The following is a 41,084-nucleotide window of genomic DNA, read 5'->3' as shown; positions in this document are numbered from 1 at the left end:
GTCAAGGCGGATTCAGCGGCGGGCGGCAATCGTCCTCAAGGTCAAGGAGCAGGAGCCGGCAGAGGACCTGCAGGTGCAGGTGCAGGCGCTGGTGGAGGTACCGGACAACGGGGCGGACGCCCTGGAGATGCGAATCGTCCAGCTGCTCGCGGAGACGCGAAAGGCCGTACGGGGGAAAGCAGCTTCAACCGTAACGGTCCCGCCGGCAAACGTCAGGACAGCCGTTTTGACGATAACAGAGGTTTTAGAGGCAGAGGTAAAGGCGGCAAAAACAACCGTAAAAATAATATGCCTCCGCGCGAAAAAAATCGACAATACACCTAAAAAGGTTATCGTCCGCGGTAATATGACAGTCGGCGAACTAGCCAAATTGCTTCATAAAGACGCTTCCGAAGTCATCAAGAAGCTGTTGATGATGGGTGTCATGGCGACCATTAACCAGGACCTCGATTTGGACACCGTACTGCTGGTGGCAAATGACTACGGCGTTGAGACCGAAGTGAAGATCGTCGTTGAAGATATGGCATTCGAGAACGTTGAAGAAAACGACAATCCGGATGATCTGGTATCTCGTCCTCCAGTGGTTACGATCATGGGTCACGTCGACCATGGTAAAACGACATTGCTGGATGCGATCCGTGAAACGAAAGTAGCGAGCGGAGAAGCTGGGGGAATTACCCAGCACATCGGCGCCTATCAGGTTGAGATCAACGGCAAGAAGATTTCGTTCCTCGATACGCCGGGCCACGAAGCGTTCACAACTATGCGTGCCCGTGGAGCTCAGGTAACGGATATCACGATTCTCGTTGTCGCAGCGGATGACGGCGTAATGCCTCAGACTGTTGAAGCTATTAACCATGCTAAGGCGGCGAATGTGCCGATTATCGTTGCGGTTAACAAAATAGATAAGCCGGATGCCAATCCGGACAAAGTAATGCAAGAGTTGACTGAGCACGGTCTTGTTCAGGAAGCTTGGGGCGGGGATACGATCTTCGTTAACGTATCCGCCAAGCAGCGCATGAACCTCGATGAGCTGCTTGAAATGATCCTGCTCGTTGCTGAAGTGAATGACTACAAAGCGAATCCGGACAAACGGGCGCGCGGTACGGTCATGGAAGCCGAGCTGGATAAAGGTAAAGGACCGGTTGCGCGGATCCTCGTGCAGAACGGAACACTGAGAGTGGGCGACGCATTCGTTGCAGGCGACTGCTTCGGACGCATACGGGCAATGACCAATGACCGTGGCCGCCGCATCAAGGAAGCGGGTCCTTCCACCCCTGTGGAAATTACCGGCTTGACCGAAGTACCGCAGGCCGGCGATCCGTTCATGGTATTCGAAGACGAGCGCAAAGCTCGTGAAATCGCCGATAAGCGTTCGATCAAGACGCGCCAAGAGACGATGAAGGCTAACCAGACGGTAACGCTTGAAGACTTGTTCAGCAAGATCAAAGAAGGCGAAATCAAGGAGCTTAACGTCATCCTTAAGGCGGACGTTCAAGGTTCCCTCGAAGCGCTCAAAGGCTCTTTGGAGAAAATCGAAATCGAAGGCGTCCGTGTCAGACCGATCCACTCCGGCGTAGGGGCGATTACCGAGTCGGATATTATTCTGGCTGCCGCATCGTCTGCAATCGTCGTCGGATTTAACGTTCGTCCTGAATCGGGTGCTGCGGCTACCGCCGAGCAGGAGAAAGTGGATGTGCGCCTGCACTCCATCATCTACAAAGTAATCGAAGAGATCGAACAGGCGATGAAAGGGATGCTGGATCCCATTTTCAAAGAGAAAGTCATCGGCCACGCGGAAGTTCGCGAAACGTTCAAAGTTACCAAAGTCGGTACGATTGCCGGTTGTATGGTTACCGACGGCAAAATGCAACGCAACGCCGAAGCGCGTCTCATTCGGGGCGGAGTCGTACTTTTCGAAGGTAAACTCGATTCCCTCAAACGATTCAAGGATGACGCCAAAGAGGTTGCGGAAGGCTACGAATGCGGAATCACATTGGACAAATTCAATGATCTACAACAAGGCGACATCATCGAAGCGTTCGTCATGGAGTCCGTGGAACGCTAACGATCAGCTCGCATAAGAGGTGTACGAAATGGCCAAATTTCGAGTCGGGCGGGTCGGGGAACAGATCAAAAAAGAAATCAGCACTATCATCCAGACGGAATTGAAGGATCCCCGCATCGGGTTCATTACCGTAACCGGAGTGGATGTTACGAACGATTTGTCGCTGGCCAGGGTGTACTTGAGTATTCTCGGAAGCGAAGAGCAGAAAGAGGAAACCTTGAAAGCCATCGGCCGCGCCAACGGTTTCCTGCGGTCGGAGCTCGGCCGCCGTGTCCGGCTCCGGCATACGCCTGTAATGGAGTTTCGGTTCGACAGCTCCATCGAATATGGAAGCCATATTGAAGCGCTGCTTCAGCAACTCAACAAAGATTCGCGGGAGTCCTGAACTTCCCGGTGCGCCTCTGATCATGAGGAACGAACTTAGCTGGGAGGATGCAAGCATGTGGGCAAGGACTCTGCAGGAAGCCGAGACTTTCATTCGTGAGAGGGACGATTTCCTCGTCGTATCTCATGTGCAGCCGGACGGCGATGCGGTCAGCTCCACGGTTGCCGTCGGCTGGCTGCTCGAAAAGCTGGGCAAAAAGTATACGATGCTCAATGAAGGCCCTGTGCCTTCCCGGCTTCATTTTTTATGGAAAAGCTCTGAAATCGTCACATTGGAAGAGGAGAAGCCTCCGCTTCGCCAATTCCGGAACGTGATTGCTGTGGATTGCGCCGATTTCGCACGAGTAGGCAGAACAGCTGCCTGGTTTGCGCCGGATATGCAGATGCTGAATATCGACCATCATCCGACCAACAACGGCTTCGGAACGGTCAATCTGTTAAAGTTCGATGCAGCCGCAACCGCAGAAATCTTATTCGAACTCATCGATCAATTGTCGCTTGATATTGATCGGGATGTGGCGTCTGCAATCTATACAGGACTGCTCACCGACACGGGAGGGTTCCGCTATTCAAGCACGAGCCCGCTCGTCATGTCGATGGCTTCGCGTTTGCTCGCAGCGGGAGTGAACGGCCCTGAATTAGCCGAGCTGTTATTGGAGCGGATAAGCATGGGTCAGATGCGGATGCTGCAGCGCGGACTGAGCCGCCTGACTTTCAGCGGCGATCAGCAAATTGCCTGGCTTTGGGCAACCTCCGAGGATTTGGCGGAAACGGGCGCTACCAACGAAGACCTGGAAGGGCTCGTCAACTATCCGCGTAACATTGAAGGGGTTCAGGTCGGCATTCTGTTCAAAGAAAACGGACAGAAATCCGTCAAGGTCAGCATGCGTTCGGCAGGCCGGGTGAATGTGGCAGCCGTAGCCCAGCATTTCGGCGGCGGCGGGCATGTTCGTGCGGCGGGATGCAGATTGACGGATCCGCTTCCTGAAGTGATCAATCAGGTGATCGAAATCGTACAGAAGGCGCTGGATGAACAATGAGCACTGAGCCTGCACCATCGATTGAGGGCGTATTGGCCGTGTGGAAGCCGTCAGGCTGGACCTCTCACGACGTTGTCGCCAAAGTACGGGGAATGCTCCGCATCCGACGGATCGGGCATACGGGAACGCTGGATCCGGCGGTTACCGGCGTGCTTCCTCTTTGTATCGGACGGGCCACCCGGCTGGTCGAGTACTTGCAGGAAATACCCAAAACCTATGAGGCGACGCTGCGTTTCGGAATTGCCACGGATACCGAAGACTTGAGCGGCAAAGTGGTGGAACAGCGGGACGCTTCTTCTTTAACGGAGAAGCAGATCGTTGATGCCGCATATTCGTTTGCAGGGGAAATCGAACAGGTTCCTCCGATGGTGTCCGCGGTGAAGGTAGGCGGCAAGCGTCTTTATGAGCTGGCCCGGCAAGGCCTGACGGTCGATCGAGCCCCGCGCCGAGTCCGCATTCATGAAATAAAGGTTTTGAAAGTTGACGCCAATCGCGAGCAGCCGGAACTCACCTTTTCCGTAACATGCTCCAAAGGCACCTATATTCGGACGCTTTGCGTGGATATCGGCCGCAAGCTCGGTGTGCCGGCCGTCATGGCTGAGCTTGTGCGAACAGAGAGCGCAGGCATTACCCGGCAGCTGACGGTCACCTTGGATGAAATCCCTGTGCTTCAGGAGCAAGGGCGTTTAACGGATAAAGTCATTTCAGCAGACACATTGTTGACTGATCTTCCTGCCATAGTAGCCGAGCATGCGGAAGCCATTCATGCTTTGCAGGGGAAAGCGATTCAAGCGAAGCGCTTGCAGACGCCTCCGGCTGCGGAGGGCCTTTGCAGATTGTATCGTTCAGACGGTATTTTTCTCGGTTTATTCACCGTCGATGGGAACATGGAGACGGTACGTCCCGTCAAAGTGTTCCACCCCTCGGAAGAACAGGAGTCGGCGGACAGGTAGTCCGTTCAAGCAGGAGGGCATCAGGTGGAACGTTATGATATTACCGTTCAACATGTAACGGATTTGACGGGGCTGCCGGAAGGCGCCCGCAAGCAGCAAGGGTTGTCGCTTGCGATCGGCTTTTTTGACGGTGTTCATTCGGGGCATCGGGAAGTTGTGCGGCAGGCGGTAACTTTGGGTAAGGAGCAGGGTCTGACGCCTTCTGTCATGACCTTCGATCCGCATCCCCGGGTCGTGTTGGGGCAAGGTTCGGAGTACCACACCGTGCTCACTCCGCTTGATGATAAGCTGGAACTGCTCGCCGATCTCGGTGTGGAAGCGGCGTATATCATCCGTTTCGATCGTCCTTTCTCGGAAGTGAGCGCGGAGCAATTCGTCAAGCGCTTGATCGTTCCTCTCGGTGTCCGTACGGCCGTCGTCGGCTTTGATTTCTCCTTCGGCCATCGCGGAGCAGGTGATGCGGAAGCGCTCGGCCTGTACGGCGGCGGTGACATTCAGGTTCATGTGATCGCTCCGGTTTTCCAGGGCGGAGACAAGGTGAGCAGCACCCGCATCAGGGAGATGCTCGCAGAAGGCGAATGCCGCGAAGCGAATGTGCTGCTGGGCCGCACCTATGAAGTCAAGGGGTTCGTCGTGCACGGAGAGGCTCGGGGACGGGAGATCGGATTCCCTACGGCGAATGTGATGCCTGAGCAGCCTTATGTGATTCCCCGGCCGGGCGTGTATGCCATTCAAGCCGAGCTGATTACTCCTTCAGGAGCCAGGGGCGAGAGGCATAACGGGGTGCTGAACGTCGGGTATCGGCCGACGTTTGAAGCTCCAGGCGGGGAACTGAAGCTGGAAGCGCATTTGTTCGATTTTCAAGATGATCTGTACGGCTGCCAGCTGGCAATCAAATTTCATTCCTTCCTCCGGCCGGAACGGAAATTCGCTTCAATCGAGCAGCTGACCGCACAGATCGCTTCAGATGCCGATGAAGCGCGGCGAAGACTGACCGATATCCGGGTTTGAACGTTTTGGCGAACACCATTGTACCCGGCAGCGCCAATATGATATACTAATACACGTTGCTGAAATCGGCCTATGCCGACGAGGAAGCACACGGAACCTTGGCTTGGCAGCGCGCCCTCACCGACGCCTGCGAGGCTGACGGCGATTCTAATGAAGGAGGTGAACAAGGATGGCATTGACGCAAGAGCGTAAACAAGAGCTGATCGATCAGCACAAGACACACCCGACGGACACCGGATCCCCGGAAGTCCAGATCGCTATCCTTACGGAGAATATCAACAATCTCACGAATCACTTTAGGGAGCACAAGAAAGATCACCACTCCCGCCGCGGTTTGCTGAAGATGGTTGGTCAACGCCGTAAGCTGCTGGCGTACTTGAAGAACAAAGATATCAGCCGGTACAGCGCCCTGATCGCAACATTGGGCTTGCGCCGTTAATTTTCTGGCCGAAAGCAACCTGCATAGCCGAATGGGCTCCACAGCCCGCATGGCACCAGGTTGCTTTTTTCCCATGTTGGGGACATGCCCGCTGCAAGGATATGCCTAAGACGCTGCGAGGCAGGAAATAATGGAAAGAGCAGCGAATGTACATAAGGTTAATAAGAGGAGGGACTTTGTTTGGAACATCGCGTTGAAATGCAGCTTGGCGGTCGACCGTTCAGCTTGGAAACCGGACGATTGGCCAAGCAGGCGAATGGAGCTGTCGTCGTTCGTTATGGTGATACGATGGTGTTGTCCACCGTCACGGCTTCTACAGAGCCCAAGGATCTTGATTTTTTCCCGCTAACCGTCAATTACGAAGAGCGGCTCTACGCCGTAGGTAAAATTCCCGGCGGTTTCATTAAAAGAGAAGGACGTCCAAGCGAAAAAGCGATTCTCGCGAGCCGTCTGACCGACCGTCCGATCCGTCCGCTGTTTGCGGAAGGTTTCCGCAATGACGTGCAAATTGTAAACCTTGTCATGAGCGTAGATCAAGATTGTTCTCCCGAAATAGCTGCAATGATCGGTACTTCTGCCGCTCTATCTATATCCAACGTTCCTTTTAACGGACCTGTTGGCGGTGTTATTGTCGGTCGCGTAGACGGTAAGTTTATCGTTAACCCGACGGTGGAACAAGAAGAGAAGAGCGACCTGTATGTCGTAGTAGCCGGTACCCGCGACGCCATCATGATGGTGGAAGCGGAAGCCGATGAAGTGCCTGAATCCGACGTGCTCGAAGCCATTATGTTCGGCCATGAGGAAATCAAGAAAATCGTAGCCACGATTGATCAATTGACAGATTCGGCCGGCCAGCCGAAGATGGCAGTCAAGCTGCATGCGGTAGATCAAGATGTGAAAGAGGCGGTGGCCGAATACGCTCAAAGCCGTTTGCAGGAAGCGGTCCGTATCGGCGAGAAGCATGCCCGCCAAGAGGCGATTGACGCGATCAATGCGGAAACCGTTGAACATTTCAGCGAGCAATATGCGGACGAGCCAAGCAAATTGAAAGATGTCAAAGAAGTGCTGTATGACATCGTCAAGACTGAAGTGCGCCGCTTAATCACTCATGATAAAGTGCGTCCAGACGGACGCGGATTGTCCGAAATCCGTCCGATTTCCAGCGATGTCGGTTTGCTTCCGCGTACTCACGGTTCCGGATTGTTCACCCGCGGTCAAACGCAGGCGCTCAGCGTATGCACGCTCGGACCTCTCGGCGAAGTCCAAATTCTGGACGGCATCGGGCTTGCAGAATCCAAGAGATTCATGCATCACTACAACTTCCCTCCATTCTCCGTCGGTGAAGCCCGTCCGCTCCGCCCGCCGGGACGCCGCGAAATCGGCCACGGGGCACTGGGTGAGCGCGCATTGCTGAAGGTAATCCCTTCGGAAGAGGAGTTCCCGTACACCATCCGTCTTGTATCTGAAGTTTTGGAATCGAACGGCTCCACCTCGCAGGCAAGCATTTGCGCCAGCACGCTGGCCATGATGGATGCAGGCGTGCCGATCAAGGCGCCGGTTGCAGGGGTAGCCATGGGATTGATCAAAGACGGAGAGCATACTTCCATATTGACGGATATTCAAGGGATGGAAGATCATCTCGGCGATATGGACTTCAAAGTGGCAGGAACCTCAGTCGGTGTAACCGCGATTCAGATGGATATCAAAATCGACGGGATCGACCGCGGGATTTTGACCGAAGCACTGCAGCAAGCGAAAGAGGGCCGTATGTTCATCCTGGGTAAAATGCTGGAGACGATGCAGGAACCTCGTAAACAGCTAAGCCAATATGCGCCTAAGATTATTACGCTTAAGATCCATCCGGACAAAATCCGAGATGTTATCGGATCCGGCGGCAAAATCATCAACAAGATTATTGAAGAAACAGGCGTTAAAATCGATATCGAGCAGGACGGCACCGTCTACATCGCCTCCACGAATGCGGAAGCCAATCAGAGGGCCCGCAACATCATCGAGGGTATTGTGAAAGAGGTCGTCGTCGGCGAGGTCTATACAGGTACGGTTAAGCGCATCGAGAAATTCGGCTGCTTCGTCGAAATCCTTCCGAATAAAGACGGACTCGTTCATATCAGCCAACTCGCGAACGAGCGCGTTGCGAAAGTCGAGGATGTCGTGAATATCGGAGATCAGATCGAAGTGAAAGTAACGGAAATCGATAATATGGGCCGCATTAATTTGTCCCGTAAAGCGCTGCTCGGCTCTGAGCAAGCATCCGTTTAATTTTCCGCAAACTCCATAATGCCGGACAAAAGAGACTCCTAAGCGAAGGTCTCTTTTTGTTTTGGTGCAAGCACGGATTTCCTCTGAGCGGCTTGCACATAAACCCCGCCTTTTCGGCATAAGATGAGGCAGTGTGGACGAGACGGGGGTGAGCCGAAACCATGAGAAAAACGTCGCAGGCAAGACTCGCGGCGATGCTGTTATGTCTGCTCGTTGTGCTGTTCGCAGGTACATACGGTCCGCTTAAGCCTTTTATCAGCGAGGTAAAGCAAGACGCAGCCGCCACTGCAGTTTTTGCTCATTCGAAAGCCGAAGATGAATTAATGAAGTGGATTCGGACAGAAGCCGAGAAGCAGAATATTCCGGCTGTCGATGCGGTTGTCGACCGGATCTGGAAAGCGATACCCGGCTACAACGGACGTGAGGTCGATGTTCAGGCCACTTACGAGAAGGCCAAGATCACCGGTGCGTTTCCCGGCATGGGCGAGGCATTCCCGTGGGTGTATCGGGAGGTAACGCCGAAGGTGAATCTGAAGGATTTGCCTCTGCAGCCCATTTACCGGGGCAACCCCGCTAAACCGATGGTGGCACTCATGATCAACGTCGCCTGGGGGGACGAGCATCTCGAGCCGATGCTCGCTATTCTGGAAGAGGAGAACGTGAAAGCGACCTTTTTCTTCGACGGCTCCTGGCTGGCGAAGAATCCCGATATGGCCAAAACCATTATCGCCAAAGGGCATGAGGTTTCCAATCATGCTTATTCCCATCCGAACATGAGCCAATTAAGCATCGAACAGCAGCGTTCGCAAATTGCGCGCACGGAAGCTTTGCTCAAGAAGCTGGGAGCGCGTAACGTCTGGTTCGCCCCGCCTTCCGGCGATTACGATATGCGCACGGTCAAGACGGCCAAGGAATTTGGTTTGCGTACCGTTCTATGGACGTTGGACACACTCGACTGGAGAAAACCTCCTTCCTCATCCGTGATCGCCAAAGTCTCCTCTCGCGTCAGTGCCGGAAGTCTTATTTTGATGCATCCCACACCCACTTCCCAAGGCGCTCTGAAAGGAATGATCAAGGTAATCAAAGCCAGAGGCTTCTCGCTGGGGACCGTATCCGAAACGCTCTCCGCCGATAGGGTATAAGTCGGTTGTGGCAAATGTCGGAATTTGATATAGTGGTATCATTCTTCAAAGGGGGAAAACGGGTGAAAAAATATCAGCTTAAGAACGGACTGCGTGTGATGATCGAATCTATCCCGACCTTCCGGTCGGTGTCGTTCGGCATCTGGGTGAAAACCGGCTCCCGTTACGAAAGCCCGGAAGATAACGGAATCTCCCATTTCATTGAGCACATGCTGTTCAAAGGGACGGAGCGATACAGCGCTAAAGAAATCGCCGACCGTTTTGACGGCATCGGCGGCAATGTCAATGCCTTCACTTCTAAGGAATATACATGTTATTACGCCAAAGTGCTGGACCAGCACTTGCCGATAGCAGTCGATATATTATCGGACATGTTTTTTGAATCGCAGATGGCGGAAACGGAATTGGCGAAAGAGAAGAACGTTATTCTTGAAGAAATCTCGATGTACGAGGACACGCCGGACGATACGGTACATGATTTGGCGTCGCGTGCCGCTTTTGACGGACATCCGCTGGCGTACTCGATTCTCGGAACGGCCGATCGACTTAACGCGATGGGCCCTCAGGATCTCCGCAGGTATATGGGGCAGCGTTACCGCGTCGACAATACGGTGATCAGTATCGCCGGCAATGTCGGTGAAGAAGTGCTGGAGCTTCTGGAGAAGCATTTCGGCAAATTTGACAATAAAGGCGAAGAGCCGGATCTGACAGTGCCGGTCTTTCGCTCCCAAGCTTTATTCCATCGTAAAAAGACGGAGCAGAATCATCTTTGCCTCACTTTCCCGGGATTGTCGATTGACGCGCCTAACCTTTATGCGATGATTTTGCTTAACAACACAATAGGCGGCGGTATGAGTTCGCGGCTGTTTCAGGAAATCAGGGAGAAGCGCGGGCTCGCTTATTCCGTCTACTCTTACCATACCTCCTATGCGGACAGCGGACTGTTCACCGTATATGCAGGAACAGCACCGAAACAAACGCAGGACGTATATGATTTGACTATGGAATTGCTGGGAGAAATTGCTGCGAAAGGCTTAAGTGAAGATGAGCTGTCACGCGGCAAAGAGCAGTTGAAAGGCAACCTCATCTTGAGCCTCGAAAGCACCAGCAGCCGAATGAACCGTTTGGGTAAAAACGAGCTGATGCTCGGCCGTCACTATACGCTGGATGAAATGCTTGAGCGGATCGATAATGTGACGTTGTCCGATGTGAATGGAATCATGGACACGATGATGGAGAAACAAAGCGCCGTCGCATTGGTCGGCGCGGATGATAATGTGTTGTCGGGAAGCGGGAGGGACTTCGTTGTATCCAATCCAATTGAAGCGGCTGCCGGGGAATGAAGACGTCGCTCTGCCGCGCCGGATGTCCGAGGCGGCGGCGGGATTCGATCTTCATGCGGCCGTGACGGAGCCCCTAGTGCTTGCTCCGGGTGAACGCGCTCTTGTGCCTGCCGGCTTCGCCATGGCGATGCCTGCGGAGCTGGAGGCTCAGATCCGTCCGCGCAGCGGATTAGCTTATAAACATGGCATTACTTGCTTGAACACGCCGGGTACGATCGACGCCGACTATCGCGGCGAAGTGAAGGTGCTGCTCATCAACTTGGGTCAAGAACCGTTCACGATTCAGCGGGGTGAGCGAATCGCCCAAATGGTGTTCCAGAGGGTTCCTCATGTATGGCTGGAAGAAGTGGATGCGCTGCCGGATACCCCGCGGGGTGAAGGCGGCTTTGGGCATACAGGCAAATAAAGACTTGGTTCGGCTTCGGCCGGACCAAGTTTTTTTGTTTTTATGCACTGGAATATTTTTCTTCGCAGACGGACAAACTGATGGGAAGAAGTAACCATGGCCGACATGCGGCCGCAGGAGGGGAAGTCAGCTTTGACACCTTACCGTGTTCGTAAAATGTGTTTTCGTCTTTTCACATTAGCTTTGGCTATAAGCCTGGGGGCGCTGCCGTCCGCCGTTTGGGCGGAGGAAGCGAAAGGAAAGCCGGGCGGCCCGGCAGCCGACTTGGCGGCAAACGCACGGTCGGCCATTCTGATGGACGCGGACAGCGGTACTGTCATTTACGAGAAGAACAGCAATGCTGCGCTGCCGCCGGCGAGCATTACGAAAATCATGACCATGCTGCTTGTTATGGAAGCGATTGACGAAGGACGCCTGAAGCTGTCTGACAAGGTCCAAACAAGCGAATATGCGGCTTCCATGGGCGGCTCGCAAATTTTCCTGGAGACCGGCGAAGAGATGACTGTTGAGGAAATGATTAAGGGCGTCGCGATGGCTTCGGGCAATGACGCATCCGTCGCGCTTGCCGAGAAGCTCGCCGGAAGCGAGCAGCAATTCGTCGCCATGATGAACGAAAAGGCCGAACAATTGGGAATGAAAGACACAAGGTTCGTCAATTGCAACGGCCTGCCGGCAGAAGGACATGTGTCTTCTGCGCACGATATCGCTTTGATGTCCCGCGAGCTGCTTAAATATGAAGATATTACCAAGTACACCGGGCTCTATCAGGACTACTTGCGCAAAGACACCGCGAAGCCTTTTTGGCTCGTGAATACGAATAAGCTCGTTCGTTTCTACCACGGCGCGGATGGATTGAAAACAGGTTTTACAAGCGAAGCCAAGTTCTGTTTGTCCGCCACCGCGCGGCGCGATAATCTGCGTCTCATTGCGGTCGTGATGGGAGAGCCGAACACGAAAACGCGCAACGCAGAAGTGTCCCATTTGTTCGATTATGCTTTTGCGCAGTATACGAATGTTCCGCTTTACAAGAAGGGCGACGCGATCGGCACGCTGACCGTGGAGAAAGGCAAAGTAAACAAGGTGCCTTTGGTGGCGAAGCATTCCTACAGCATCCTGGTTAAAAAAGGCGATGCGGGGAAAGGCATCCGTCATGAATTGGTGCTTAACGAATCCGTGAAGGCACCGATCGAGAACGGCGAACCGATCGGTAAATTAGTCGTCTACCGCGGAGATCAAGTAGTCAAAGAGTTTCCGGTGGAATCGCCCGTCGCGGTCGATCGTGCCGGCTGGTGGACATTGCTCAAAAGAGTGACGGGGCAGCTGTTCCTAGTCGGTTAGTCAGGGAACAAAGGCGGTTTGACGGTTATTTCGTCGCCGCCTCTTTCGCTTATTTTGTCGTGTTAAGAAACGTTGTTTCTAGTTTTGTCGGGGGGCAGGAATGGGACCGCCGCTCGTAGAATTGGTGACGAAGCAGCCGGGTCGGCTTGCCGGTGACGGTGCTGGTGATCAACTGGGCTTCAACAATGGGAGGGGGAAATGGGAATGAGCTTACAGGTCGAGCTGGAGCAGCATCGCAACGTGTTGATCGTTCGGCTAAGAGGAGAATTGGATCATCATACTGCGGACATCGTCCGTTTCAAAATGGAGGACGCTATACTCCGGGGCAGATGCGATCACGTGGTGCTTAGCTTGAAGGAGCTGCAGTTCATGGACAGCTCGGGTCTCGGCGTTATTTTGGGACGTTACAAATTGGTGAAGGGCCGCGGCGGGAAAATGGTAGTTTCCGATATTCAGGCGAACGTTAAGCGGCTGTTCGAATTGTCCGGGTTGTTCAAAATTATCAATGCATACGAGACCGAGCGGTCGGCGGTAGCCAGTCTGGAGGTCGTATCATGAGCGGACACAATCATATGAAGCTTTCGTTTGCCAGCCGTTCCGAAAATGAGGCGTTCGCAAGAATCAGCGTCGCGGCCTTCGTAACCCAGCTGGACCCGACGATGGAGCAGCTGGACGAGATCAAGACGGTCGTGTCGGAAGCGGTAACGAACGCCATTATCCACGGCTATAACGGCAGCACTCATGGCATTGTGACTGTGGAGGCCGAAATCGACGGCGATATGGTTTCGATCTCTATCAGTGACCAGGGCGGCGGCATAGAAGATTTGGAGCTGGCGCGGCAGCCGCTCTATACGTCACGTCCGGAGCTGGAGCGTTCCGGAATGGGCTTTACGATCATGGAGAACTTTATGGATGAGTTTGACGCCGTCAGTACGCCTGAAGGCGGAACAACGCTGCGGATGAAAAAACGGATCGAATCGAAGAAAGCAATGTTCAACTAAAAACCGCGCGGCAGGGGTTGGAGCCATGGAAATGGAATGGAAACGATCGTCTCCGCCGGCATTTTTGGATGACAGCGAAGTAAAGCGCCTCATCGCGCTCAGTCAATCCGGAGATACCACCGCGCGGGACACGCTAGTAGGCAGCAATATCCGGCTGGTTTGGTCGGTCGTTCAGCGTTTCTCGAATCGAGGATACGACAGCGACGATCTATTCCAAATCGGATGCATCGGATTGCTAAAATCGGTCGATAAGTTCGATCTCTCTTTTGACGTGAAATTTTCAACATACGCAGTGCCGATGATTATCGGGGAAATTCAAAGATTTCTGCGGGATGACGGAACGCTGAAGGTTAGCCGCTCGCTGAAAGAATTGGCCAACCGCGTCCGCAAGGTGAAGGACGAGCTGTCCAAGCTTAACGGCCGGTCGCCTACAATCAGCGAAGTCGCCGAGGAGCTCGGTGTTTCTCCCGAGGAAATCGTATTTGCGCAGGAAGCGAACAAACCGCCGGCCTCCATTCACGAGACGGTGTTCGAGAACGACGGCGATCCTATCACGCTCATGGACCAGATTGCGGATGAATCTCAGGACAAATGGTTCGATAAGCTCGCGCTGACCGAAGCGATTCAAGGCTTAAGCGACCGTGAGCGCCTAATCGTGTTCCTGCGTTATTTCCGCGACCAAACCCAGTCGGAGGTCGCCAGCCGCCTCGGTATCTCTCAAGTTCAGGTCAGTCGTCTCGAGAAAAAAATTCTTCAAAACATCAAGGACCAGATCGCCCAGTAATGTCAGCCTAGCAGCCGATTAAGATGTTCTTTACGAGCATCTTGATCGGCTTTTTTGTCGTTTCCGAGTATGATAGGCGGCTCTGCTCCATACTAACCGGAAAGAGTAACCAGCGGTGCGCCAAGCGGTTTCCATGTGCACAGGGCAGAAAAGGAGGGAGATTATGGAGCAGTCCGATTCCAAAATCGTCTATGTTCGAATGCGCCGTCGGGCGGTCGTCACTCCGGGCTCGCTCATTACATTGGGTGTTGTCGCCCGGCTCGTCGCCGATCCCGATACGGAAGCGAAGCTTAAGCAATTGCCTTTGCATCTCGTATCGGAGAAGGACGGGAATTTGCTCCTCATCGATATGCTGCAAGTCGTTAAATCGATTCTTGAAGCAGAGCCGGGAACGATCATTGAAACTTTCGGAGAGCCTCATGTGCTGGTGGAAGTCAGTCCTTCGGGATCGATAAAGCCGCGTAAAATTCTGCTTGTGCTTGCCTGGATTATGTTGTTTTTCGGCTCCGGCATGGCGATGATGAATTTTCATGCGGATGTGAATATGCCGACCGTTCAGCGCAGGATCACAGAGCTGGTCACAGGACAGTCCGTCGTTCATCCATGGTACTTTCAAGTACCTTACTCGATCGGGGTCGGTCTAGGCATGCTGCTTTTTTTTAACCGACTCTTTCGCAAGCCTTTGAACGATGAACCGAACCCGCTTCAAGTGGAGATGTTCATGTACCAGGAAAGCTTGAATCATTACGTCATTACGGAAGAGTACCGGAAAAAACATGAGAGCCCGGCGGGGGGAGAACGTGTTTGAAGGTTTAGAAGGCCTGCTGTTGTGCGTGATCGGATTGGCCGGAGGCTTTGCCGTGGGCAGCGCGTTCGTCGCTCTGCTCATCGTATTGGATCTGATCCCGAGGCTGGTTCAGTTAACCCGGGCTTATCGGCGCGCAGCCGTATTCGAATCTGCGATATTATCGGGAACTCTCTATTGGAGCTGCGCCGACTTCTTCGATTGGGGCTTTGCGCTGCGCAGCATTGTTCTGCTTGTACCCGCTGTGTTTCAGGGTGTGTTTGTCGGCATGCTCGCCGCAGCGCTGACCGAAGTGCTGAATGTGCTTCCGATCCTTTCCAAACGGTTAAAGCTGAGGCCTTACCTGTTTTCGTTATTGCTTGCTATGGCGCTGGGCAAGGTGGCGGGCTCTCTCGCGGAATGGTTTCTAATGTAGTGCGGTTCAAGGCTTAGGTCGGGATGAAACGGTCCTGGCGGTTACGGTAAAGAAGTGCAAATGATGTGGGAAATCCTCCATTTCCCCTGAGGTTATTTTCCGCTATACTCATGCTTATTAGTGCAAACGCCGGAGAGGATTTGCCGCAGCTTTCAATCCGGACATTTCACCAAAGGGGAATCGATATGTATTTGCATGGAACAAGCAAGATTAACAGCAGAGGTCATCTAGAAATCGGAGGCTGCGACGTTACAGATTTGGCCAAGGAGTTCGGCACGCCGCTTTATATCGTTGACGAAGTGCTTGTGCGCCGGCGTGCGCGTGAATTTATGGACGCTTTCCGTTCCACGGGGCTGCGCCATCAGGTCGCTTACGCTTCGAAGGCATTTTGCGTCATGGCCATGTGCCGAATCGCCGAAGAAGAAGGAATGAGCCTGGATGTCGTGTCCGACGGCGAATTATATACAGCGCTGCAAGCGGGATTTCCGGCTGAGCGCATTCATTTTCATGGAAACAACAAAACGCCCGATGAAATCTTAATGGCGCTTGATGCCAATATCGGATGCTTCGTTGTCGATAACTTCATCGAGCTTCAGCTGCTTAACGCTCTCGCAGGAGAGAAGGGCAAGCGCGTCAACGTCTTGCTGCGCATCACACCGGGGGTTGAAGCTCATACGCATGAATATATTTCAACAGGACAGCAGGATTCCAAATTCGGATTCGACTTGGGCAACGGCACGGCTTTCCGCGCGGTTGAAACTGCGCTCGCGCAGCCTAACCTGAAGCTGCTGGGCGTGCATTCCCATATCGGATCGCAAATCTTTGAAGTCGAAGGCTTCCGAATGGCGGTAGAGAAAGTGGCGGCATTCGCGATAGAAGTCCGCGACCGGCTGAGCGAGACTTTCGCGGTGATCAATTTAGGCGGCGGTTTCGGCATCCGATACGTGGAAGGCGATACTCCGCTGCCGGTCGGCCAATATGTTCATGCCATAGCCGATGCGATTCAGTCCAGCTGTGCCGCTGCCAATTATCCGCTGCCGGAAATTTGGATCGAGCCGGGTCGCAGCATCGTAGGCGATGCCGGAACGACATTGTATACGGTCGGGACAAGCAAAGACATTCCCGGAGTACGGAAGTATATCGCCGTTGACGGCGGTATGACGGACAATCCGCGTCCGGCTTTATACGAATCCAAGTATGATGCAATCCTTGCGAATCGCGCTGACGATCCTCTTGTTGAAACAGTATCGGTGGCCGGCAAAGCTTGCGAGAGCGGCGATATGCTGATCTGGGATTTGAATTTACCGAAAGTGGAATCCGGCGATTTGCTTGCCGTATTCTGTACAGGAGCTTACAATTATGCAATGGCGAGCAATTATAACCGCATCCGCCGTCCGGCCGTCGTATTCGTGAAGGACGGTAAAGCTGACCTTGTCGTCGCCCGCGAATCTCATCGTGACATCGTAGGCAACGACATCATTCCGGAACGTTTGAAAAAACAAGCCGTAACACAGTAATGCGCACAGGCGGACGAAGGAGCGATCTTGAATGGCGAAGCAAGCGGTAATCAAATTGACCGACGGCAATGAAGTCGTCCTGGAAATGTTCGAGAAAGACGCGCCGAACACGGTTGCCAATTTCGAAAAGCTGGCCAACAGCGGCTTTTATGATGGAGTTGTATTCCACCGCGTTATCCCGGGTTTTGTAGCGCAAGGAGGCTGCCCTAACGGTAATGGAACGGGCGGTCCCGGCTATTCGATCGATTGCGAGATCAATCCGAACAAACACGAGCGCGGCAGCCTGGCAATGGCTCACCGGGGACCCAATACCGGCGGCAGCCAATTCTACATTTGTTTTAAGCCCCAGCCGCATTTGGATGGCGTGCACACGGTGTTCGGCAAAGTGATCTCCGGCATGGAGCATGTGGATGCGTTCAAAGGACAAGACAAAATGGAATCGGTTCGCGTCACCGAAGTATAAACACATGCGCCGCTAACCCGCCAGTTATGCTGGCGGGTTTTGCATCTCCGGATTGCCTAATGCGGAATGTGAAGCGTCGATGTACATCATTGGTCGGTGCATGCACTATAAGCTTCAAACCTTGCTTTTTTATTTCTCGAGTGGTACGATTCCTCATAAGTTGCTTACCTTCGGGGCGGGGCGTAATTCCCCACCGGCGGTGATCGGCAGGAGACCATCCGGTCTCCCAGCCGTCAGTCCGTGACCCGTCATTGCAAAGCCGCAAGCCGGCATTGCAATGCGGTGGACCTGGTGCGAATCCGGGACCGACAGTTACAGTCTGGATGGGAGAAGGAAGCGCAGCGCGGCCATGCCGTGTCTATGATTGCTGCTTTGTCGCAGATAAGTTGAATTGCCGGAACTGATTGTTCCTTTTTTCACATGAACTGTGACAAGGGTCTGACCGGGTTATTGCGGTCAGGTCCGTTTGAGTATGCAAATCCGGACACTTTACCTGAGGCTCTGCTTTTCGCTGTGCATCTGACCATCCCCCGGGGTTTTATCCCCAGGGGATTTTCTGTTTAATCGGCAGAAAGGGAGATATGCGAATGGAGTTAATAAATGATGAATTTTATATGCAGCTGGCCTTAAATTTAGCTGGCGGCACTTCCGGCCAGACCGGCGTAAACCCGGTCGTCGGGTGCGTTGTCGTACAGCAGGGGAGAATCGTTGGGCTGGGCGCTCATCTTAAACGAGGAGAGGCGCATGCCGAGGTGCATGCGTTGAACATGGCGGGTTCGGAGGCGCGCGGAGCGACGGTATATGTAACATTAGAGCCGTGCAGCCATCACGGGAAAACTCCTCCTTGCGCGGACAGACTAATCGCGGAAGGGGTATCGCGTGTCGTGGTCGCAGCAAGCGACCCGAATTCGTTGGTCGCCGGGCGGGGAATCGAACGCCTGCGCGAGCATGGAATTGAAGTGGAAGTCGGCGTGCTTGGAATAAAGGCACGCGCTCAGAACGAAAAGTTCAATAAATTCATTACGACCGGCCTCCCTTTTATCACATTGAAAACGGCGTTGACATTGGACGGGCGGATCGCCACTCGGACCGGCCACAGCCGCTGGATTACCGGGCCGGTCGCTCGTGAGGCGGTACACACGCTTCGCCATCGCCATAATGCGATTATGGTCGGTGTTGAAACAGTGCTTGCCGACGATCCGGAGCTAACAACACGTCTATCGGTTCCGGGCTTGCATCCCCTGAGAGTCGTCGTCGACTCACGGCTGAGAATTCTGGAAGATGCCCGAATTCTGAACGATGCGGCACCGACTGTCATTTTGACTACCGATCAAGCGGACGCTGAAAAAGCGGAACGGCTCCGGCAGAAGGGAGCAGAGCTCGTATACTGCGGCTCCGGCTCGCGTGTGGATCTAGTCGCGGCAATGGGCAACTTGGGGGAACGCGGAGTCGCTTCCATATTGCTGGAAGGCGGCGGGGTGCTGAACGGTGCCATGCTGCAGGCGGGACTGGTGGATAAGCTTATGCTGTTTTACGCTCCGAAAATCATCGGCGGAGAAGGCGCGCCGGCCGCATTCGCTTTTGCCGGTCCCGAGGAAATGTCATCCGCGCTCAGTCTGAGCGATGTATCTATAGAAGCCTACGGTGGTGACTGGTGTGTGACGGGCTATCCGATCGATGCCGGGAGCCCGGATACTTAGCGGCACCAAGGGAGGAATAAAGCATGTTCACCGGTCTTATTGAAGAGATGGGCGTTCTCCGTTCGGTACAGCGGCGCGGAGAAGCAATGATTATAACGATTCAAGCGTCAAAAGTGACTGAGGACGTTAAAATGGGCGACAGCATCTCGGTAAATGGAGTTTGCTTGACGGTAGTCGGCTTCGATCGCCAATCTTTTACCGTCGATGTGATGCCGGAAACATTCCGGCATACGAATCTGCGGTCGATCTCACCGGGAAGCACGGTTAACCTGGAAAGAGCGATGATGGCGGGGGGACGTTTTGGCGGCCATCTCGTGCAAGGCCATGTGGACGGCACCGGGGTCATACGCTCGAGAACAGCTGAGGCGAACGCCGTCGTGTTCAAGATCGCGCCGCATGACGGGCAGCTGCTGCGCAGTATCGTCCCGCAAGGGTCGGTAACGTTGGACGGTATCAGCTTGACAGTGGTGACGGTGGATCGGGAAGCAGACAGTTTTACGGTTTCGATCATTCCTCATACGCTGCGTGAAACCATTTTACAGCATAAATACCCGGGGGAAACTCTCAATATAGAATGTGATATTCTCGGCAAATATGTAGACCACTTATTAAGTTTAAGAGAAGGTTCGGCACCTGGCGGAATGACAGGAGCCGGCGGCTTATCGGAATCTGTCCTGCGGGCGAACGGATTTATGTGAATACGAGGACCGATCGCGCATGCGAAATGTGTGAAGCGATCGGCCGTTGAAAGGGGCGACAATCATGGATACGGCTCGTTTTGATCCGATTGAAGAGGCGATTTATGATTTGATGAGAGGAAAACTGATTATTGTCGTAGATGACGAGGATCGGGAGAATGAGGGCGATCTGATCGGGCTGGCTGAGAAAGCCACGCCTGAAGTGATTAACTTTATGATCTCGGAGGCGAGGGGACTTGTCTGCGTGCCGATTACAGCGGAGCGGGCAGAGGCTCTTGACCTGCCTCCGATGGTCAGTCACAATACGGATTATCATGGCACGGCGTTTACGGTGTCGGTTGACCATATTTCGACAACAACCGGCATTTCGGCGCATGAGCGGTCCGATACCGTTAAGGCGCTTATGTATCCCCAGGCGAAGGCTGCCGACTTTCGGCGCCCGGGCCATATTTTCCCGCTCATCGCGAAGAAGGGCGGAGTGCTCAGGCGCGCCGGCCACACCGAGGCTGCCATCGACCTTGCGAGAATGTGCGGCTCTGTGCCGGCTGCGGTCATTTGCGAAGTGATCAAGGAAGACGGCACAATGGCAAGGCTGCCGGATTTGGAGATTTTCGCGCAGCGGCATTCGCTCAAGCTGATCACGATTAAAGATCTGATCCGCTACCGGAATGAGAAAGAAAAACTCGTGAAACGCGAAGTTGAAGTCCGGATGCCGACTGATTTCGGCATTTTCCGCGCAATCGCTTATACGAACGAGGTGGATTCCAAGGAGCATGTTGCCTTTGTCAAAGGGACGATCGACAGCACACAGCCGGTGCTTGTGCGGGTTCACTCGGAATGTTTGACCGGGGATGTGTTTCATTCGCACCGCTGCGACTGCGGGCCTCAACTGGAAGCGGCGCTGCGTCAGATCGAAGAAGCGGGAAGCGGCGTGCTTCTTTATATGAGGCAGGAAGGCCGCGGGATCGGGCTTATCAACAAAATGCGCGCTTACAAGCTGCAAGAGCAGGGATTGGATACGGTTGACGCAAATATCAAATTAGGATTTGCTCCCGATCTGAGGGATTACGGCATCGGAGCGCAAATTTTGAAGGATATTGGCGTACGTCATATGCGGCTGCTGACCAACAATCCGCGCAAGATCAAGGGCTTGGAAGGCTACGGCCTCGAAGTCGTGGAAAGAGTTCCGCTGCAGATTACTGAAAATGAAGACAATACGAACTACCTGCATACGAAGAAAGCCAAGCTTGGCCATATGCTTTCTTTTGCAGATGATATTGAACAAAACGAACAACCGGACTTGCAGCCGAAGAGAGGATGAATGAAATGCCGATCGTATATGAAGGTCATTTAATTTCCAAAGGTCTCAAATATGGAATCGTCGTGGGACGGTTCAATGAATTTATTACATCGAGGCTGCTGGGCGGCGCTATGGACGCCTTGAAGCGCCATGGAACCGAAGAGAACGAGATCGAAATCGCGTGGGTGCCGGGAGCCTTCGAAATTCCGTTGATCGCGCAAAAGATGGCGGAGAGCGGCAAATACGACGCCGTCATTACGCTGGGAGCGGTCATTCGCGGTTCTACGCCTCACTTTGACTATGTGTGCAATGAAGTTGCCAAAGGGGTGTCCGCGATTTCACTGAAAACGGGCGTGCCGACCATCTTCGGCGTATTGACGACGGACAGCATCGAACAAGCCGTAGAGCGCGCCGGCACGAAAGCCGGCAACAAGGGCTGGGAAGCAGCCTCTACTGCGATCGAGATGGCCAATTTGACCCGCTCGCTTAAAGGGTGAACCGCCCGGCCGCTCACAATTGGTGACGAGGTATGGAAAGGGGTGAGCCGGCGTGTCCGTTCTTTATAAGCTCGAGACGTTCGAAGGGCCGCTGGATTTACTGCTGCATTTAATCGACAAGGCGGAAATCGATATCCAGGATATTTCGATTAACGATATCACGGATCAATATATGGCTTATCTGGGAGCGCTGCAGGAGCTGGAGCTGGACATTACAAGCGAATTTCTTGTGATGGCCGCAACTCTTCTTGCGATGAAAAGCCGACAGCTGCTGCCGAAACCGCCGGTTACCGAAGAACCTTGGCTCACGGCTGAGGACGATGAAGGTCTGGATCCTCGTGAAGAACTCATCCGCAAGCTGATCGAATACCGCAAATACAAATCGGTGGCCGGCCAGCTGCGTGAACGGGAGTGGGACCGCAGCCAGGTGTTTACACGCGAGCCTGCGGATTTGTCTCCTTTCGCTCAGGTGATGACCGGCAATCCCGTCGAGGGGCTGCATGTGGACGATCTCATCCGCGCGTTTCAGAAAGCGCTGCGCCGAATGGCAGGACGTCAGAGAGTGTCCTCCATCCGCAAGGATGAAATTTCCGTTAAGGACCGGATTCGGGACATTGTGGATACGTTGAAATATCGGTCAAAGGACGGCAAAATGTTGTTTTCCCAGCTGGTCGGTGAAAGCGGCAACCGCGACGAGATCGTGGTCACATTTCTGGCCATCCTGGAACTGATGAAAAGGCGTTGGGTATTGTGCCACCAGAGCGCCTTATTCGATGAAATTGTGTTGTCGTGGACGGGAAGAGAGGAAGAGGATGGTAGATTACTCGACATTGAAGTCGATTTTTGAGGGCCTGTTGTTCGTTTCAGGCGATGAGGGAATCAGTGTCAAAACGATTGCCGAAGTTGTAGAAATGGACGTCGAAGTTGTCGCTGACGTTCTGCGCGATCTCGAACAAGAGTATATCCAGAAGAGCCGCGGCATTCGCCTCGCGGAAGTGGCAGGCAGTTATCGCTTGACGACCGTGCCCGAACATGCGCCCTATTTCGAAAAGCTGGCTTATTCCCCTGCACGGACGGCATTATCTCAAGCTGCATTGGAAACTTTGTCGATTATCGCCTACCGGCAGCCGATTACCCGGGTGGAGATCGAGGAAATCCGGGGCGTGAAGGCCGACCGCCCGCTGCATACACTGGTGGCGAAGGATCTCATCGAGGAGAAAGGCAGAGCCGAGGCGCTCGGCCGCCCGATCTTGTATGGGACGACGAAATCATTTTTGGATTATTTCGGTTTGCCGAATATCAAGAGCTTGCCGGAGCCGCACATCGCAGACGGTGATGACGAGCTGGAGGAAAGAACAAAGCTGCTGTTCGAAAGAATCGAAGGCAGGCAGCTGTCCATGGAAGATATAGACAAAGAAATGTAACGCATGAAACGCAGTTAATCGAATGAAGAGCTTCCAAAAAGGTCATACTACCCCTAGGAAAGGCGGGGGAAGGATGGCCTTTTGGCTTTGGCTGATGTTGGCACTATTGGTCGTGTTGGCGTTGATTGTCGCAGCAATGCTGTCCCGTATTCGGGTAAGGGTCCGATACTCCCACAGCGGCCGTATGGATCACTTGGTCGTCGCGATGGAAGCACTGTACGGTCTCTTCCGCTACCAAATTATAATTCCTTCAATCATCATACGGGGTTGGAATGTCATTTACAGCGAAAGGACGAAACGGCCTCTCACGGGAGAAACAGAGTTGAAGAGCATTAAACAGCCGATCGGAACCGGCAAAATCTCCCGTTTGATCAAAGTTTACCGCACAGTCATTCGTCCGAGACCCGCTTTGCGGCAAACGGTAATGAGTGCTTTGAAAAAGCTGGAGTGCACGCGCTGGCGGCTTGATTTTCGGGTAGGCACCGGCGATCCGGCTTCGACAGGCGTGACTACGGGGCTGCTCTGGGCAGTGTCGGGCTGTATTGTGGGTGCGGCCAGTCAATTAATCACTTTAAAAACATCTCCGCAAGGCCGCATAGAGCCGAACTATTGCGGGACGGAATTTGCGGTTGTGTGGGAGTCGGATTATGAAATTCGTTTGGCCGCTGCAATGTGGTCAACGATGAAATTAGGCACAAAAGCGATCGAGATGGGTAAATCGCTGCGTTATTGGACCCATTTGCTGCAGGGGCCCAAGCAAGCTTGAATCCGCGGATTCGCGCGCATAAACCCCCCTGCTTTGCGGGTAAATTAGGTACACGAAAGGAGGGAAATCAATGTTTGATCACCCCATTAACGACCTTATGCAGACGGCAATGGAAAACATTAAAGAAATGGTGGATGTCAACACGATTGTCGGTGAACCGGTTCAGACTCCGGACGGCAGCGTGATCATGCCGATTTCCAGGGTTAACTTCGGCTTTGCTGCAGGCGGCAGTGATTATAACACCTCCAATGAAACCAGCATCGGCGGCACCCGGATGGAGGGAGCCACGGCGTCCGTCGCTCTGCCGTTCGGCGGCGGCAGCGGCGGCGGTATCTCCATCACTCCGATTGCTTTTCTCGTTGTGGGCAGCCAGGGCGTGAATGTCGTTCCTCTCGACAATCAGACGCACATCCTTGAACGGCTTATTGATGCGGCCCCCCACTGGGTCGACAAAATAAAGAGCATGTTCCAAGGCGCCGCGCCGGCCATGAACGCAGGGATGACAGGGATGACTCCCGGAATGAACCAAGGAATGAATCAAGGAATCAATCAAGGCATGAATCAGGGTACGCAAACACAGACACAGAACACGACAACTGCAGGTACGAACGGTAATCCAAACTCATCAAACAATGTTATGTAACCAGTGCCCGGCCGATCGGTCGGGTTTTTTGCTGCCCGCAGGTGCGCTTTCTACATACTTTAGGACACGCCTACATAAATTGTTACGAGAAGGCACGGCTATGGCTGATTGATGAGGAGGAACCGATGCGGACCGTGAAGTGGTTGGCTTTTTGGCGTATTTGTTTCGTAATGGTGATTCTTATGCCGTCTCTGGCAATACACAGTAATGCCTATTCTTCGGAAGGCGCCAGACCGGCGGCTCCCGGCAATCAGGCAAAAGCTGCAGCATTGATCGATGTGACATCGGGCCGCATTCTGTTCAGTCAACGCGGAGACGAACGGATGAGAATTGCGAGCCTGACGAAAATTATGACCGCGATTGTGGCGATCGAGAACGGAAAGCTTGACGATATCGTGAAGGTAAGCGCCAAGGCTGCAGGGAAAGAAGGCTCTTCCATCTTCTTGAAAGCCGGCGAAAAGATAACCCTTCACAATTTACTTTACGGCTTGATGCTGAGGTCGGGCAACGACGCCGCAGTCGCCATCGCCGAGCACGTCGGAGGATCTGTGGAAGGTTTCGCCTATTTGATGAACAAAAAAGCGGAAGAGGTGGGACTTCACAACAGCCACTTCGTGAATCCGCACGGCTTAGATCAAGAGGGTCATTACTCTTCTGCCAACGACCTTGCCAAATTGACTGCATATGCGCTGCACAATCCGGATTTCCGAAACATTGTTAAAACGCGCGTGAAGAATGCGCCCGACCCTAGCGAAGCATGGGACCGCAGGTGGGTAAATAAAAATAAAATGCTTTCCATGTACGATGGGGCGGATGGTGTAAAAACGGGCTACACGAGACAAGCGCTGCGAACATTAGTCAGCTCCGCCACCCGCAACGGACAGCAGCTGGTTGCCGTAACGCTGAACGACCGGGACGATTGGGCCGACCACAGCAGAATGCTCGACTACGGATTTGCGTATTTTCCGCTGGAGCAAGTGGTCGAGAACGGACAGCCGATTCCGGGCTATCCAATGAAAGTGTCGGGCGATTTTAAATACCCGTTCGCCAAAGGGGAACGCAGCCGTCTGCACATGGAGCTTGCTCCTCTGAAGGAAGGCACGCCGCATTATAAGCTCGGATACAGGGGGCAGCTTCGGTTCCTCCTGGATACGGAACCGATCGGCGCAGTTCCGCTAGTCGCCGCTGAACCGCCGCAACAGGACAGCGTAAAACCGGAAAGCCGGAAGCCTCTGTCGGAGTCCGCCGCCGCTCCTGCGTTTCAACATTCTTGGGCATCGTCCTTGCGGGCAGCATTACGCGCTCTGTTTCTGGGTGGGGGAATACCTGATGGTCAACTGGATCTGGCTCGGTATGATCGTCGTGAGCGTTTTGTTCGGGGCTGCCAACGGGAAAATGGAAAAGGTCGCGGAAGCGGCCTTCGGCGGAGCTCAAACCGGCGTTACGGTCTGCCTCGGTTTGATCAGCATTCTTGTATTCTGGATGGGTCTTATGCGGGTCGCCGAAGAAGCCGGACTCGTTCGTAAAATATCCAGCCTCATGGCACCGGTCGTACGAAAGTTGTTTCCCGACGTCCCGCCTGATCATCCTGCCATGGGATACATTCTATCGAATATGAGCGCAAATCTGTTCGGATTGGGCAATGCGGCTACCCCGATGGGAATCAAGGCGATGCAGGAACTGCAGAAGCTCAATCCGAATCCTGCCGTCGCCACACCGGCTATGTGCACGCTCCTTGCACTGAATACCGCGAGCATCACATTAGTGCCGACAACGATCATCGCGATCCGGATGAACTTCGGCTCCTTGCATCCGGCCGACATTGTGGCGCCAACTTTACTTGCCACATTGATTTCCACCGGCGCAGCGGTGCTGGCCGACAGATGGTATCGCAAGAAGAGCGGCTCACCGCCGCAAGCGACCTCAGCCGGTACAATCGTCCGCGCCGGGCCGGCCCGGACACCGGCCGCTCCACCGGAGGGAGGGGGCTTGTAAGTGATCGCCTTCATCCAAATTCTATCTACCTGGACCATTCCCGTACTCATTGCGTTTATCCCGTTATACGCCTCGTTCCGCAAAGTTCCTGTCTATGAAACGTTCATCGATGGCGCTAAGGGCGGCTTTGACACCGCGATCAGCATTATTCCGCATCTCGTGGGCATGCTGACCGCAATCAGCATGTTTCGCGCATCAGGAGCGATGGATTTCGTCGTGGGGCTCATTGCCCCTCTGTTTCAGTTCCTGGGAGTGCCGGGCGACGTTCTGCCCCTTGCTTTCCTTCGTCCGATTACCGGAGCGGGATCCTTGGCGTTCGTGACCGACTTGATCAAGGAACACGGACCCGATTCCTATGTCGCCCGCATCGCCGCTACCGTTCAAGGAAGCACCGATACGACGCTGTATGTGCTTACCGTGTACTTCGGCGCCATCGGTATCCGAAACTCGCGGTATGCCTTGAAGGTCGGCCTGTTCTCGGATCTCGTCGGCTTCTTCGCAGCCGTCGCGGCTTGCTGGTTATTGTTCGGATTGGTATGATAGGCGTTGAGGTGACAACCGTGGAACGATTGCAAAAAATACTCGCCAATGCCGGAGTCGCATCACGCCGGAAGTGCGAGGAACTGATCTCGGCAGGCAAAGTGGCTGTCAACGGGGAAGTCGTGACCGAGCTCGGCGCCAAGTCCGATCCCGATGTCGATGTGATTACCGTGTCCGGACGGCCGATTAAGAAAGAAAAGAAAATTTACATCATGTTCAATAAGCCGAAGGGCGTCATAACCAGTGTGTCCGATCCGCAAGGCCGCAGCGTCGTTACCGATTATTTGAAGGATATCAAGGAACGGCTGTATCCTGTGGGCCGACTGGATTACGACTCCGAGGGGCTGCTGCTGCTCACCAACGATGGGGAGCTGGCTCACAAGCTGACGCATCCGCGGCACCATGTACCCAAAACTTATCATGTTACGGTGGAGCGGGTTCCGCACGGTAAGGATCTGGAACGGCTGCAGCGGGGCATTAAGCTGGAGGACGGTATGACCGCTCCGGCCGATGTGGAATATCATGATATCGATCCGGACGGCAAATTCGCAACCATCTCGATCACCATTCGCGAAGGCCGCAACCGTCAGGTGAGAAGAATGTTCGACGCGATTCATCATCCGGTAACCCGGTTGAAACGCATCTCATTCGGAGGCTTGTTCCTGAACAATCTCCAGCGCGGCAAGCACCGGAAGCTTAGTGAGGAAGAATTGGCCAAGCTGCAGGAAGCGGCGGAAGCAGCTGAACCAACTGAGGAGTAGTTCATACAGCGTCACACAATGTTCAAAACCGGAGGTCGGGCTTATTGCCCTTGACCCCGGTGTTTTCGTTATAATGAGAGTATCCGATTGCGGGTGGTGGATAATTTCGTGAAGCGTAATCGAAAAACGATGCAATATTTGATTCTGGCCGCGGTGCTCCTGATCGGAGGCTACGCCATCGGTAATTCCCTGTTCTCGACCAGCGAAGTATTGCAAAAGGGCGATACGCCGCCAGGCTTCCGGCTGGCGGGGCTCGACGATAAAGCTCATGATCTGAAGGATTATGAGGGAAAGCCGTTAATTATCAATTTCTGGGGAACTTTCTGCGGCCCATGCCGGGATGAAATGCCCGCGTTGCAAAAGCAATACGACAAATGGCAAGCTCAGGGCCTGGAGCTCATCGGCATCAACTTGGGAGAGGACAGACTGACCGCCGAAAGCTTCGTGCGCAACGTTGACGTGAATTTCCCGATCCTGCTGGACAAGGACAGGCAAACGCTGAACGAATACGGGGTCAGGCAATATCCGACAACGTTCTTTATCTCAGCGGACGGCACCATTCAGGATGTAGTGGTCGGCGGACCGTTAAGCGAACAAGAGATCGAGACACGCGTACAACAGCTGATGATGCCGTGACGTGTCGTCAAGGAGGCTCGTGCTTTTGATTGAAAACAGTAAATGCGAGTGCGGGCATCAAAACCCGGTCGGCACCGTTTTGTGCGAGTCCTGCGGGAAACCGCTGTTTGAAGATTCTCAGAATGATGCCGATACACCGCTCGAAATGAGGTACGACGGGGTAGCAAGACGATCACAGAAAGAAGATCCGGCAATAATCGACCGGATCTGGAGCTTTTTTTCCTCCGTCAAAATCGCAATTATTCTTATTTTTCTCACTTTAGTGGGTGCATCCTTAGGTACGATATTCGTACAGGAGAGCACTTTGATCAATCTGAAAACGACGGAAGAATTCGCCGATTACTATGAAGAAACATACGGCACTGCCGGACTGATCTATCATGCGCTCGGCTTATCGAGAACCTATGAGTCGTGGTGGTTTGTCGGACTGCTGGTGATGATCGGCACTTCGCTTGTCATCTGCAGCTTGGATCGCGTCCTGCCGTTATACCGCGCACTCTCGAAGCAGCAAATTCGCAAGCATCTTCAATTCATCACCCGTCAGCAAGTCGTTTATACGGGCCGGATTGAACAAGAGCCTGAAGCGTGGGTCGCAGCAGCCGCACAGCAGCTCAAGCGCAAGAGATACAGGGTATGGCAGGAGGGGTCGGCACTGCTTGCCGAGAAAAACAGGTTCAGCCGCTGGGGACCCTATATTAATCATATCGGCCTTATCGTTTTTCTTCTTGCCGTTTTGGCCCGAGGCATACCGGGATGGCACATGGATCAATATGTTTCCCTGTACGAGGGGGAAAGAGAGCCTATTCCCGGCACCAACTACTATGTGCAAAGCGACAAGTTTAATTTGCAATTGTATAAGGACGAAGAGCTTGCGGATAACCAGAAGGGAACAAATGTGGTAAAGCTCTACGAAACGAAAGCGAAGCTGTTCGAATGTATCGACGTTTGTGACGATCCGACCAAGGAACCCGTTCTGAGACAAGTCCAGCAGCACGCCATCCATGTCAATAGTCCGCTGCAATATAAGGGCTTGAAACTGTATCAGAACAGCTACCGGCAGCATATCCGGTTAATTTCGGTCCATCCTTCATTAATGGATACGGCAACCGGGAAATCATTCGGCTCTTTCGACCTTATGATGGACAACCCCAAGCTGACTTATGATGTCGGCCCGTATAAGATTCGGCTGAGCGATTACTATCCGGATTTCGGCTTTGACGATCAGAAGCGGCCGATGACCAAATCGCGGGAACCGAACAATCCTGCTTTCATTTTCAGAGTGTCGGGACCGGGAATCACCGGCGAAGAAGTGTACAGCTATTTCCCACTGCCGAATGCTTCAAGCAAAGATTTTCAGGAATCGTTGAATGCTGCCTTCAAGGAAGCCGGCGCCAATACCGGCCGTTTCACGTTCAAGGTTGCGAACATGTTCCAACAAGGTAAAATGGAAGGTGTCAAATACTCCGAATTTTCGACGTTTCTAAATGTCAGGGTTGACCGAGCGATGCCTTATATCTGGGTTGGAGCAGCCATTTCGATGATCGGGCTGATCATGGGCTTCTACTGGCAGCATCGCCGAATTTGGCTGCGGATCGACGACGGGATGCTTTCCCTCGGCGCGCATACGAACAAGAACAGCTACGGCTTAAGGGCTGATGTGGCGTCGACGCTCGGGAAAACCGGAATTACGGTAACTCCTAAAGAGCTCGATAACAGGAGGAATGTACGTTGAACGACTGGCTCATTTTCAGCAGCAACGCTTTTATAACCGCTTTCGCATTATACTGCGCATCATTCATCGCTTATGCAATCGCTGTAGCAGGCAAGCGTTGGAGCAACAGGGAGCCTGCGGCCCATACCGCAAGATGGGGAAGAATTGCCTTTATAACGGCTTTACTCGGATGGGCCGCACATTTGACGTTCTTCTTCACCCGATGGATTGGCGGCGGCCATATTCCGACCAGCAATATGTACGAGTTCATGACATTTCTTGCTATGGCGATTATGTTTGCTTTTATCGTCGTATATCTGATTTACCGCAATACGCTGCTAGGCGCGTTTACATTGCCGCTGGTCATCATTATTATCGCGTATGCCTCCGTATTCCCGTCGCAGGTTCAGCCTCTCATTCCTGCGCTCAATTACGTTTGGCTGAAAATTCACGTCACGACCGCCGCGCTTGGCGAAGCTTTCTTCGCCGTAGGCTTTGCCGCCGCACTTATTCAATTGATTCGAGTCGTGGATTTGACAACAACCGATAAGGCCGGCGTTCGTGCGCGTCGTTGGACTGAGTTCTGTCTGGTTATCATTATTATCATCATCGGATTTCTTGCTGCGGTATTTATATTCCGCGGGGCAGGCTATCATGCGGAATTCCGTCAGGAATCGGTCTTGATCGACCAGCAGGGCCAAGCTCAAACTTCCGTAAAAGAAGTGAAATATGGATTGCCTCCTATTGTGAAACCTTATAATAGTGATGTGATTTCCATGCAGCCTTTCATGGGGTTACAACAACCGCTGTTTGAAGCACCTTCATGGATGAATGGAGTCAATGCGGGACGCAAGCTGAATACCGTCATCTGGTCGGTTATTTCCGGTCTTGTCCTCTATGGACTCATGCGGCTGATTGCGAGAAAACCTCTCGTTGCCGTCATCCATCCGCATCTGACGGATATCGATCCCGACGATCTGGAAGAAATCAGCTACCGCGCGATTGCCATCGGCTTCCCGATTTTTACGCTCGGCGCTTTGATTTTCGCGATGATTTGGGCCGAAATCGCCTGGTCCCGTTTCTGGGGATGGGATCCGAAAGAAGTGTGGGCCCTCGTTACCTTTTTATTTTACAGCGTGTATCTTCATCTTCGGCTCTCACGAGGGTGGCAGGGAACACGTTCGGCATGGCTGGCGGTTATCGGATTTTTGGTCGTAATGTTCACCTTGATTGGAGTCAATCTCGTCATTGCCGGACTGCACTCCTACGCCGGGGTTTGACGGACGATTGCCTTATTTGGCGAAACGGAAGAGGTGCTGTTAGATGAGTATGGGCAACCGGATTTTGGTAGTGGACGATGAGGAGCGTATCCGTCGTCTCCTTCGCATGTACCTTGAGAAAGAGGGTTACGAAATAGATGAAGCGGAGGACGGGGAAACCGCGCTCCGCAAAGCGCAGCAGGAAGATTTCGATCTGATTGTGCTCGATCTCATGCTTCCGGGGATGGACGGCGTCGAGGTATGTACAAGACTCCGGCAGCAGAAAGCGACACCGGTGTTAATGCTGACGGCCAAAGGTGAAGAAGTGAACCGCGTGCAAGGCTTTGAAGTCGGAGCGGACGATTATGTCGTCAAGCCTTTCAGTCCGCGCGAGGTTATTTTTCGCATCAAAGCGATTTTGCGCCGGGCTTCGGCTACAGCGTTTTTATCCAAGGATTTGAACACAAGCAACAATATCGTATTCCCATTCCTGGTCATCGAACATGATGCCCATCGCGTGACGGCCAGCGGACAAGAGGTCAACTTGACCCCGAAAGAGTACGAGCTGCTGCATTACTTGGCGAGCTCACCCGACAAGGTGTTTTCCCGGGAGGAGCTGCTGAAAGACGTCTGGAATTATGACTTTTTCGGCGATCTGAGGACGGTTGACACCCATGTGAAAAGGCTTCGCGAGAAGCTGAACCGTGTTTCCGCGGAAGCGGCTTCTATGATCACAACTGTCTGGGGAGTGGGGTACAAACTGGAGGCGGCAAAATAAACGATGGCGATATGGAGAACGGTCGTCGGCAAGCTGTGGCTGACAATCATTGTGCTGGTTGCGGTCGTGATCTCGACGCTGGGCATTTTCCTGCTTCAATATATCGATGGAGTTACGTTCGCGGACCCCGTGAGAGTAAAGCATCTGTTTATATACACGGGGGCTATCGGCTTTTTACTGACTACAGTATTTGCATTCTTCCTGTTCACGAAGATCACACAGCCCTTGCGCGAAATGAGAGAAGCTGCGGATCGCGTTGCGCAGGGCGAATATTCTACTCGGGTAACCATCCGTTCATCGGATGAAATCGGCGAGCTGGCCAATACGTTTAACCAGATGGCCTCGGAGCTGAATACGCTGATTCGCGCGCTGCAGCATGAGCGGGACCACTCAAGCAGCGTTCTTCGAAGCATGACGGATGCCGTTGTCTCGTTTGATGCGGAGGGGGCCGTGTTTCTCGCCAATCCTCAGGGGCAATATTTACTGGATGATTGGAATACCGTCGATTGGACGGACGAAGACGTCAGCCCGAAGGACGGCCAGGTGCCTGGTCCTCTCCGTGAAACATTCCGCAACGTGATTATGAGCGGCAAAGAGTTAACGGCGAAGATTCACGTGAAAAGCGGGGTTTGGTCGGTGGTCATGACGCCGCTGGCATCAACCGATTCCGTGCGCGGAGCTGTTGCTGTGCTGCGGGATGTCACCGAGGAGTTCCGGGTCGATAAAATGCGCAAGGATTTCGTAGCGAACGTCTCGCACGAGATCCGCACACCTTTGTCGATGGTTCAAGGTTACAGCGAGGCGCTTCTGGACGACATTGCCGCGACTCCCGAGGAACGGCATGAGCTGGTGCAGGTCATACACGACGAATCGCTGCGAATGGGCCGGCTGGTGAAGGATTTACTCGACCTGGCCCGGATGGAAGCCGGCCATCTCGACATGACGTTCCAGACGGTTGACGTAAACGCGTTAATGGGCCGGGTTTACCGGAAGTTCGCGGCGTTGGCCAAGGAACGAGGCATCGTCCTTACCAGGACGGAAGAGGATCCGGCTCTCGTGCTCGAAGCTGCAGATGCCGACCGCTTGGAACAGGTATTGACCAATCTGATGGACAACGCCTTGCGTCATACGGCGTCCGGCGCGGGAATCGAGCTGGGTGCGAGAAGGCTGGAAGGCACCAAGAACGGTCTGCTGGAACTTTCGGTGAGGGATGAAGGACAAGGCATTCCCGCGGAAGATTTGCCATATATATTCGAACGATTCTACAAAGCGGATAAAGCGCGCAAACGCGACATCACGGGCGGCACGGGTCTCGGCTTGGCTATCGCCAAGAATTTGATCGTCGCTCACGGCGGTCAGATCGAGGCCCGGAGCACACCGGGTAAAGGCACGACATTTACCATTACACTCCCGGTCGCTGCGAATCGCCGACGGATTAGTAAAAGCCGCGCTTAGTTGGGACGCGCGCGGCTGTGTAAGGTGGGTGATCGGCCTTACAGGTGGGAAGTTGGCACGCGAGCAGGCATGTAAGGCCGGTGACCGGCCTTACAACGATAATTATGCGAGCAAAGTAAGTTGTAAGCAGAGAATCTCGTCTTGAAGGAGACATCCCGCGATCAAAGCGCGCTGCAAACCGAAAATATCGGCTTGCAGGAGAAATCCCGCAAGCAAATAAGCTATAAGCCGAGAATATCGGCTTACAGCTCACAAAAAAAGGATGGCCTCCAGACGAAGACGCTGAAGGCCATCCTTTTTTTAATTCAAATGAATGACTTTGGCGTTGTTGAGATCCGGCAGCGCAATGATGTCGCGGAGCAGATCTTTCGGCACGCCCTTGTCGACTCCGAGAACCATGATGGCCGCGCCGCCGACCACTTTACGGCCGACCTGCATCGTCGCAATGTTGACGTCATTATTGCCGAGCAGCGTACCGATACGGCCGATGATACCCGGTTTGTCATGATGGGAGATGAGGAGGAGATGACCATGCGGCTCAACATCGACCGGGAATTTATCCACTTGTGTAATGCGCGGACCGAAGCCGTTCAACAAAGTTCCTGCCGCATAGCGTTCTTCCTTGTCCGTGCGCAATGTAATGCTCACGTGGTTGGTGAAGCCTTTCGTCGATTGCGTCTTCGTTTCAACTATTTTTACCTCTCGGCTTTTGGCCAGATGCATCGCGTTTACGACATTCACGTGATCCGACCCGAGATGGTGGGACAGCACGCCTTCAACGACGTAACGGGTGAGCGGCTGCGTGTCAACGTTGGCCAAATCCCCGGAATAGGTAACGGCGATTTCCTTAACAGGCCCTTCCGCGATTTGAGCGGCGAAGCTGCCCAGTGTTTTGCCGAGCGCGAAGTACGGCTCCAGCTTGGATAGCACGTCAGCAGCCACCGGAGGCATATTGACGGCGTTTTTGAACGCCTCGCCGCGAAGGATGTGCAGCAGCTGCTCCGAGACGTCTATTGCCACGTTCTCCTGCGCTTCTACAGTGGACGCGCCGAGATGAGGCGTGACGATAATTTTCGGATGAGTGAGGAAAGGATGGTCTGCCGCAGGCGGCTCTTCCTCGAATACGTCGAACGCCGCGCCTGCGACTCTGCCTGAGTCGATGGCTTCAACGAGGGCTTCTTCGTCAATGATGCCGCCGCGGGCGCAGTTGACGATCCGAACGCCTTGTTTTATACGGGAAAATTGCTCTCTGCCGATCATGTGGCGAGTCTCAGGTGTAAGAGGGGTATGGACGGTAATGAAGTCGGCGTCCCGGATGATGTCATCCACTGATGCGAGACGAACTCCAAGCTTCTCGGCACGCTCTTCGGTCAGGAATGGGTCATAGCCGTACACCGTCATGCCGAACGCTTTTGCGCGCGCCGCGACTTCGCTGCCGATACGGCCCATGCCGAGCACGCCGAGCACTTTGTTGCGAAGCTCGACGCCGACGAAGGATTTGCGGTCCCACACGCCGCCGACCGTCTTCATATAGGCTTGCGGGATATGGCGGGCGAGCGCCATCATCATCGCAAAGGTATGTTCGCATGTCGTAATCGTGTTTCCGTCCGGCGCATTGATGACGATAATGCCTCGTTTGGTTGCGGAATCCAAGTCGATATTGTCGACGCCGACCCCCGCGCGGCCGATTACTTTCAACTGCTTGCCTGCAGTCATAATGCGATCTGTGACTCTGGTCTGACTGCGGACAAGAAGTGCGTCATATTCACCGATAATGTCTGCAAGCTCGTCCTCGCTTAAGCCGGTTTTTTTATCAATCGCGATGTCGGACGCTTCTGCAAGCAGCGATATTCCCAGATCGCTGATCGGGTCCGATACAAGTACTTTAAACATGCAAACCCTCCTTCTGAATATAGAAAACACCCTCGGACGCCGCCCGGCTCCGCAATACGCGGACGATCGGTGCGCCAAGGGTGACTCCGCAAGGTCACTTGTATTCCCACAAGGCATGATTCTGGTTCCAATAGACTTTATTATTTTAAAGCAAGTGGGTGCCGGAATGCAATGGTTAAAATGAGACAAAAGCCGTCATTATGCGTATATTATTTATCCGGAAAGAAAAACGGCAGCTGGGGCAATTGCTGATCGCCATAGAATCGCGCCTTCATTTCCAGAAAATCGCCGTTTCGCACCGCTTCCGTGCTGGTCATGAGCTCTGCGATTGCGTCGAAGGTTTTGAGCTTCTTCTTAGCCGACTGGCCGGAGCTGATGAACTGGTCGACCCGGGCAGTAAGATCATGCGGCAGATAGGGAGTGTGCAGCGTGTGGTCAGCTAAATAATCGGCCGTTACTTTGAGTTTAATAATGAGGGGCAGGCTTTTCCACTTTGTAACTTCCAAATCATTCGCAGCTTTAAATTCCCCGTCGATGTCCAGATTCACGCTGGCAGCCCATTTCAGCATGGCGTCGTAATAATTCTTTTGCGCGGCGAGCGACTGACTGCGGGCTTCTTTGAAATAAGCATCGGCGTTCAGCTTGTCCATCGTGATGGCGGCAGGACCCTGATTAGCTTGCGCTGCCCCTTTGTCGAAGCTTTCCTTGAACAGCTTCAAACTTTTCAAATAGCTGTTTTGGGCATCCTTCAAAAGAGGTGATATTTGCGGAACCTGAACGCGCTTGATGGCAGTATACTTTTGCTCCGCGGATTTGGACAATTCCTTCATGGAAGCCGAGCGATCCGCCGCCGGGTCCGCCAGCCAGTCGTTCAGAGCGGCAAACCAGTCGTTCTGAAATTCACGATAAGGCAAAAATACGGTATGATAGAAGGCGACAAGATCTTGCTGTTGATAGGCGTTGGCAGGGGGCGAGGGTTCAGCCTCAGCCGGTTCCTTGGCTGCATACTGCGCTTCGACTCTTTGCGAACCGACTTTCACGCCGTAAAAAAAAAGCCCCGATCGCGATAATGAGCATTAGCAGAAAGGTTAGGGAAAATACGAGGTTGGACCGGTTTGTACGCTTTTCCATGGGGTGCTCCTTTAGACGGTCGATATTGGTAGTCCTAGTATAGAAAAAATCTCCAGGGTTGAACATGCAAAATTTCACAGAAACAGAGGACACATGAGAAAATTCGACATCCGCAAGCTGAAAATACGCCAGGTTAATGTGAATGATCTGAACGACCGGATGCTGCTGGCCAATTTGTATCTGACACAGTTTCTTACTTTAGTTATCGGCGTAGTATGGATTTTTTTGCAGGGCAGAAATCCGTTTGCATTATTCGCTCTGCCTGACGATGGCGGTAATTTTGCTTTATGGGGAGCGGGCTTGGCGGTGCTCGTCATCTTGGTGGATCTGGCGATCTCGCGATGGGTGCCGGAGGAAGCCGCGGATGACGGCGGCATTAATGAAAGACTGTTTCGGGCACGGCCTCTGTGGCATATTGTGTTGATCGCTTTGGTCGTTAGCATTTGCGAGGAGATCTTATTTCGGGGAGCCGTTCAGTTTGCCATCGGGCCGTACTGGACGAGTATCATATTCGCAGCGATACATATCCGATATTTGCGTCACTGGATTCCGACGGGCCTTGTATTCTCCATCAGCTATGCATTGGGTTGGATCATGGTTCACACCGGCACAATTTGGGCACCGGTCTTGGCTCATTTTCTCGTCGATTTGGTGATGGGATGCATTATTCGTTTTCGGAGGGACAAGGAATGAAGGAAAGCAACAATTCATCGGCTTGGACGCGATATGTCGAGGCAAAGCGGCATGCGCTCTCGGATTCCAAGCAAGTGCAGCCGGCTGGCACGTTGGAGGAGCTCGAGGCGGCGATCGCTGAAGCGGCGGCGACTTCAGGTATTCCCGAAACGGGCATGCCGCCTAGAGCCGTGGTCCATCCCAGTAAAGGCGGACAGCTGTCCCGATGGTTCTACCTTCTGCTCGTCCTGCTGTTTGCGGGTTTGGCAGCCAGTCTTATCTGGTGGGGGTATAAACATTACAGCTGAATCGTTCTATAAAAATGCAAACGCCCGCGGCAGCGGGCGTTTTTCTTGTGAATGATGACTGACTGGAATTACAGCTCAAGATCGATGCTGTTCGGATCAACGAATGAGTACCCTTTGTTCTCTAACGCGGTAAGAAGTTCATCCATTGCCGCAGCCGTCCATGGCAGCTCGTGCATCAGTATGTTGCTGCCGTCATGAAGCTGCTCCATCACATTTTTAATTACCGCTTTAGGTTTGTCGGAATCCTTCACTTTTCTGCCCAAGTCCCAATCGAGTGATCCGTTGGACCAAGTCATGAACAGCATGCTGTTATCCTTCGCGATCTGATGAACGGAAGCATTGGCCGAACCGAACGGAGGACGGAAAAATACAGGTGTTTTGCCGGTAACCTCTTTAACAATCGTTTGTACGGACTCCAGCTGTTGTTTAATCTTAGCGGGTTTTTCCTTTTTCAGGTTTATATGGTCCCAAGAGTGATTGCCAATCACTTGTTTGCGATTATCAATTTCTTTCAGCAGTTCCGGATGTGCTTTGACACGGTACCCGTTTACGAAAAAAATCGCTTTCGCATTATGTTTATCAAGCGTGTCCAGGAGGAGGGTCAAGGTGAGCTTATCCTTCGGGCCGTCGTCGAACGTCAGCAGAACGACTTTGCTCGCGTTCTTAGCCTTGTCGATCGGGACTATGCGGTACACTTTGTTCATGCGGTAGGACTTGGCCGCAGCAGCGGGTTCCGGCGATAAGGCCGGAGTCGTTTCCGTCGGAGCGCTTGCCGGCGGGGAAGATGACACAGGCGCGGACGGTGTAGAAGAAGCAGCTTCTGATGAAGGCGGCGACGCGGAATGCTCCGGTGTGGAAGAAGATGCGCTTCCCGGTGTTGCGGAATTGCCGCAGGCTGTGAGGTTTAAGGCCAACACAGCGGCAGCAGCGGCGGTGCACAAGCGATTCATGATGATATTCCCTCCATTATTCGTACGATCAGCGCAATTGTAACATATCTCCTTTTTTTCGACATGCGCCGGACTTCCTTAATTTGATGGGGCATGACCTTTGCTTCAAGGGTCAAAAATAAGCATGCAGGATACCTTTAAACAGCAATAAACAGCCTGGCAAGGAGGTGGCAAGATGAAACTCGGGACTTTCGTATGGGGCGGTTTGGCAGGCGCGGCAGTAGTGATGCTGCTTCAGCGCAATAACAGGATGTCGGCGATCACTTCCGGTGTCGGCCAGAATATGTCCAAAGGCATCGGTGGGATGACTGACAATGTCATCGAAAAAGCTTTAAACATGAAGTTCACCGGCGGCTCCGCAAATTCGTCCAACAATGGCCGGAACAAAAGCAAGTCCTCACGTTCCCCTTCTCATACCGAGGACTTGGAGGATGTAAAAAAACTCGCTTCAAAGGATCCAAGCGTGGCGCACGAAGTGAACAGCATCTTGGAACAGAACGGCGAGCAGCGGCATCAAATCTGATAAAAACCGTTATTATTAAAAGACGGCGATCGAGGCTCCTTCATCGGAGGCACGATCGCCGTTTTTTCGTTGTGCGGTCGTTTTCCCTAGTGCATTTCGGCTCCGAAAATGATAACATGTTGACAAGAAACATTCATTCACGCATTATATGCGTGATCATAAGCTGTTATCACCCACAGAAGGAGGATCCTGACATGAGGATGGAGCGGCTTAGCCAAGACAAAATTCGGATATTCCTCACGTTCGATGACTTAACGGAACGCGGGATCCAGAAAGAAGACATGTGGCGGGAGATTCCCAAGGTTCACGAGCTGTTCAGCGAGATGATGGATCAAGCGTACAGTGAGCTGGGCTTCGACGCGTCGGGCCCGTTAGCCGTCGAAGTGTTTGCGATGCCGGCTCAAGGTATGGTGGTCATCGTTACGCGGGGCAAGCTTGAACGGGATGCGGACAACACCGCTGAGGACGAAGAAGAAGTTTACGAGATGGAAGTTACGCTTGAACAAAGCGAAGCCATTATATATCGATTCCGGGACATCGAAGACGCCATCGGCGCAGCCAAGACGTTGGCCGGTCATCTGACCGAAGAGGGCCGAATGTACCGTTATCAGAACCAATGGATTCTATGCTTCGACCCGGCTGGTCTGGAAAGCTCCGGCTACCATGCTTTAATCGCTGTTTTGGCTGAGTATGGGGAAGCGACTTCGGTCACCCCGGCAGTGCTCGAGGAATACGGAGATTTGATTATTGCGGCCGACGCAGTTAAGGTGCTGGCAGATCATTTCGCGGATTAATCGGCATCGGACAAGACAATGGGACATTTTGCGTTAGCGTTTATTTCGCAAAATGTTCTTTTTTTATGGGCAGTCATAAGTACCCTTATTACTGTTATAATGGAGCAAGGAAAGGAGGGGAACACCTGATGCTGCTCGTGTCGGTTTTGGCGGCTGCGATAGCGCCCGGCATCGCTTTATTGGCTTATTTCTACTGGAAAGACCGGTACGACAGTGAGCCCCTTCCCATGGTTTTGAGGATGTTCCTGACAGGCGTTCTGATCGTATTGCCGATCATGATCGTGCAGCGGGGACTGACACTCCTGTGGGGAGATTCGCCGTTCGCGTTCTCCTTCGTGATCTCCGCCGGCGTCGAAGAGTTTTTCAAGTGGTTCGTTCTGTACCACATCATATACAATCACACGGAATTTGATGAGCCTTATGATGGAATTGTGTACGCCGTTGCCGTATCGCTCGGGTTTGCAACGTTGGAGAACGTCATGTATACGTTTCTGCAGCCTGCGGATTTCGGGACGTTAATGATGCGGGCGCTGCTCCCGGTTTCCGGGCACGCGCTGTTCGGCGTCTTCATGGGCTATTCTTTAGGCCGCGCCAAATTTTCTGCCGGCCGCAAGATCAAGCTGCACCTATGGCTTGCGCTTCTGCTGCCGATTTTCTGGCATGGCGTATACGATTTCATGATGCTGAGCGTGCCTTCCAGCTGGATCTGGCTCGTGGTTCCTTTTATGTGCCTGCTTTGGTTCAGCGGCATTCTCAAAGTTAATCGCGCGAACGCCGGTTCGCCTTTCCGCCTGCTGAAACGGGAGGAAGAGATTAAATCATGACGATTCCGTCCATACTGTGATGAAATACAATTCATCGCATACTGGGGGAGCGTTATGTCGGCTCAGCGAGTGAAGGTTACTATTCGATGCAGGCGGTGCAACGAAAAGTTCGTGCTTCGCGGCCGTAAGGAACGGGGACGAATTGACACCGGATTCAAGCAATGTTTATGCAGCAACCTGGACGACTTCGACGTAGAGGAAAATGAGGCGTAGCCGTATTGCACAGTTTCCTCGCGAGTGCGAATAAAGCCGGAACCTTCTTCCCAAACTAAGGGCATACCGAGTTTTGGAATGAAAGGGGACGGCTTTTTATGTATGCTCGCATAAGTGCGATTTTGTTTCCGGTAACCGCGATCTTGTTCCTCGGCGCCATATTCTGGGGGTACCAGGAGCATCAGGATAAAAACTCAGTGCTCATCAAAGCGGAAAACCAGTAT

The 41,084-nt window shown here is 53.2% G+C and carries 44 protein-coding genes, 2 pseudogenes and 1 riboswitch (1 of these 47 running past the window's edge); of the genes and pseudogenes, 43 read left to right on the top strand and 3 right to left on the bottom strand.

Annotation, left to right across the window (positions count from 1 at the left end; all coding sequences use genetic code 11):
• The 35 genes and pseudogenes from infB to SD71_RS17880 all read left to right on the top strand — a co-directional run.
• Positions 1-2,068, top strand: a pseudogene (gene infB / locus SD71_RS18050) (translation initiation factor IF-2); the annotation flags it as partial.
• Positions 2,069-2,096: 28 nt separating this feature from the next.
• On the top strand, positions 2,097-2,453 hold the full coding sequence (rbfA, locus tag SD71_RS18045; RefSeq protein ID WP_041066177.1) for a 30S ribosome-binding factor RbfA: 357 nt from the start codon (positions 2,097-2,099) through the stop codon (positions 2,451-2,453).
• A gap of 55 nt (positions 2,454-2,508) precedes the next feature.
• A complete protein-coding gene (locus tag SD71_RS18040) occupies positions 2,509-3,492 on the top strand; it encodes a DHH family phosphoesterase (protein ID WP_041066174.1) in 984 nt (327 codons plus the stop codon).
• Positions 3,489-4,445 carry a tRNA pseudouridine(55) synthase TruB gene (gene truB, locus SD71_RS18035; RefSeq protein WP_041066172.1) on the top strand — a complete coding sequence of 319 codons (957 nt, stop codon included), beginning with the start codon at positions 3,489-3,491 and terminating at the stop codon, positions 4,443-4,445. Before SD71_RS18040 ends, truB begins: the two co-directional genes overlap by 4 nt.
• 24 nt (positions 4,446-4,469) lie before the next feature.
• A complete protein-coding gene (locus SD71_RS18030) occupies positions 4,470-5,456 on the top strand; it encodes a bifunctional riboflavin kinase/FAD synthetase (protein WP_041066170.1) in 987 nt (328 codons plus the stop codon).
• Positions 5,457-5,625: 169 nt separating this feature from the next.
• Complete coding sequence (rpsO, locus tag SD71_RS18025) at positions 5,626-5,895, top strand: 30S ribosomal protein S15 (protein WP_041066167.1); 270 nt, start codon at positions 5,626-5,628, stop codon at positions 5,893-5,895.
• A gap of 180 nt (positions 5,896-6,075) precedes the next feature.
• A complete protein-coding gene (pnp, locus tag SD71_RS18020) occupies positions 6,076-8,175 on the top strand; it encodes a polyribonucleotide nucleotidyltransferase (protein ID WP_082034322.1) in 2,100 nt (699 codons plus the stop codon).
• A gap of 161 nt (positions 8,176-8,336) precedes the next feature.
• On the top strand, positions 8,337-9,317 hold the full coding sequence (locus SD71_RS18015) for a polysaccharide deacetylase family protein (protein WP_041066165.1): 981 nt from the start codon (positions 8,337-8,339) through the stop codon (positions 9,315-9,317).
• Positions 9,318-9,379: 62 nt separating this feature from the next.
• Positions 9,380-10,660 (top strand): M16 family metallopeptidase, encoded by a 1,281-nt coding sequence (locus SD71_RS18010; RefSeq protein WP_041066163.1) that lies wholly within the window; start codon positions 9,380-9,382, stop codon positions 10,658-10,660.
• Complete coding sequence (gene dut, locus SD71_RS18005) at positions 10,623-11,066, top strand: dUTP diphosphatase (RefSeq protein WP_041066161.1); 444 nt, start codon at positions 10,623-10,625, stop codon at positions 11,064-11,066. Before SD71_RS18010 ends, dut begins: the two co-directional genes overlap by 38 nt.
• Positions 11,067-11,222: 156 nt before the next feature.
• Positions 11,223-12,404, top strand: a complete 1,182-nt coding sequence (locus SD71_RS18000; RefSeq protein ID WP_041066332.1) for a D-alanyl-D-alanine carboxypeptidase family protein — start codon at positions 11,223-11,225, stop codon at positions 12,402-12,404.
• Positions 12,405-12,608: 204 nt separating this feature from the next.
• Positions 12,609-12,962: an anti-sigma F factor antagonist gene (gene spoIIAA, locus SD71_RS17995; protein WP_041066159.1), complete on the top strand. Its 354-nt coding sequence runs from the start codon at positions 12,609-12,611 to the stop codon at positions 12,960-12,962.
• Positions 12,959-13,405, top strand: a complete 447-nt coding sequence (gene spoIIAB, locus SD71_RS17990) for an anti-sigma F factor (RefSeq protein ID WP_041066157.1) — start codon at positions 12,959-12,961, stop codon at positions 13,403-13,405. The genes spoIIAA and spoIIAB overlap by 4 nt, the downstream gene beginning before the upstream one ends.
• A 25-nt stretch (positions 13,406-13,430) precedes the next feature.
• Entirely contained in the window at positions 13,431-14,189 is a 759-nt protein-coding gene (sigF, locus tag SD71_RS17985; protein WP_041066155.1) for an RNA polymerase sporulation sigma factor SigF, read from the top strand.
• Between the two features lie 163 nt (positions 14,190-14,352).
• Complete coding sequence (locus SD71_RS17980) at positions 14,353-14,997, top strand: stage V sporulation protein AA (protein WP_041066153.1); 645 nt, start codon at positions 14,353-14,355, stop codon at positions 14,995-14,997.
• Positions 14,990-15,409 carry a stage V sporulation protein AB gene (locus tag SD71_RS17975; protein WP_235427208.1) on the top strand — a complete coding sequence of 140 codons (420 nt, stop codon included), beginning with the start codon at positions 14,990-14,992 and terminating at the stop codon, positions 15,407-15,409. The genes SD71_RS17980 and SD71_RS17975 overlap by 8 nt, the downstream gene beginning before the upstream one ends.
• 185 nt (positions 15,410-15,594) lie before the next feature.
• Positions 15,595-16,926: a diaminopimelate decarboxylase gene (gene lysA, locus SD71_RS17970; protein WP_041066151.1), complete on the top strand. Its 1,332-nt coding sequence runs from the start codon at positions 15,595-15,597 to the stop codon at positions 16,924-16,926.
• 31 nt (positions 16,927-16,957) lie between these two features.
• Complete coding sequence (locus tag SD71_RS17965; RefSeq protein WP_041066149.1) at positions 16,958-17,389, top strand: peptidylprolyl isomerase; 432 nt, start codon at positions 16,958-16,960, stop codon at positions 17,387-17,389.
• A gap of 162 nt (positions 17,390-17,551) precedes the next feature.
• Positions 17,552-17,728: riboswitch (FMN riboswitch) on the top strand.
• Between the two features lie 248 nt (positions 17,729-17,976).
• The gene (gene ribD / locus SD71_RS17960; RefSeq protein ID WP_041066147.1) at positions 17,977-19,089 is read left to right on the top strand and encodes a bifunctional diaminohydroxyphosphoribosylaminopyrimidine deaminase/5-amino-6-(5-phosphoribosylamino)uracil reductase RibD; all 1,113 of its coding nucleotides are present in this window, start codon (positions 17,977-17,979) and stop codon (positions 19,087-19,089) included.
• 23 nt (positions 19,090-19,112) lie between these two features.
• On the top strand, positions 19,113-19,787 hold the full coding sequence (gene ribE, locus SD71_RS17955) for a riboflavin synthase (RefSeq protein WP_041066145.1): 675 nt from the start codon (positions 19,113-19,115) through the stop codon (positions 19,785-19,787).
• A 64-nt stretch (positions 19,788-19,851) separates the two neighbouring features.
• Positions 19,852-21,108 carry a bifunctional 3,4-dihydroxy-2-butanone-4-phosphate synthase/GTP cyclohydrolase II gene (locus SD71_RS17950; RefSeq protein WP_041066143.1) on the top strand — a complete coding sequence of 419 codons (1,257 nt, stop codon included), beginning with the start codon at positions 19,852-19,854 and terminating at the stop codon, positions 21,106-21,108.
• Positions 21,109-21,113: 5 nt separating this feature from the next.
• Complete coding sequence (gene ribH, locus SD71_RS17945; protein WP_041066141.1) at positions 21,114-21,584, top strand: 6,7-dimethyl-8-ribityllumazine synthase; 471 nt, start codon at positions 21,114-21,116, stop codon at positions 21,582-21,584.
• A gap of 52 nt (positions 21,585-21,636) precedes the next feature.
• A complete protein-coding gene (locus SD71_RS17940; RefSeq protein ID WP_041066139.1) occupies positions 21,637-22,431 on the top strand; it encodes a segregation and condensation protein A in 795 nt (264 codons plus the stop codon).
• Positions 22,397-23,008 carry an SMC-Scp complex subunit ScpB gene (scpB, locus tag SD71_RS17935; RefSeq protein WP_041066137.1) on the top strand — a complete coding sequence of 204 codons (612 nt, stop codon included), beginning with the start codon at positions 22,397-22,399 and terminating at the stop codon, positions 23,006-23,008. The genes SD71_RS17940 and scpB overlap by 35 nt, the downstream gene beginning before the upstream one ends.
• A 73-nt stretch (positions 23,009-23,081) precedes the next feature.
• Positions 23,082-23,774, top strand: coding sequence for a DUF2953 domain-containing protein (locus SD71_RS17930; RefSeq protein WP_041066134.1), 693 nt, complete (start codon positions 23,082-23,084; stop codon positions 23,772-23,774).
• Positions 23,775-23,844: 70 nt separating this feature from the next.
• Complete coding sequence (gene ytfJ, locus SD71_RS17925) at positions 23,845-24,417, top strand: GerW family sporulation protein (protein WP_082034320.1); 573 nt, start codon at positions 23,845-23,847, stop codon at positions 24,415-24,417.
• A 125-nt stretch (positions 24,418-24,542) separates the two neighbouring features.
• Positions 24,543-25,319 (top strand): annotated as a pseudogene (locus tag SD71_RS17920) (D-alanyl-D-alanine carboxypeptidase family protein); the annotation flags it as partial.
• Positions 25,320-25,746: 427 nt separating this feature from the next.
• The gene (locus tag SD71_RS17915; RefSeq protein ID WP_041066131.1) at positions 25,747-26,412 is read left to right on the top strand and encodes a nucleoside recognition domain-containing protein; all 666 of its coding nucleotides are present in this window, start codon (positions 25,747-25,749) and stop codon (positions 26,410-26,412) included.
• Positions 26,413-26,952, top strand: a complete 540-nt coding sequence (locus SD71_RS17910) for a spore maturation protein (RefSeq protein WP_041066128.1) — start codon at positions 26,413-26,415, stop codon at positions 26,950-26,952.
• 20 nt (positions 26,953-26,972) lie between these two features.
• Positions 26,973-27,713: a pseudouridine synthase gene (locus SD71_RS17905; RefSeq protein WP_041066124.1), complete on the top strand. Its 741-nt coding sequence runs from the start codon at positions 26,973-26,975 to the stop codon at positions 27,711-27,713.
• A 108-nt stretch (positions 27,714-27,821) separates the two neighbouring features.
• Positions 27,822-28,349 (top strand): redoxin domain-containing protein, encoded by a 528-nt coding sequence (locus SD71_RS17900; protein ID WP_041066320.1) that lies wholly within the window; start codon positions 27,822-27,824, stop codon positions 28,347-28,349.
• A 25-nt stretch (positions 28,350-28,374) separates the two neighbouring features.
• Positions 28,375-30,081 carry a cytochrome c biogenesis protein ResB gene (gene resB / locus SD71_RS17895; protein WP_041066121.1) on the top strand — a complete coding sequence of 569 codons (1,707 nt, stop codon included), beginning with the start codon at positions 28,375-28,377 and terminating at the stop codon, positions 30,079-30,081.
• Positions 30,078-31,340 (top strand): cytochrome c biogenesis protein CcsA, encoded by a 1,263-nt coding sequence (gene ccsA / locus SD71_RS17890; protein WP_041066118.1) that lies wholly within the window; start codon positions 30,078-30,080, stop codon positions 31,338-31,340. Before resB ends, ccsA begins: the two co-directional genes overlap by 4 nt.
• 43 nt (positions 31,341-31,383) lie before the next feature.
• The gene (locus SD71_RS17885; RefSeq protein WP_041066115.1) at positions 31,384-32,097 is read left to right on the top strand and encodes a response regulator transcription factor; all 714 of its coding nucleotides are present in this window, start codon (positions 31,384-31,386) and stop codon (positions 32,095-32,097) included.
• Positions 32,098-32,100: 3 nt separating this feature from the next.
• Positions 32,101-33,552 carry a sensor histidine kinase gene (locus tag SD71_RS17880; protein ID WP_041066112.1) on the top strand — a complete coding sequence of 484 codons (1,452 nt, stop codon included), beginning with the start codon at positions 32,101-32,103 and terminating at the stop codon, positions 33,550-33,552.
• A 300-nt stretch (positions 33,553-33,852) separates the two neighbouring features.
• Here the strand turns inward: SD71_RS17880 and serA are convergent, their stop codons facing one another.
• Together serA and SD71_RS17870 are read right to left on the bottom strand one after the other, a co-directional pair.
• Positions 33,853-35,445 carry a phosphoglycerate dehydrogenase gene (gene serA, locus SD71_RS17875; RefSeq protein ID WP_041066109.1) on the bottom strand — a complete coding sequence of 531 codons (1,593 nt, stop codon included), beginning with the start codon at positions 35,443-35,445 and terminating at the stop codon, positions 33,853-33,855.
• A 209-nt stretch (positions 35,446-35,654) separates the two neighbouring features.
• Positions 35,655-36,485, bottom strand: a complete 831-nt coding sequence (locus tag SD71_RS17870) for a hypothetical protein (RefSeq protein WP_041066106.1) — start codon at positions 36,483-36,485, stop codon at positions 35,655-35,657.
• Positions 36,486-36,669: 184 nt separating this feature from the next.
• Here SD71_RS17870 and SD71_RS17865 point away from each other — a divergent pair, with 184 nt between their 5' ends.
• Positions 36,670-37,269, top strand: a complete 600-nt coding sequence (locus SD71_RS17865) for a type II CAAX endopeptidase family protein (protein ID WP_041066102.1) — start codon at positions 36,670-36,672, stop codon at positions 37,267-37,269.
• Positions 37,266-37,556: a hypothetical protein gene (locus tag SD71_RS17860; protein WP_041066099.1), complete on the top strand. Its 291-nt coding sequence runs from the start codon at positions 37,266-37,268 to the stop codon at positions 37,554-37,556. Before SD71_RS17865 ends, SD71_RS17860 begins: the two co-directional genes overlap by 4 nt.
• A gap of 68 nt (positions 37,557-37,624) precedes the next feature.
• On the opposite strand, the gene SD71_RS17855 is transcribed toward SD71_RS17860, so the two are convergent.
• The gene (locus SD71_RS17855; protein WP_326998777.1) at positions 37,625-38,251 is read right to left on the bottom strand and encodes a polysaccharide deacetylase family protein; all 627 of its coding nucleotides are present in this window, start codon (positions 38,249-38,251) and stop codon (positions 37,625-37,627) included.
• Positions 38,252-38,270: 19 nt separating this feature from the next.
• On the opposite strand from SD71_RS17855, the gene SD71_RS26035 reads away from it, so the two are divergent.
• The 6 genes from SD71_RS26035 to ypeB all read left to right on the top strand — a co-directional run.
• Positions 38,271-38,549: a hypothetical protein gene (locus SD71_RS26035; protein WP_326998776.1), complete on the top strand. Its 279-nt coding sequence runs from the start codon at positions 38,271-38,273 to the stop codon at positions 38,547-38,549.
• A gap of 132 nt (positions 38,550-38,681) precedes the next feature.
• Entirely contained in the window at positions 38,682-39,029 is a 348-nt protein-coding gene (locus SD71_RS17850; protein WP_041066094.1) for a hypothetical protein, read from the top strand.
• Between the two features lie 194 nt (positions 39,030-39,223).
• Positions 39,224-39,823 carry a genetic competence negative regulator gene (locus SD71_RS17845; RefSeq protein WP_041066091.1) on the top strand — a complete coding sequence of 200 codons (600 nt, stop codon included), beginning with the start codon at positions 39,224-39,226 and terminating at the stop codon, positions 39,821-39,823.
• 128 nt (positions 39,824-39,951) lie between these two features.
• Positions 39,952-40,647 carry a glutamic-type intramembrane protease PrsW gene (prsW, locus tag SD71_RS17840; RefSeq protein WP_041066088.1) on the top strand — a complete coding sequence of 232 codons (696 nt, stop codon included), beginning with the start codon at positions 39,952-39,954 and terminating at the stop codon, positions 40,645-40,647.
• A gap of 54 nt (positions 40,648-40,701) precedes the next feature.
• Positions 40,702-40,860, top strand: a complete 159-nt coding sequence (locus SD71_RS24260) for a hypothetical protein (RefSeq protein ID WP_165418322.1) — start codon at positions 40,702-40,704, stop codon at positions 40,858-40,860.
• 98 nt (positions 40,861-40,958) lie between these two features.
• Positions 40,959-41,084: the beginning of a germination protein YpeB gene (ypeB, locus tag SD71_RS17835; RefSeq protein WP_041066085.1), read on the top strand. Its footprint extends 1,236 nt past the window's final position; only the first 126 of its 1,362 coding nucleotides appear in the window; it begins with the start codon at positions 40,959-40,961; its stop codon lies off the right edge, out of view.

It is taken from the genome of Cohnella kolymensis (assembly GCF_000829465.1).
Lineage (GTDB): Bacteria > Bacillota > Bacilli > Paenibacillales > Paenibacillaceae > Cohnella > Cohnella kolymensis.
This window is presented reverse-complemented; position numbering and strand designations above follow the sequence as displayed.

What these genes read in the sequence shown, in the direction of transcription:
- rbfA (WP_041066177.1), top strand. Translation starts at nt 2,097, where the DNA reads ATGGCCAAATTTCGAGTCGGGCGGGTCGGGGAACAGATCAAAAAAGAA.
- SD71_RS18040 (WP_041066174.1), top strand. Translation starts at nt 2,509, where the DNA reads ATGTGGGCAAGGACTCTGCAGGAAGCCGAGACTTTCATTCGTGAGAGG.
- truB (WP_041066172.1), top strand. Translation starts at nt 3,489, where the DNA reads ATGAGCACTGAGCCTGCACCATCGATTGAGGGCGTATTGGCCGTGTGG.
- rpsO (WP_041066167.1), top strand. Translation starts at nt 5,626, where the DNA reads ATGGCATTGACGCAAGAGCGTAAACAAGAGCTGATCGATCAGCACAAG.
- SD71_RS18015 (WP_041066165.1), top strand. Translation starts at nt 8,337, where the DNA reads ATGAGAAAAACGTCGCAGGCAAGACTCGCGGCGATGCTGTTATGTCTG.
- SD71_RS18000 (WP_041066332.1), top strand. Translation starts at nt 11,223, where the DNA reads ATGTGTTTTCGTCTTTTCACATTAGCTTTGGCTATAAGCCTGGGGGCG.
- spoIIAA (WP_041066159.1), top strand. Translation starts at nt 12,609, where the DNA reads ATGAGCTTACAGGTCGAGCTGGAGCAGCATCGCAACGTGTTGATCGTT.
- spoIIAB (WP_041066157.1), top strand. Translation starts at nt 12,959, where the DNA reads ATGAGCGGACACAATCATATGAAGCTTTCGTTTGCCAGCCGTTCCGAA.
- sigF (WP_041066155.1), top strand. Translation starts at nt 13,431, where the DNA reads ATGGAAATGGAATGGAAACGATCGTCTCCGCCGGCATTTTTGGATGAC.
- SD71_RS17980 (WP_041066153.1), top strand. Translation starts at nt 14,353, where the DNA reads ATGGAGCAGTCCGATTCCAAAATCGTCTATGTTCGAATGCGCCGTCGG.
- lysA (WP_041066151.1), top strand. Translation starts at nt 15,595, where the DNA reads ATGTATTTGCATGGAACAAGCAAGATTAACAGCAGAGGTCATCTAGAA.
- SD71_RS17965 (WP_041066149.1), top strand. Translation starts at nt 16,958, where the DNA reads ATGGCGAAGCAAGCGGTAATCAAATTGACCGACGGCAATGAAGTCGTC.
- ribD (WP_041066147.1), top strand. Translation starts at nt 17,977, where the DNA reads ATGGAGTTAATAAATGATGAATTTTATATGCAGCTGGCCTTAAATTTA.
- ribE (WP_041066145.1), top strand. Translation starts at nt 19,113, where the DNA reads ATGTTCACCGGTCTTATTGAAGAGATGGGCGTTCTCCGTTCGGTACAG.
- SD71_RS17950 (WP_041066143.1), top strand. Translation starts at nt 19,852, where the DNA reads ATGGATACGGCTCGTTTTGATCCGATTGAAGAGGCGATTTATGATTTG.
- ribH (WP_041066141.1), top strand. Translation starts at nt 21,114, where the DNA reads ATGCCGATCGTATATGAAGGTCATTTAATTTCCAAAGGTCTCAAATAT.
- scpB (WP_041066137.1), top strand. Translation starts at nt 22,397, where the DNA reads ATGGTAGATTACTCGACATTGAAGTCGATTTTTGAGGGCCTGTTGTTC.
- SD71_RS17930 (WP_041066134.1), top strand. Translation starts at nt 23,082, where the DNA reads ATGGCCTTTTGGCTTTGGCTGATGTTGGCACTATTGGTCGTGTTGGCG.
- ytfJ (WP_082034320.1), top strand. Translation starts at nt 23,845, where the DNA reads ATGTTTGATCACCCCATTAACGACCTTATGCAGACGGCAATGGAAAAC.
- SD71_RS17915 (WP_041066131.1), top strand. Translation starts at nt 25,747, where the DNA reads ATGGTCAACTGGATCTGGCTCGGTATGATCGTCGTGAGCGTTTTGTTC.
- SD71_RS17885 (WP_041066115.1), top strand. Translation starts at nt 31,384, where the DNA reads ATGAGTATGGGCAACCGGATTTTGGTAGTGGACGATGAGGAGCGTATC.
- SD71_RS17880 (WP_041066112.1), top strand. Translation starts at nt 32,101, where the DNA reads ATGGCGATATGGAGAACGGTCGTCGGCAAGCTGTGGCTGACAATCATT.
- serA (WP_041066109.1), bottom strand. Translation starts at nt 35,445, where the DNA reads ATGTTTAAAGTACTTGTATCGGACCCGATCAGCGATCTGGGAATATCG.
- SD71_RS17865 (WP_041066102.1), top strand. Translation starts at nt 36,670, where the DNA reads ATGAGAAAATTCGACATCCGCAAGCTGAAAATACGCCAGGTTAATGTG.
- SD71_RS17860 (WP_041066099.1), top strand. Translation starts at nt 37,266, where the DNA reads ATGAAGGAAAGCAACAATTCATCGGCTTGGACGCGATATGTCGAGGCA.
- SD71_RS17850 (WP_041066094.1), top strand. Translation starts at nt 38,682, where the DNA reads ATGAAACTCGGGACTTTCGTATGGGGCGGTTTGGCAGGCGCGGCAGTA.
- SD71_RS17845 (WP_041066091.1), top strand. Translation starts at nt 39,224, where the DNA reads ATGAGGATGGAGCGGCTTAGCCAAGACAAAATTCGGATATTCCTCACG.
- prsW (WP_041066088.1), top strand. Translation starts at nt 39,952, where the DNA reads ATGCTGCTCGTGTCGGTTTTGGCGGCTGCGATAGCGCCCGGCATCGCT.
- SD71_RS24260 (WP_165418322.1), top strand. Translation starts at nt 40,702, where the DNA reads ATGTCGGCTCAGCGAGTGAAGGTTACTATTCGATGCAGGCGGTGCAAC.